Consider the following 48,348-nt stretch of genomic DNA (forward strand, 5'->3'; position numbering starts at 1 on the left):
AGCCTGCACAGTAAACGGCCTGCACCTGTCAAAGGAGCTGCTGCCAGTTTGGTAAGTATGATCCGGAGATAAAAGCAGGCCCAGAAACGACATAACCAGCGCCGGGGAAGCACTGGTTATGAAAGCTTGCGTGAACAACGAGTACCGCTTTAAGGCTATCGCGAAACTCTGAGAGTTCTGAAGCCGGGGAAGCCGTTGAACTCTATAAATTCAATATGACTCATTTAATAGCATATGTGTGTGATAATTGTCACGACCTCACAAAAAAATACGCCCAGAAATGGGCGTATCTTTGATAACTCAAAATATAGCTTTGAAATCAAGCGTTTGTTTGGATGCGAAGATCTGCAAAAACATCTTCCAAACGTTTGATAGCCTCTTCAACAGTCGATTTTGGACAGGCCAGATTGAACCGCAGGAACGTTTCTCCGCCTTTTCCAAACGTGCTGCCGATGTTGACGGCGACCTTCGCCTGCTTCTGGATTCGAGCGACGATCTCATCAAACGGCAGGTCAACATTTTTAAAATCGACCCACTGCAAATAGGTGCTCGCCATGCGCATCACTTTAGCACCAGGGATAGCAGCTTCCAGCCCCTCAATCAGCAGCTCCTGATTGGCTGCAATGTAATCGCAAGCCTCAGTGAGCCACTCATCGCCATGGTTGTACGCCTCAGTTGTGGCCTGTGAACCGAGCGGGGTGGCGTGAACTCCACAAGCTGTAAAGACCTTGCGGATTTTATCACGCAGCTCTTTGTTGCTGATGATGCACGCAGCTGTCGCAAAACCGGCCAGATTGAAGGTCTTGGAGGCAGATGTAAATGTAATCGTCCGCTCAGTAATCGCCTCAGACAAGGTCGAGGTGACCACATGCTTGGAGCCATCCAGAATGAGATCATGGTGGATCTCATCAGAGATGATCAGGATGTTATGCTCAAGGCAGAACTCACAAATGCGGGTCAGTTCCTCTGCAGTCCAAACACGACCACCCGGGTTGTGAGGGCTGCAGAGCAACAGGATCTTGGTGCGTTCATCAATCTGATCGGCCAGATTGTCGAAGTCCATGTAATAAGCGCCATCACGCTCAATCAGCTGGCTTTCTACAAGGCGGCGGTTGTTGTCGCGCACGGCACGGCCAAACGCGTGGTAAACTGGTGAGAACACCAGGACGCCATCACCTTCCTCAGAAAATGCCTGAATAGCCATGGAGTAACCAGCAACAACACCGGGCACTGTTGTGATCCAGTCTGGAGAGACATCGAACTGGTGACGACGCTTCATCCAGGAAATGACAGCCTCTTTGTAAGGCGCATCATTACCGTAATAGCCGTTAATTCCGTGCTCCGCAGCACGGGCAACCATGTCGTTCACGGCTTGCGGAGGGCGGAAATCCATATCTGCAACCCACATCGGCAAACCGTCATCAGGACTGATGCCATAGCGACTTTCCATCTCATCCCATTTAAGAGAATGAGTGTTTCTGCGATCGATCTTCTGGTCAAAAATACTGGTCATTACGTCTCTAAGTGTTGGAGAGATCGGTTTCTCTGGGGTGTCCTGACAGTGTGTAAGCTGAGCTATGTCAGCTCACGCAACGTGAATTTTGCGGAGAGTGTAACCTTCGCATCGCACATGACAACCCCTTGAGCGATGAGATCATCCAGTTGTGCAAGAACATTGAGCGCCGCTGCCCCATGCAGCTTTGGGTCCACGTCCGTGTAAATGGCTTTCACCATGCTCATGACCTCATCATCCCCCGCACGCAAACGCTCAAGAATAGCATCGGAGCGCATCTGGCGATGCTGCTTCAGCTGGGGGAGAAAGACCTTCGGGTTGTTTACCTCGCCGCCATGGGACGGGAAATAACGGGTTTCACTGCGCGCCATGAGCTTGTCCAGTGACTTCATATAGGCGTTCATGGACCCGTCTGGTGGTGCCACAATGGTTGTAGACCAGGCCATTACGTGATCCCCGGGCAGCATCACACCTTGCTCAGGAAGGGCGAAAGACAGGTGATTCTCTGTGTGCCCTGGCGTTGCAACCACTTCAATTGTCACACCATCAACAGAGATTTTGGCGCCATCTTCCAGCTCTTCGTCGGGTGCAAAGTCCTTCTGAGAGCTCGCATCCATGGGCGTTTCTGCCATATCAGCAAATGAAACAGCTCGTTTGTGAGGCCCGCACCCCATCACAGGAGCACCCGTCTTTTCCTTCAAAGGGCAGGCAAGTGGGGAATGATCCACATGGGTATGGCTGACGAGAATGGCCTTCACGGGTCGGCCATCAATGGCCTTCATCAAAGCGTCCAGATGCTCCAGATCCATCGGGCCCGGATCGATGACAACAACCTCGTTTTTACCAACAAGGAAAGTGTTAGTTCCTGCAAACGTTAGGGCACTCGGGTTATTGCAGGTTACGCGCGACAGCTCATCGGTGATCGCAAAAAGCTCACCGTGTCGTGCATCAAATTCGCGATTGAAGTCCATCTTGCTCATGTCAGGTCTCTCCCATTGCTCTTATAAATAAGCCTTTGGCAAATAAGAGGCAATGGCAACTAGGCCTGATTGATGGTCGACTTTCTGCTCACGTCCCATAGTTCATCACAGAAGGGGCAAGATACCAATTTTCAGAAACTTACATTTTTATATTGCAATTAAGAATGAGTTGCAACTAGACTGCAGGAAGAAACAGGATGCCCGCAGAAATTCTGATGGTATCTTTATTTAAAGAGCTCAGGGCGAAGATATTGGCCAGGAACAAAGTGGCTGGGTCGGAGAACTGCGAAAGATGAAGAGCCGGAAAGTTTGCTCTAGTCGTTTTAGAAAGTTGGATTTTATGCGCTACTTCAAAGCTGCTGTGTTTGCAGTGACAGTGATGGTTCTCGCAGGCTTTTCCAGCCTGTCAGCGGCACTTGCAAAGGCTCCGATCAATGCGGTTGCCACAGTGGGCATGGTTGCTGACGCTGTGCGTGCCGTTGGCGGTGACAACGTCACTGTGGAAGCGCTGATGGGAACAGGTATTGATCCACACTCCTACCGCCAGACCCGCTCTGACGTGGTGAAGATGGGCCGCGCAGATGCGATTTTCGCAAACGGTTTGTTTCTGGAAGCGCAGATGGAAGATCTGCTGCTGAAGCTTCAAAAACGTAAGCCTGTCTTTTTCATCGGTGAAACCATCGACTCTGCCAAGCTGGAAGGTTCAACCGCATACGCTGGTCGCTATGACCCTCACGTCTGGATGAGCCCGACCCTTTGGCAAGGCGCGATCAATGGTGTGACCGAAGCCTTCGTCTCCATGGACCCTGAAAATGAGCAGGACTATCGCGACAACGCAGCAGCCTATCTGGCGCAGGTGCAAGAGCTCGCAAATTATGGCGATAAGATCCTCCAGACAGTACCTCAGGAGCGCCGTGTTCTTGTAACCGCGCATGATGCGTTCACCTACCTTGGCCGCGACTTCAATCTGGAAGTGGTTGGCATTCAGGGCATCTCCACCAACTCAGAAGCTGGTTTGCAGCGGATTGAGACATTGGTTGACCTTCTCGTCGACCGCAAAGTCACAGCAGTGTTTGTTGAATCGTCAGTATCAGAGCGAAACATACGTGCGCTGGTCGAAGGTGCCGCAGCCAAAGGCCACAAGGTCGAGGTTGGCGGCGAGCTCTTCTCAGATGCGATGGGCCAGTCCAATACCTATGAAGGAACGTATATCGGTATGATCGACCACAACATGACCTCGATTACACGCGCTCTGGGTGGAGAAGCACCTGCTCAGGGTATGCAGGGTAAACTTGGAGCAGGTCACTAAGATGCATGATAGAAGTTCCTCCGGTCTGCACTTGTTGCATGACACCGACAGCTCAAAAACTGTGAGCCCGCAGGACCTGCCGTTCACCGTGCAGGGCATGACGGTCGCTTACCACCACAAACCTGTGCTTTGGGGCGTGTCGTACTCAGCTCCAAAGGGATGCCTGACAGCCATCATCGGCCCGAATGGTGCTGGTAAGTCCACATTCCTGAAAGCCGCTCTTGGCCTGATCCCGAAACTCTCCGGCGACACCAAAGTGTTTGGTGCGCCAATCGAAAAGTCACTGAAGCGCATCGCCTACGTTCCGCAGCGTTCTGCCGTAGATTGGGATTTTCCGGCAACCGCCATCGATGTTGTGTTGATGGGCCTTTACGGCCAAATCGGTTGGTTCCGCTGGCCATCCCGTAAACACCGCCAAAAGGCGATGGACTGCCTGAAGTCTGTTGGCATGCAGGATTTTGCAAACAGACAGATCGGTCAGCTCTCCGGTGGCCAGCAACAGCGTGTGTTCCTTGCAAGAGCTTTGGCGCAGGATTCTGAAGTCTATCTCATGGACGAACCGTTCGCCGGTGTGGATGCTGCGACAGAAAAAGCAATCGTGGCCGTGCTCCGCCAACTGGTAGCAGATGGCAAGACCGTTCTTGTGGTGCACCACGATCTTGAAACCGTGCGTGATTACTACTCCCACATCCTGCTGCTCAATGGGCAGCACGTGGCAGACGGCCCGGTGGAAACAACCTTCACCGCCGAGAACCTGCAAAAAGCGTATGGCGGACGCCTTGCCAGCACCCAGCTGGATGGTCTCTCTGAAGCCTCAAACGCGTAAGGCAACGTCATGGAACAGTTCTTTGCCGCCCTTACTTTGTCTGCAGGCTACAACACAGCGCTGGTTTGCATTGGCGCAGCCCTTCTGGGGGCGGCCAGTGGTGCCATCGGTGTCTTTGTTTTGCTCAGAAAGCGGACACTGATCTCGGACGCCGTCAGTCACGCAACACTTCCCGGCGTCGCGCTCGCCTTCATCATCGCACAGGTTTACTTTGACTCTGGTCGCTCCCTGCCAGTGCTCCTGTTTGGCGCGGCCTTGTCTGCTGGTATCGGCGTTCTCGCCGTGGATTGGATCAAAACCCACACCCGCCTCACAGAAGATGCAGCCATCGGCACCGTACTCTCCACCTTCTTCGCCGTGGGTATGGTACTGCTGACGATCATCCAGTCCATGTCCATTGCAGGGCAGGCGGGTCTGGAAGGCTTCCTGCTTGGTGCAACCTCCGGCATGCTCAAGTCTGAGGCGCTGACCATCTCAGTGGCAGCAGCACTCGTTGGCCTTGCCGTTGTGCTGCGCATGAAAGAATTCTCACTGCTTTGCTTTGATGAAAGCTTTGCAGCAGCCTGTGGCTACAACGTGCGTTGGCTGGACCGCACACTGCTTCTGCTTTTGCTGGGCATTGTGGTGATCGGCCTTAAAACAGTCGGCCTCGTTCTCATTATTGCTTTGGCAATCATCCCACCTGTGGCTGCCCGTTTCTGGACAGACCGCGTGCCGGTGTTGGTTGCCATTGCCGCAGGTATTGGCGCCTCGGGAAGCTACATTGGAGCTGCTCTCTCAGCCAGTGCACCAAACATGCCAACAGGCGGTTTGATCGTGCTGGTGCTCTTCAGTTTCTTTGTAGTTTCCCTGCTTATCTCGCCTGTCAGAGGCATTCTGGCAGCTGCGCTCAAGCACTATCGTTTCCAACGCATCGTGCACTTGCGTCAGGGTTTGCTTGCCATCGCACACGATGAACCAGTGCTGGAACCTCTCACCCGTTCCATCCTCCGCCGTGGCGGTTTCATGGGAGGCGACGGCCAGCCAACGGTCAAAGGCCAGTCTGAAGCTCGCCTCATTGAGCGGGACCAGAAGCTCTGGAACCTCTACCGCGAAATGCACCCAGAAGAATCCCATGCACTGGCAGACTGGTCTCTGAAGCCAATCGGAGAAGTTTTGCCCGCTGATACAGTCAGAGTGTTGGAACAGGAACTAAGCCCGCATGTTGTGCGTGGTGGTGAAACAAGCAAAGGAGGAGCAGTCTGATGGATATTTTCCTGCAATTTGACCTCCCAAGCATCCTGCTCGGATCTCTGGCAGCACTTGCCTGCGGTCTTCTCGGCAACTTCCTCGTTCTGCGCAAGCAAGCACTCATGGGCGATGCAATCTCCCATGTGGTTCTGCCAGGTATCGTGATCGGCTTCCTGTTCACCCATGAGACCAGCTCCTGGGCCATGATGCTCGGAGCAGGGGGAGCAGCAATCTTTGCAGTCCTCTTGATTGAGCTTATCCGGCGTATCGGCAATGTGGAACCAGGGGCAGCCATGGGTGTGGTGTTCACCACCATGTTCGCTGCAGGCGTTGTGATTCTGGAGCAAACCGGGACCGCTGGCGTCCATCTGGATGTGGAACACGCGCTCTACGGTAATCTGGAAAGTGCAATCTGGCTGGATGCCTATTCCCTCTCAGACCTGTGGAACTGGCAGGTGCTCATGACCCTGCCGGAAAGCATCAAGCAGCTGTTTGTTGTTAACATGCTGGTGATTATGTTTATCGTGCTGTTCTTCAAAGAGTTGAAGATCTCCAGCTTTGACCCGTTGCTCTCTGCAAGCCTTGGTTTCTCGCCTAAATGGCTTGGCCTTTCACTCATTGTCATGGTGGCAATCGCTGCTGTTGCTGCATTTACAGCTGTAGGGTCAATCCTTGTGATTGCTATGTTTATCTGCCCCGCAGCAACGGCTCGTATGCTGACAGATAACCTGAAAGTCCAGCTCTTCATTTCCGGCATCGCATCCCTGTCCGCTGGCCTTTTTGGCTACTTGCTGGCAGCGTTCGGTCCGGGCCTGCTTGGCTATGAATTCTCCGTGTCCGCAGCCGGTATGATTGCGGTTGTCGCTGGTCTGCAGCAGGTGCTTGCCATGTTGTTTGCTCCGCACTATGGCGTCGTTATGCGGCGTCGCCGGCAAAGAGTGCACGCAAGCGTCTGATAGAGCCTGTAGCCTTCGACAATTGAAAGGGAGTACCTGAAAAGGTGCTCCCTTTTTAGTTTGCCAAATAAATAACAGATTGAAATTACCTAGAGTTTTCAGGTCAACCTATAGAAATATAAATACAATATTGCCTAGCCCGCTAATAATGAGCTACGCTCCATAAGTTAATATACGTAAATTGTCATGGGTCTGTCACAGGTTGCAGTTAACTGCCTAGGTGATGGAACCGGAGGGGCGCCGAATCTAAGTATCGCGCCTCGGTTGCTATTAAGAATTCTTTGTCTCTTGAGGGTCCGTAAATGTCTATCTCTCGTCGTTCAGTTATAAAAGGCACTGCTGCAGCCTCCGCTGCTGCGATTGCCGCTCCTGCAATTTTGAAGGCCTCTGATGCGCTGGCATCTTCTGGTCAGGTGAATGTGTTCGCATGGGGCGATTACGTTCAGGACAACATGATCAAGAAGTTTGAAGGTGACACAGGCATCAAGATCAACCTGTCCACCTTTGGTTCCAACGATGAAGCTGAGCAGAAGCTGAAAGCAGCTGGCGGCAAGGGTTTTGACGTGATCTTCCCGTCCATCACCAACGGTGCCAACTACTACCCGGATGACCTGCTGGCTCCTCTCGATGAGAGCAAGCTCAAGGTTGATGCTGTTGTGCCTTCCATGTTGCGCGACAGCGTGAAGCTGGGCGGCACCTACCGCGGCAAGCGCATGCTGCTGCCATTCGACTGGGGCACAGAGGCAATCACCTTCGACAGCTCCGTATTCCCGCTGTCAAATGACGAAGTTTCCTTCGGCTCCCTCTGGGCACCGGAAGCAAAAGGCAAGGCTGCCTTCCGTCAGAAGTCCGCTCTGATCGGCACCGGCCTATACCTCGATGCAATCGGCAAAGTGAAATCTGACCGTATGCTCGATGTTTACAAGACCGAGGAAGACGCCCGCCGCGTTTGGGACGAAGTGGCCAAGTTCATCATTGAGCGCAAAGCAAACATTGCTGCGTTCTGGAACAACGCAACCGAAGCAACAAACGCCTTCAAACAGGCTGGCGCGTCTATCGGTCAGACATGGGACACAACCGGTCTGCTGCTCAGCCGCGAAGATGCAAAATGGAAGTACCGCATGCCAAAAGAAGGCGGCATGACCTGGATGGATTCCATGGGCATTCCAAGCGGTGCGGCCAACACAGAACAAGCCTACGCCTTCATCAACGCCATGCTTGACCCGCAAATGGCAGGCATGTTCAGCTCAAACACCGGCTACAACTCCGCTGTTGTCGGCGCTGCAAACCATGCAGGTGAAACCTACAAGAAGCAGTTCCTGGAAATCTACAACAACGACACGCTGGCGAACCTGTGGTGGTACCCGGCAGATACGCCGTGGTTCGCTCCGCTGCGTCAGGAATACGTTGACAAGATCACCAACGCTTAAGGGCGTTGAAAGCAAAGCGCGGCATCAGCCGCGCTTTGCACATCGGCTCCTAAGAAATGCAGCAGCAAAACTGCGCACCTTACGAGCACGGACTGTGCACTGGTCAAAATGTCAGGCACGCAGAAAACCTCTGAATTTCCAATCTTTAAGAGATTGAAGCGAAGCAATAGGCACTTCATGCACGGCAATGATGTAATTCTTGAAAACCTCTCCATGAAATTTGGCGATTTCGTCGCCGTCCAGCCCACTGACCTTAAGATCAACGCTGGTGAGTTTTTCTCCATCCTCGGCCCGTCTGGTTGTGGCAAAACAACCATTTTGCGCATGATCTCAGGCTTTCTCACCCCATCACAGGGCCGTGTCGTGATTGGTGAAAAAGACATGTCCGGCATCCGTGCAAACGCCAGACCAACCGCTCTGATCTTCCAGAATCTTGCGCTGTTTCCGCTCATGAGCGTACGAGACAACATTGCCTTCGGTCTGGAAGCACGCGGCATCGCAAAGAAGACCCGGCTGGAAAAGGCGCAGGAGCTTTTGTCTCTGGTCGCGCTGGATGGTCAGGGCGACAAACTGCCAACAGCATTATCAGGCGGACAGCGCCAGCGCGTAGCCATTGCCCGCGCCCTTGCAGTTGAGCCCTCTGTGCTCCTGCTCGATGAGCCGCTCTCCGCACTTGATCTCAAACTCCGCCAACACATGCGCGCTGAGCTGAAAGACCTGCAGCGCAAAACGGGTGTGACCTTCATTTACATCACACACGATCAGGGTGAAGCGCTGACCATGTCGGACCGTGTTGCGGTCATGAACAAAGGCGTGGTGGAACAGGTCGCCACCTCTGACGAGATTTACGCGCACCCCAAAACGCCATTTGTGGCAAGCTTTGTGGGAGAGCAGAACATCTTCAAAGGCAAAGTCATTGGCAAAGAAGGTGACTTCGCAATTCTGGAAACATCGCAAGGCAAGCTCTTTGGCCAGAACGCACACGGCTTGAATGAAGGAGAGGAGGCCATCCTTTTCGTACGTCCTGAGCGAATGACCCTGGAAGAAAAGCAGGGCCAGCAAAACGGCCTCTCCGCAATTCTGGAGCGCCGCGACATGGAAGGTCCTTTTGTGAACCTCCATATGCGGGCAGGGGACCAACCTGTTGCAATCCACGTGACCAATGTTGAGCAAACCCACCAGCCTCTGGGCGCTGACCAGAAACTCTGGTTTGCTGCGCAAGATGCCGTTGTGATGCGTCCGGGAGAGCTGGCCAGTGAATAGTCTGATCAAGAGTTACGGCAAAGGCCTGACCTCACTCTTTATAGGCCTGGCTGCGATCTGGATTGTGGTGCTGATTGTGCTGCCGCAAATGTCCATGATTGACCGCGCCTTCACCTATGAAGACAGGGGCGGAGCGGCTGCAACGCTGGCTCTGGAAATTGACCGCGCCTATGAAGACGTGTTCCAGATCAACACCAGACTAGTAGAGCTTCAGGCCGAAAAAGAAGACCTGATCGCTGGCACGTCCACTGCTCCCCAGCAAGACAGTGCCTCCGCACTCAATCCGTTTGGCACACCGTCACCCTCTGATGATACCACCGGCCTCAATCCATTCGGAACGCCGTCAGTGCCGGAAGCAAACGATACATCAGGCCTGAACCCGTTTGGCGCACCATCAGCAGGCAACACAAGCGCGGTAAGCCGCAGCCTTGCCGAAATTGAGGCCGAAGAAGCGCCGTTACTAGCGCAAAAAGGCGAGTTGGAAGCCCAAATTGCTGTGCTGGAAGTAACCGAGAAATCCACCACAGACGCTGTCGGCTTGGACACCTCTTATTCGCTCAAGAACTTCACCATGATGAGTTCTGTGCATTTCCAAATCTTCCTTGCCACCATCATCTATGCGCTCTGTGTGACCATTCTGGCGTTTGCACTGTGCTATCCAGTGGCCTACGCCGTTGCGATGACCACGAACCGCAACAAGCTCGCAATCCTGATGCTTGGCCTGCTGATCCCCTACGCAATCAACGAGCTGCTGCGCATCTTCTCGTGGATCATGATCCTGGAGAAGCAAGGCGTGCTCAACGGTCTGCTGGACCTGCTGGGTATCATCAACATGGAAGCTGGTGAAGGCTTCCGCTTTGTCGCCTCCAATGGTGCCGTGTTCACTGTAATGGTCTACGCCTACGTGCTCTTCATGGTTTTCCCAATCTACAACACGGTTGATACGCTCGACAAAAACCAGATCGAAGCGGCAAAGGATCTGGGCGCGTCCACATGGCGTATTCATTGGCGCGTGGTTCTTCCGCACGCCAAACCCGGCATTGCCGTTGGCGCGATCATGACCTTCATGCTCTCTGCGGGCTCCATAGCGGTTCCAAGTGCTGTGGGCCGCGGCCTGCACCCCGACTGGTTCTCTCAGGTGATTTATCGCCGTTTCTTTGAGGCAGACAGCTGGAACCAGGGCGCCGCCTATTCGCTGGCATTGCTGGTGGCCTGTATCGTCTTCATTCTGTTTAACATGTGGGTCTTCCGCGTCGGCATCCGGGACATCGCGAAATGACAACAACAACACTTGAAAGCGGCGCCATGAAAGAACAGGTGAAATCTCCTATTGATTGGGCCGCCACCATCCTCAATGGCTATCTGGTGATCTTCTTCGCCTACATGTTCTTGCCCATGATCTTCATGGTGATTGCAGCCTTCAACGCATCACCAACTCCATCTGTCATCGACTGGCAAGGCTTCACGCTGGACTGGTTTCGTGCACTGCCAGAGGATCAGCGTTTCATAGACGGGTTATGGCATTCGCTGATTATCGCGCTGGGCGTTATCGTCATCTCAATCCCACTTGGATTGGCTGGGGCTTTGTTGCTCACACGCCTGCAATCCCAAGCCACCACGTTCCTCTACACAGTGCTGGTGTCGCCTATGCTCACTCCGGGCATCGTGCTGGGGGCAACCACGCTCATCTTCTGGCGGGATGCCTTCGGGGTGGAAGGTGGCCTGCTGACCGCAACTATTGCGCAGTCCAGCTTCATCGCCTCCTACTGCATGCTCATGTTCATGGCACGCCTGCAACGGCAGGATATTGTGCAGGAAGAAGCGGCGTTGGATCTGGGAGCCTCCTCGTTCTTTGTGTTCCGCAAGATCACACTGCCATTCCTCATGCCGACCATTCTCACAGCTGCTGCAATCTCGTTCCTGCAGTCTATTGAGAACTACAACACCACCTTCTTTGCCATTGGCCCAAGCTGGACACTGGTCACGGAAATTGGGGCGCGCATGCGGTTTGGCATATCCCCTGTCATCAATGTCATCGGTGTTCTCTTTGTAGCAATTACGATAATTGCTGCTACAGTCTACGTGATGGCTCGCCGTAGGAAGGGACGCGGTTGAGTGTAATTGGGGGATGCGATGACATCAGGCGAAACGGGCGTCTTGGAGCAATTTTCACTATGCAAGGCAGAGGTGCTTCTGCCTGCATCAACTCAAAGCGCCTATGCGTGCTTTCTGGAGAAAATCGACGCCTGGTGGCCCGCAGAGTACAGGTTCGCACCTGAGGGTGTACTCGGCATTGAGCCACTGGTGGGCGGTTCGTGCTTTGAAGATGTGGAAGATGGCAGGCGCCTGCATTGGGGCACCATTCAGGAGCTGGAGGAGGGCAGCAAGATTGTCCTTGCCTGGCAGATCTCGCCCAAGCGCCTGCTGATTGAAGACCCGCAAAAAGCTGGTATCGTCACAATTCAGTTTTCAGATGTTGAGGGTGGAACGCAGCTGAAACTGGTGCATAGTCATTTCGAGCGCTACGGAGACGGCTGGCGGGAGTACCTGCGTGCCATGAACTCCAGCGCCGGATGGGCCTACTGCCTGAACAAGCTGAAAACTGCCATCGTGAAACTTTAAGGCGTATCACCGAGAAGTGGACGCTGGATTTCAGATTAAGAGACGCATTTAGGAGCCTTCATGAAGCTCAAGTTTCGTTGCCTGCCAGAACTTCACGGACATATTCCTGAGCCGGTAGAAGCAAAGGCATCACTGCCTGACTGGTTGAAAGACATCCCTTCAACGGCTGAAAGTGAGTTGCTGGGCAACGAACAGGTGCGCACGCTCAAACACTGCCCACCAATCATCGATGGTTTTTCAACGGGCATCCTCTTCAAGCTGCCCTGTGATGTGACGATGAAAGGCGGCGAGTTTTCATGGCACTGGCCAAAGCCAGTCTCACCTAAGGCACAACAAACCCGATCACCCATCGGCCTGCATGTGCCAGAACAGACAACCGGTGCGCCACTGGGAACAAATCCGGGCGACTTCATTATCAAGCTCAACAATTTCTGGAGCATCGAGGCCCCTGAAGGCATCTCACTGCTCTTCACCCATCCGCTTAACCGCGAGGAATTGCCGTTCAGAACACTGGCGGGTGTGGTGGATTGTGACCGCTTCAAAGGCGGCTTCGTTCATTTTCCAGCGCTTTGGAAAGACCCAAAATTCGAAGGCACGTTAAAAGCAGGCACCCCGATCGCGCAAGCTTTCCCATTCAAGCGAGAGGCGTTGGAGCTGGATTGCGCTCCGATGGATGAAGCCGAATTCGAAACCCATCTGGACACACAAGGCAAACTACAGGCAGAACCGGGCCACTACCGCAAATCTGTCCGTGCCAAGCGCTCCGTTGAAGCTTAAGAGGCCAGTCATAGACCGTCTTATGGAAGCATAGCTTTCGAGTTCAATGGCACGCGCCCGAATGATCCTTGGCTCATAATTTTCAGCAATTCAGGACGCACAGGCGGATTGTTGGCAAACAACCGGCGCAACATGTTGATGCCTTCATCATTGCCCTGCATCTGCATGGCTTCTGCTGCACCAAGAATATTCTCAGCATCATTCTCCAGCTCAGCCCGCTTTTGGAAGGCTTGCAGAGCCAGATCCGGAACCTCCATGTGCAGCGCGATGCGGGCAAGGTTCAGCAATCCGTCGCTGTCATCAGGGTAGGCGGCGGTGAACTCGGCAAAGTCATTGAGCGCTGCGGTGAAATCCTCCATGTCCAGACAAGCCGCAGCCCGTTCAAACATCGCGCCTTTGTGTTGTGGGTTGAGGTCCAGTGTCTTCGCGAAATTCTCAAGGGCCTGCACATTGTTGCCCGCACGCCGGCGCACAAGGCCAAGGTTGTACCAAAGGCTCGGGTTGGTCTCATCCTCCTCCAGCATGAGAAGAATGTACTTTTCCGCTACCGCCCAATCTTCCTGCGCAATCGCAGCTTCCAGCTTTTCGAGAATCTCTTCCATCGTTTGCCCTTCGTTACACCCCACATAAGCGGTCCAATCATAGAAGCCGAACACCGCTCGCAAGACCTATTTAAAGACGCAGGCCATTTAAATACAATTACCAAAGGTAAGAGGGGGAGGACACTGCACTTCAATTGAGCACTAAACGCCAAACATGATAGTTGCATGACGTCTGCACTGCCGCATATGAAGGTTTGCCGATTAATTATTATTCCTCAGCTTCTCTTCTGCTTGATTTGTTAAACCTGCTAAATATATAACCGCAGCAACTCGTCGATACGATCTCAGCGGATAAACATCGTTTGCCCTTGGGCGCAGGCCCTCTAAGATCCTTGGTTTCGCTACGTCTTTGACAATCTCCAGTTGGGAAAACTGAAGAAATGAGGTGCCGCCGTCGCGAGAATGTCATGCTGGCCCTGTTAAATTCTCGGCCAGTCTTGAAAGAAAAACAACGTAAACGCACAGCGGCGTTTAGAGAGTGGCACGTATGTCCCTGGATACTGACAAGGAAGAAAAGCAGGCCAATCAGGAGCCGTTGAGATTAGGTCTCAACCGGCGTGCGGTTTATCGCAAACCCGTTGATGTGCGCTGGATCCTTCTGGCATCTGCCGGCATTTTTGCTCTCTTCTCCATAGCCTTCGACGTACCCGTCTGGGCTTCGTTCTTCGCATACGCCCTCATTTTTGTTCTGGTCATCGGCGGCGGTATGAAAAGCCGCACCAAGGTCAAAGCTCCAAGCGGTGTCAGCCGCAAGGAAGCCAGCGAGATCGTCGACCGCGGCATGAAGTCCGCCGTCAACGCCCTGCCAGACCCATGCTTCGTCGTTGATTATCGTGGCACCACCCAATATGTGAACCTCGCCGCACAGCGCCGCTTCGGCACCATTGCAGTTGGCGATCCTCTGTCCTTCCGCATCCGCGCGCCATCGCTGCTGGAAGCGCTGGACCGTGTCTCAAATGGCGGCTCTACAGAAGTCATCGACTGGACCGAGAAAGTACCGATGGAACTCTGGCTGGAAGCGCATATCGCGCCGCTCTGGTCCGTCTCCAGCGGAAACCTCGCCGTCCCCCGCGGACGCCCGGGTCTCATTCTCGTTGTCATTCGCGACCTGACCGAAGCCCGCCGTCTGGAGCGTATGCGGGCCGATTTTGTCGCCAACGCCTCCCACGAGCTGCGCACACCGCTGGCATCCCTGACGGGCTTCATTGAGACCCTGCAAGGCCCAGCCAAAGGTGATCCAAAAGCGCAGGACCAGTTCCTCGGCATCATGCTGGATCAGGCAGAGCGCATGCGCCGCCTCATTGACGACCTTCTGTCTCTGTCCCGCATTGAGATGAAGGTGCACGTGCAGCCGGAAACCCTCGTGGATCTCAGCCTGATCATGCGCCACTCCGTGGAAACACTGCTCCCGGTTGCGAAGGAATCGGGTGTTGAGGTGAATGTGAATGTGCCTGAGGAGCCTGCCGAGATTCGCGGTGAGAAGGACGAACTCGTTCAGGTCTTCAGCAATCTCATCGAAAACGCGCTGAAATACGGTTCCAGCGGGGGGCGAGTCGATGTCACTTGCCGTCTGGACCCCGATTCTACTGAGACACCACACTGGATTGCAGAGGTCCGCGACTTCGGTCCGGGCATTGATCCTGAGCACTTGCCGCGGTTAACCGAGCGTTTCTATCGGGTTGACGTTGTCACCTCCCGTCAGATGAAGGGAACAGGCCTTGGTCTGGCCATCGTAAAACACATTCTGACAAGGCACAGGGCTCGCCTGGAAATTGAGAGCAAACCAGATGAAGGCGCCTGCTTCCGCGTGTTCATACCCGGCGCTGTTATTTATGATGAAAATGATATCGACTAAAATAATATAATAAATTCAAATACTTGCAATGTCATAAAACTGATACGCAACGTTCATATAACCATCACAGCCAAACGCTAGGTTACAGCCAGCTCGCAGCCGGGGCGCTGTGAGGTGAACGTAGTTAAACAGTTTAGAGCGCGTTCCGTTTGATTGGTTTCAATCAAACGAAAAGAATTCGCTCAAGCAAAGATGAGAGCACGTTGTGTGAATATTATGAACGCAACGCGCTCTTAAACCAAGACTCCCAGGAGACTTCAGGTGAAAATCAAGGCATTCGCAAGCGTTGCAGCGCTCGCTCTCGCAGGTACCATTGCTGCTGGTTCCGCACAGGCTCGTGATCAGATTCAGATCGTTGGTTCTTCCACTGTTTTCCCATTTGCAACAGCTGTAGCTGAGCAGTTTGGTCAGAAGACAAACTTCAAAACACCAGTTGTTGAATCCACTGGTTCAGGTGGCGGCATCAAGCTCTTCTGTGAAGGGGTTGGCGAAAACACTCCTGACATCACCAATGCTTCCCGCCGCATGAAGGGCAAGGAGCTGGTGAAGTGTAATGAAGCTGGCGTAACCCCAGTAGAAGTTACTGTCGGTTTCGACGGCATCGTTCTTGCGAACTCCAAGGCTGGCACTCAGCTGGACCTGACACTGGCTCAGATCTTCCTCGCGCTTGCGAAAGAAGTTCCAGTGGACGGCAAACTGGTTGCAAACCCATACCAGACCTGGGCAGACATTGATCCTTCCCTTCCTAACTCGAAGATCGAAGTGCTTGGCCCTCCACCAACATCCGGTACCCGTGACGCATTTGCCGAGCTGGCAATGCAGGGCGGCTGTAAAATGGTACCAGGTGCTGCTGACCTCGGTCTGAAGAAAAAAGCGTGTCACGAAGTCCGTGAAGACGGCGCGTACATCGAAGCTGGTGAAAACGACAACCTGATCGTTCAGAAGCTTGATGCGAACCCGAATGCACTCGGCATCTTCGGTTTCTCCTTCCTTGATCAGAACGCTGACAAGATCCAGGGCGCAAACATCGCAGGCGTTGCACCAACATTTGATGCAATTGCTGCAGGCGACTACCCAGTGTCCCGCTCCTTGTACTTCTACATCAAGAAAGAGCACGTTGGCGTAATCCCAGGTATCGCTGAATACCTCGGTGAGTTCACCAATAAAGACACATGGGGTGACGAAGGTTACCTGGCTGACAAGGGTCTGATCCCGATGCCAGCAGCTGACCGCGCAGCAGTTTCCAAATCTGCAGCAGCGCTGACACCACTTGCATTCTAATTGCAAACGCTAAGAGAGCGGTCAGCATGTCCAGCTGACCGCTTTCCTGCATCCTCCAAAAACTAAAGCGCGTTCCGTTTGATTGGATAGAATCAAACGACAAGAATTCGCTCAGGCAAAGAAGTTAGAGCGAAATGCGTGAATGCAAATGAACGCAACTTGCTCTAAAGCCAGATAAGGCGACACAACAAATGTTCTGGACTTACGCTGCCCTTCTTCTACTGGTCTTCGTAACCGCTAATGTCTACGGGCGTTTCCGGGCTATGCAGGTTGCTGGTCATCAGCTCTCTGCACTGCATTCCCGTCCAAGCTACCATGGTGGATACCTGGCCATTCTGGCCGCTCTTCCAGCATTTGTCCTTTTGATTGCATGGGCAATCGTTGAGCCGCGCTTGCTTGATACAATGGTGATCAGCGCGAAGGCCGAGAGTGTTGCAGGACTGTCGAAAGCAGAACTTCAGGCATTCTTGCGGGACGCACGCGCCATCGCATTTGGCGGCATCGTGGCCTTCTCTGATGCTGGCAAAGAGCAGGCGGCAGAAGTGTTCAGCTCGCTCGCACAAACATCGTTCATTCTTAAAACAACGCTGATCATCGCCCTGGTTGCTGGTGGTCTGTGGTACGGCAATCGCACCATCACACCGGCAATGCGAGCCCGTCATTTTGTAGAGCGCACCGTCATGGGATTGCTGATCCTTTGTTCCGCTGTCGCGATCTTCACAACCATCGGCATCGTTCTCTCGCTTATCTTCGAAAGCTTGATGTTCTTCCGCCAGATCCCAATTCTGGATTTCGTCTTCGGCACTCACTGGAGCCCGCAAAGCGCCTTTGAAGGGGCAGGGGCCGAGCAAGGCGAAGCCAATACAGAAATCTTCGGTGCAATCCCGCTTCTGGTTGGCACCATGCTGATCACAGCAATTGCTATTTTCGTAGCCGCGCCCGTTGGTCTGCTCTCCGCAATTTACCTCTCCGATTATGCAAGCACGCCAGTGCGCGCCATTGCAAAGCCGGTTCTTGAAATTCTGGCTGGCATTCCAACCGTGGTCTACGGCTTCTTCGCGGCGTTGACTGTGGCACCCTTTATCCGTGGCTGGGGCGAAAGCATCGGCCTGTCAGTCAGTTCAGAATCTGCGCTGGCTGCTGGCCTTGTCATGGGCATTATGATCATTCCGTTCGTCTCCTCCCTTTCTGACGATGTGATCAACGCGGTACCACAGTCACTGCGCGATGGCTCTGCCGGTCTTGGTGCCACCAAGTCGGAAACAATCCGCCGGGTTGTTCTGCCAGCCGCGCTTCCGGGCATCGTGTCTGCTCTCATCCTCGCCATCTCCCGCGCCATTGGTGAAACCATGATCGTGGTGATGGCTGCAGGGCTTGCCGCAAACATAACGGCAAACCCGCTGGAGGCTGTAACAACCGTGACCGTGCAAATCGTCACCTTGCTGGTCGGTGACCAGGAATTCGACAGCGCGAAAACACTCGCAGCATTTGCACTCGGTCTTCTCCTCTTCTGCATCACACTTGCTCTGAACATCTTCGCTCTGCGCGTCGTGAAGAAATATAGGGAACAGTATGATTGATATCGCTCAGGACACTGCCGGTACTGCCATTGGCGGGCGTGTCAAAGGCATTCCTTCCGGCGTCCATACGACAGACGAAGCTCGCAAGCGCCTGAAAAAGCGCTACAGCATGGAAGCGCGCTTCAAAGCTTACGGCATGGGTGCCATCGCACTGGCCGCAACGTTTCTGGTTCTGCTGCTCTTCACAATTGTCGGCTCAGGCTTGCCTGCCTTCACTTACAACTACGTAAGCGTGCCGCTCAATCTGAGTGCAGAAAAGGTCGATCCAGCCAATCCGGCTGGCGCAAGCTACAACAAGATCATTCGCGACGGACTGAAGGCAGAATTGCCATTCGCTTCCGACCGTAAAAACCGCCGTGTGCTTTATTCTCTGGTGTCCTCCGGTGCCAATGTCACGCTGCAAAAGCAAGCAATAGCTGATCCATCCATACTGGGTGGGACCGGTCCGGTTGCAATCCCGCTCTCCGACTTTGCCGACCTTTATGTCAAAGGTCTGATCACAAAGAAAACCGAGATCGCCACCTCAAGCGCAGCAACAGTTTCCGGCATGGACGGTCAGGTGACCATCAGTGCGCAGAAGCCTGAGTTTGAGCAGATCCTTGCGGCGTTGAAGACCTATTATGATCGTGAAATCGAACTTCTGACAGGCAAGATCGAAGCGCGTGGCCGATCAGAAATCAGCGTGAAAACCAAGATCGCTGGCTTGGAGACCCGCTTGGCCAACGAGAAAGACCCTCTCGTTGCACAGCGCCTGACCTCTGAGGTTGAAGGTAATAAAGCCGCTCTGGTCAAGATCATGAGTGCGCTGGAAAAGCAAAAAGCTGAACTGGTTACTCTGCAGGGCCATCTTGCCAACATTGGCACGGGCGGCACACTCAACGCCAACATGCCAAGTTTCTTTGTAGAGGTGAACGGCGGAACCATTAAAGCAGAAAAGGTGACACCAACCAGCGTCACCGGAACAGCCTTCATTCCGCTGTCTACGGATGCTGCCGTACCAGCTGGCCAGTGGGGCGTTGAAGAGCTGGAAACGCCAGAAAGTTTCCGCAAGTTTTCAGACAAAGAAATCGCCTACACCGATTATCTGGTCTCCAAAGGCACAGTTGCAAACGAGTGGAACTCCATCTTCTTCAAGTCCGGCGCAAGCCGTGAGCCGGAGATGGCAGGCATTTGGGGCGCAGCCGTTGGTTCCTTCTGGACCATGCTCGTTACCCTGTCCCTCTCGTTCCCAATTGGTGTGTCTGCCGCAATCTATCTGGAAGAGTTTGCACCAAAGAACCGTTGGACACATCTGATTGAGGTGAACATCAACAACCTGGCAGCCGTGCCGTCCATTGTGTTCGGTTTGCTTGGTCTGGCGGTGTTCCTCAACGTCTTTGGATTACCGAGATCGGCGCCCGTTGTCGGCGGTATGGTGCTGGCGCTCATGACTCTGCCAACCATCATCATCGCCTCCCGCGCAGCGCTTCAGGCCGTGCCACCAAGCATCCGCGAAGCCGCGCTCGGCGTCGGGGCGTCCCGCTTACAGGCCGTGTTCCATCATGTGCTGCCACTGGCAATGCCGGGCATCCTGACCGGAACCATCATCGGCATGGCGCAGGCACTGGGTGAGACCGCACCGCTTCTCATGATCGGCATGGTGGCCTTCATTGTAGATATCCCGGCAAGTCCGGTTGATCCCTCTACCGTGCTGCCAGTTCAGATCTTCATGTGGGCAGACTTCCCGGAACCTGCCTTCCAGCAGAAAACCTCTGCCGCGATCATGGTGCTGCTCGGCTTCCTGATCTCGATGAATGCAATCGCAATCGTCCTTCGTAAACGTTTTGAGCGCCGCTGGTGATTTGAAAGGCAAGATCATGGCATTGGAAATGACCACAGACACCGAGAGTGTAATGGATACAACAATGAGCGCCCCTCCAGCCGTTTCAGCTGAAGGCGAAACACTCAAGATGCGTGGCCGCGATGTAAAAGTGTTTTACGGCGACAAGCAGGCCCTTCATGGTGTCGATCTGGATGTTCGCAAAAATCAGGTGACCGCGCTGATCGGCCCGTCCGGTTGCGGCAAGTCCACCTTCCTGCGCTGTCTGAACCGCATGAACGACACCATCGATATCTGCCGCGTGCAAGGCGACATTCTCCTCGACAATGACGATGTCTACGACCCGCGCATTGATGTGGTGGAACTGCGGGCCCGTGTTGGCATGGTGTTCCAGAAGCCCAACCCGTTCCCGAAATCAATCTTTGAGAACGTGGCCTACGGCCCACGCATCCACGGTCTGGCACAAGGCAAGTCGGATCTGGAAGATATCGTCGCAAGTTCCCTGCAGCGTGCAGGTTTGTTTGAAGAAGTGAAAGACCGTCTGGACGAGCCGGGCACAGGCCTTTCCGGTGGTCAGCAGCAGCGCTTGTGCATCGCGCGCGCAATCGCTGTGTCCCCGGAAGTGATCCTGATGGATGAGCCGTGTTCTGCGCTCGACCCGATTGCCACTGCAAAAGTGGAAGAGCTGATGGACGAACTGCGCCAGAACTACACCATCGTCATCGTAACTCACTCCATGCAGCAGGCCGCACGTGTATCCCAGCGCACCGCGTTCTTCCATCTGGGTAATCTGGTGGAAGAGGGGCTGACCAACGACATCTTCACCAACCCAAAAGACCAGCGCACGCAGGATTACATCACAGGCCGTTTTGGTTAAGAATAAAAGAGCGGTACTCTAAGGAGATATCCGATGAAAGATCATATTGTCTCTTCCTTCAATGAAGAGCTGAAAGAACTGGCCGGACGTGTCGTTGAAATGGGCGGACTGGCAGAAACCCTTGTTCACGACGCTGTCACCGCACTGCTGAGGCAGGACCGCGAACTGGCAACCCGCACCATCGCTGCCGACCAGCGCCTGGACAACATGCAGGCCGAGCTGGAAGAGCTGTGCATCTCCGTGATCGCACGCCGCCAGCCAATGGCAAGCGACCTGCGCGACATCATCGCCGCCATGCGCATCTCCAACGATCTGGAGCGCGTCGGTGACATGGCCAAGAACATCGGCAAGCGGACGCTGGCGATTGAATCCGAATTCAACAACAAGCAGCTCGCTGTGGGTGTTGAGCACATGTCTGATCTGGCGCTTGAGCAGCTCAAAGCCGTTCTGGACGCCTACACCTCTGGTGACCTTGAAGTTGTCCAACGCGTACATGTTCGCGATGACGAAGTGGATGCGCTTTACACCAGCCTGTTCCGCCAGCTGCTCACCTACATGATGGAAGACCCGCGCTCCATCACCATGTGCGCGCACTTGTTGTTCTGCGCAAAGAATATTGAGCGCATCGGTGATCATGCAACCAATATCGCAGAAAACATCTACTACATGATCTCCGGAAGCCACCTTCCAACAGATCGTCCAAAGACGGACGAGCTGGCGCAGTCTACAACCGTGTAGAGTGTGTTCACTTATAACGAGCAGAACACACGCAATTGCTTTATAAGAGAAGGTGCAAAGAGAGCACTTTAATATGCCTAAGATACTGATTGTAGAAGACGAAGAACCGCTAAGCCTGCTGCTGCGTTATAACCTTGAAGCAGAGGGCTACACTGTTGACGTGTGCGCAAGAGGAGATGAGGCGGAAGTCCTGCTGCAGGAAAGCCAGCCGGACCTGCTGCTGCTGGACTGGATGCTTCCGGGCCTCTCTGGCATCGAGCTCTGCCGTCGTTTGCGGGCACGCTCAGAAACCGAGCGCATGCCGATTATCATGCTCACAGCGCGCGGTGAAGAATCCGAGCGCATCCGCGGCCTGGCGACCGGGGCCGACGATTACGTCGTCAAACCGTTCTCCGTTCCGGAACTTATGGCCCGTGTTCGTGCGATCTTCCGCCGTGCATTGCCAGAAGTTGTCTCCACAATGCTCAAGTCTGGCGACATCGAGCTCGATCGCGAAACCCACCGCGTGCGCAGAACAGGCCGCGAAATCCACCTCGGCCCCACAGAATACCGCCTGCTGGAGTTCCTCATGAGCGCACCGGGCCGCGTTTACTCCCGTGAACAGCTGCTGGACGGTGTCTGGGGCCATGATGTTTACGTAGATGAGCGCACCGTGGACGTCCACGTAGGCCGCCTGCGCAAAGCCATCAACAAAGGCCGCATGAAAGACCCGATCCGCACCGTTCGCGGTGCCGGATACGCTTTCAACGACCAGTTCGCTGTTGGGTAATTGATCTCTGCTATATGCGCATTGTGAAACTGCATCTCCCTTCCAGAGGTGCAGATCAAAAACAATGCGGATAACAAATGATAATCAAGACGGTTGATCGAGCGACCGCTCATATCTACGACAATCTCTGTCAGGCCTATGAGGCAGAGTTCTCACCTCTCACACACAAACATCCAAACGCGGATGGTTTGTTTGCCAAAGACACGCTTCTTGAAGGCAACATCACCGGCTATCTGGCTTTAAATGATGATATCCCCGCCGGGTTAGCTGCAATCAAGCGGCAAGATCATCACGACTTTGAAGTCTGCGAGTTTTACGTGGTGCCAGTGTTCCGCAGACATAAACTGGGACAGCGCTTTGCAGCTGCGTTGTTTGATCAAATGCCCGGTCACTGGCAGATCAAGCAGATTGAAGGCGCTGATCAGGCCATTGCCTTTTGGCGTTCTGTTATCAGCACCTACACCTCAGGTCAGTTTTTGGAAGAAAACTATACGGACCCATACTGGGGCGCCGTCACCCGCCAAACCTTTAAAGCTCACTAGTTCTCAAGCCAGAGCGACAAGCGCCAGATCAAGACGACACGCAAACAGCAAAAAGCCGGGCTTTGGACCCGGCTCAATACGTTGCTTTTTCAGCTCAAATTAGCTTGCGCGGCGGTTGCGGCGGTCGCTGACGGGCTGATAGGCAATGCTGCGATGATGCGCACAATAAGGTGTGCCTGCATCTGACTGGCGCCCACAGAAATAGAAGTCATCAGAACTCGGATCACCAATCGGCCACTTACAGGTGCGCTCATTCAATGTCAGGATGGAGGCGCGCTCTGAAACCGGAATAAAGAGATCGGAGGTTGGGACTGGAGAAATTTCTGGTTGTATAGCTTCAATCGGTTCAACTTTAAGGGCGTTGGCACCGGCTATCGTTGGTTGAATTTGTCGAGGACTTGGAGAAGGCGCAACAGCTGCAATCGCTTCAGCCACTGTTGGTTTGGTTGAGGTGACGACCCTTGCCGCTGGGGCAGGTGCCTTTCTCGTTTTGGTTGCACCACCTCCCGATTTGGCGCGACCTGAAAGACCAAGGCGATGAACCTTACCAATCACCGCATTACGGGTCACATTGCCAAGTTCCCCCGCGATTTGACTGGCGCTTAACCCGTCTGCCCAAAGTTTGGTTAGTAACTCTACACGTTCTGCTGTCCAGCTCATTAAAGGGCCCCGTCTTCCTTCAGTGGCGCGCAAAACAGCATTCGCTCAGTTCGGACGCATCCGAAAGTGCCGCTTACCTGAGCGTGTGTGCTTGCAGCGTTCAGTAACTACGAGATGGTGTATAACTCTTGTCACACAGTACTATATGGGCGTTGATACGAGCAATAACCTCAAAGAATTGAGGTGGGGAAGACTCTGGTTTTCCCCAGAATTGCCGTACTACTACTTACCTATAACAGCCTTCTTGTGGTGGGAGAAGATTATCAATCTAAAGAATAGGAGCTGTTTGTTAAACCAAGTTCCACCGCATTCTTTCCAACACAAAGTAAGAGCTGATAGCGTTACCCCGTTGATATTTAATACATATATTTACCACTGAAAAACAACTAGTAAAAAACACTAGTAAACTACAAATTGCATAACACAAGAACTAAGCGCACTCCTCTCTCATATGCCGTAGTACACGCTAGAGGTGTATTGAATAAACCTTAAGAACCGTGGAAAAAAACTGGTCATAGAGCATGGGATTTAATCTCTACTCTATCCTCTAAAAATGCCACAATGCATGCTTCTTCCGGTAGTAGCCTGTTTAAGCTGCACCAGAGGGAGAGAGACAAGGCTGGCAGCCAATTCCTGAACGGGAGTAAGGTATTGCTGGCAATACGTGTTATTGACTGCCCTGAGGGAACGCGGTTTATATGTCGCTTCTCTTAGTTTCAAAACGCCACACGGCGTTTTTTTGTTTTTGTAGCAACCAGGACTTTTGAGCATATCGAGAAAGCTCAATCCATGAGGAGTAAGAAATGACGACTTCGTCGCTAATGCAGACTTATGCACGCTCAGACCTCGCGTTCGAGCGTGGGGAAGGTGTCTGGCTGATTGCGGCTGATGGTCGACGATACATGGATTGTGCCTCGGGTATTGCCGTCTCCGGCTTGGGTCATGCACACCCAAAGCTCGTTGAGGCACTGAAGTCTCAGGCTGAAAAGCTGTGGCACGTCACCAATCTCTACACAATTCCAGAGGGTGAGAAGCTTGCAAAGCTGCTGACAGACAACACCTTTGCTGATGTTGTGTTCTTCACCAACTCCGGGACGGAAGCAACAGAAGGGGCCATGAAGGCCGCACGGCGCTATCACTTTGCCAAGGGCAATCCGGAAAAGAACCGCATTATCACCTTTGAAAATGCGTTCCACGGCAGAACCATGGCAGCGCTCGCCGCTGGTGGTCAGCAAAAGTACCTCGAAGGCTTCGGCCCTGCGCCAGAAGGGTTCGATCAGGTGCCCGCTGGAGATCTGGACGCGGTTAAAAAGATGGTCGGACCGGAAACTGCAGCCATCATGCTGGAGCCGGTTCAGGGTGAAGGTGGTATCCGCACCATGGACCCGGCCTTCCTGAAAGGTCTGCGCCAGATCTGTGATGAGAATGACTTGTTGCTGATCTACGATGAGATCCAGACAGGCGTTGGCAGAACCGGCAAACTCTTTGCCCATGAATGGGCAGGCGTTGCACCGGATCTGATGGCGATTGCAAAAGGCATCGGCGGCGGCTTCCCAATGGGGGCGTTCCTCGCAACCAATGAAGCGGCCAGCGGCATGGTTCCGGGCGTTCACGGCACCACATTCGGCGGCAACCCGCTGGCGATGGCTGTTGGGAATGCTGTTCTGGAAACGGTTCTGGAACCAGGCTTTCTGGAAGCTGTGCAGGAAAAAGGCTTGCAGCTGAAGCAGAAGCTGGCCTGCGCTGTTGATCAGCACAGTGATGTGTTTGAGCTGGTGCGCGGTGAAGGCCTGATGCTTGGCCTGAAGTGCAAAGTGCCGAACACACAAGTTCTGGCACACATGCGCAACAACGGCCTGCTGCCAGTTGGTGCCGGAGACAACGTGCTCCGTATTATGCCGCCAATGATCATTACTGCTGAAGAAATTGACATGCTCGTCCAAAAAATCGAAGCCGCTGCTGCGGATGTGGAAACCGAGCTGAAAACTGCCGAGACTGCCAAATGACCACTATGACAAAACCACAGCACTTTCTCGATATCAGCGATTTTTCCGGTGATGACCTTCGCCAGATTATGCAGGTCTCCAATCAGATTAAAGCCACCCGCAATGGCGTTCATCGCGGGCAGGGGCCATTGGCAGGCAAAGTGCTCGCCATGGTCTTTGAGCAGCCTTCCACCAGAACCCGCATCTCCTTTGATGTGGGCATGCGGGAACTGGGCGGCGAAACCCTGATGCTGACTGGCGCAGAGATGCAGCTTGGCCGCGGCGAGTCCATTCCAGATACCGCCCGCGTGCTGTCCCGCTTTGTGGACATGATCATGATCCGTATGCTGGACCATGATGCCGTGAGAGAACTGGCAGAGTACGCTACCGTTCCGGTCATCAACGGCCTGACCAAGGTTTCGCATCCTTGTCAGATCATGGCCGACATCATGACATTCGAAGAACACCGCGGAAGCATTAAGGGTAAAACCGTTTCCTGGGTGGGCGATAGCAACAACGTTCTTTACTCTTGGATCGAAGCGGCAGCAAAGTTTGACTTCAAAATTAACGTCGCCGCACCAAATGAACTGACAGTACCTCTTGAATGGATCGAAAAGGCCTATACATCCGGTGCTGAACTCGTCGTGACAGACGACCCGTTTGCTGCTGTGAAAAACAGTGATTGTGTTATCACCGATTGCTGGGTGTCCATGGGAGATGACGAAGCACAAACGCGTCATAACCTGCTGGCTCCTTATCAGGTCAATGAACGCCTGATGAGCGAAGCCAACGATTCATCTTTGTTTATGCACTGCCTGCCTGCGCATCGTGGGGAAGAAGTGACAAATGAGGTAATCGACGGCCCGCATTCTGTGGTATTCGACGAGGCAGAAAACCGACTCCACGCCCAAAAAGGCATTATGGCGTGGTGCATGGGTGCTTTGCCTGAAGGATAAAAAAGTAAAATGACAAATACACCTGCTCAACCGACCGCCGCTGGCGTTGACGCTGTTGTTCCTTTTGCTGTTGAAGCATTGGACGTTCGCGGTCGGGTTATCAATATGGGGCCGGTGCTGAACTCTATGCTGGCGCGGCACAAGTACCCTGCGCCAGTCAACAAGCTGCTGTCAGAGGCAATTGTCCTGACAGCCATGCTTGGCAGTACCCTCAAATTCGAAGGTCGCCTGACCTTGCAAGCCCAGACCGACGGTGCAGTCTCCACGCTCGTTGTTGATTTCAACGCGCCTGACGGGCTGCGTGCTATGGCGCAGTTCAGCGAAGACAAAGTCGCCGAAGTTGCAGCCAAAGATGGGTTCAAACCAGACCACCTGCTCGGCAAAGGCCATCTGGCTTTCACCATTGATCAGGGAGCGCACACCAGCCGCTACCAGGGTATCGTGGTTCTGAATGGCACCACCTTGGAAGAGGCGGCTCACGAGTACTTCCAAAAGTCAGAGCAGATCCCGACATTCGTCCGCCTTGGCGTGGCTGAAGTGTTGACCAAAGCCGAAGAGGGTGGTGCTGATCACTCCTGGGCTGCCGGCGGCATCATGGTTCAGTTCCTGCCTCAGTCTCTGGATCGTCTCAAACAGGCCGACATCCATCCGGGCGACGCGCCAGAAGGGCACGAAGCTCACGAGATTGACGAGGACGATGCCTGGGTTGAAGCGCGCTCGCTGGTTGAGACCGTAAAAGATGACGAGCTCATCGATCCAAGCCTGACCGTCGAAGGTCTTCTGTACCGCTTGTTCCACGAACGTGGTGCATCCGTCTTCTCCCCGCAGGAGATGGCAGACAAATGCACCTGCTCTGAAGAAAAGATCACTGCCATGATGCAGAACTTTTCTGAGACAGACAAAACCGAGATGAAAGCGGAAGGAACCGTCCACATCAAGTGCGACTTCTGCTCCAAGGATTATGAGCTGGACGCGAATAAGGTGTTCGAAGACTAAGGCGCGTTCCGCTTGTTTGGATTCAATCAAGCGACAAGAATTCGCTTAGGTAAAAAGTTGTGGCAGGTAGTGTGAATGAACATGAATGCTGAATGACACAACAGCTCAGGAAAAGCGTAAAAAACGCAAACCAACGCACAAAAAAACGCTGCCAGAACATCACTGGCAGCGTTTTTCTTTAACTCATTGATATTGAATGAGAACCGAAACTACACACGGTCAAAGATCGAGCCCATGCGTGGGCTGAACAACCGGTCGTAGGTTTTTAGGAGCATCATGTCGGTCATGCTGGCAACGTAATCACAGACGATCCGTGAACCGTCTTCAGTCTCAACGAAGTCAGCATAAACATCTTCCGGTAAGAACGCCTTGGGCTCGCTCATGAGCGTCTCAAAGACAGCCACCACCATAGTCTGCCCTTTGAACTCAAGATGCTGAACATTCGGCGCCTGAATAACCCGTTCAAACACAAAGCCTTTCAGCGCATCCAGTACCTTGGTATGTCCTTCTGGCAGAACAGCTTTGTACTTCAAAAGTGGTTCGCTGAAAGCTTCCTGCGCCTTGATCTGAACAGCCACAATGAAGAAGTGAACGAGCTTTCCGATGAATTGCTTTCGCCGATTAGCATTGCCGAACAGCCCTGCAATCATCTGTTCATAGGCATTGCCAGAATATTTCTCCGGATTGCTCTCAATCAGATCATCCAAAAATGCCGTGCAAACGTCTGCAGAGATATCCTCCCGGAACTGCTCTTCCCGAACCAGCCCCAAAGCAATTGCATCTTCAAAGTCATGGACCCCATAGGCAATGTCATCAGCCAGATCCATGATGGAGCAATCCCATGATTTAAAACGAGATTTCCCGTGCTTACCGTCCTTGCGCATAAAGCTGCAGAACAGTGAGCGATCCCGCTCAGAGAGTGGTGTCAACGCCCAGTCGACGATCTCTTGTTCCCCATCCATAAAACACTTGGGCGGAGCAGAGCGCTTCCGGTCAATCAGGCTCACTGTGGAGGTGTTGGGGTTAAGCCGCGGGGATAACTCAGGATTATGGACCTTTGAGAACGCCACCGGATACTTCATCATGCCAAGCAATGCCCGCCGCGTCAGATCAGCCCCATGCTTCTCCGACATCTTCTCCAGCTTTGAAACAATGCGCAGGGTCTGGCCATTGCCTTCATAGCCACCAGCCTCGCGCATGCAGTAATTTAGCGCCACTTCACCCCCATGCCCGAATGGCGGGTGGCCGATATCATGGCAATAACTAATTGTTTTAACGAGGCTTTCCTCAGGGATGTAATCGTAAGCCGGATGATCCTTGAAGAACGCCCGGAACTGCCGGGTGATGCCCGAAGCGATCTGTGCCACTTCCAGCGTATGTGTCAGGCGCGTGCGATAAAAGTCGCTATCACCCAGATTGAGGATCTGGGTTTTCCCCTGCAGGCGGCGAAAGGCATGAGAATGAACGATGCGGGCATAATCCACGTCATAGGGTGTCCGCGCATCATCCGACTTGGGAACCCAACCGCTTTGACGCGCCGTCCAAACAGTATCACTCACTTCAACCACTCCGCAATAAATCGAAAAAAAAGCCCCGCACAACAAGGTGCAGGGCAAAATACTATCAGGAAATCAGCGACTTAAAGAACTCTGCGGTCTCTCTGGCAGATTGTTCAATATTGCCTTTCCAGGTCGCGGGAGAAGCTCCGCGCGGGGCAAGGTCGTGGTTTCCATCCTCCAACCAGAAAAGCCGAACAAACTCAGGTAAATCAACAGCTTCCACCTCAGCCTGATGCCCCATCTGATCCCGATCACCCTGCGTAATCAAGATAGGACGAGTGGATTTCTGCAACGGCTCAAGCCGCCAGTCCGCCAACTCTTTCTTCGCTTCTGTATGGAACGGATACCCAAGGCACACAACACCGGGAATACGCTTCGGCAGGCTCTCTCCACCCGCCAGCATAGCTGCAACGCGCCCACCCATGGACTTGCCCCCAATCAGGACAGGGCCTTGAGTTTGTTCAAGAATATCCTGCATAGCGCTCTGAAATTCGCCTATGAGTTTGTCCGCCCGCGGAGGAGGAGCCTTCTTGCCTGTCTCCCGACGCCTCGCCATGTAAGCAAATTCAAACCGCGCAACAGCAATGCCATTCGCAGCCGCAGCTTCCGCAAACCGGTTCATAAAATTGGCATCCATCGGCGCACCCGCACCATGAGCCAACACAAGAGTGCCATGGCACTCACCTTCAGGACGTGTCCATAAAATCTCAGTCATGAAGCTATTTTAGCGCCTCTTTCACGACAAAAGTGACAGGAAATTTACTTGTCCCCGTCTTCAATAAGCGCCATATTCAAATTAACTAATATAAATGCGTGGAAGATGCGCGCTAATTGAACGGAACTCATCATGGAAGAAGGCGTCATTCGCCTGGGAATATTTGCGGGCGCATTCTTAGTGTTCGCATTCTTGGAAATCTTCATTCCAAGGCGTTCAGAGAGCCAGGAGCGGCCACGACGATGGTCAACCAACCTTCTCCTGTCGATAATCAACACTCTGATGCTACGGTTCGCTTTACCTTTTGCTGCAGTATCAACGGCTTACTGGGCGCAGGTGGAAGGGTTTGGTCTTGCACACTGGCTGGCAATCGACCCAGTTATAGCGGACGTAATCGCGTTTTTTGCGCTCGATTTTGCGGTCTGGGCCATGCATGTAGCCAGCCATAAAGTCCCGTTCCTATGGCATTTGCATAAGGTTCATCACACCGATCCACGCTTTGATGTCACAACGGCTCTTCGCTTCCATCCGCTGGAAATTGCAGTCTCCATGCTTTGGAAAGTGATCGTCGTTGCACTCCTCGGCGCACCTGTTCTCTCTGTGGTGATTTTTGAAGTTGTCCTCAACGCAGCCGCCATGTTCAACCATGCCAACATCAAGCTCTCTGACAAAGCAGACCGCATCTTGCGTTGGATGATCGTGACACCAGACATGCACCGCATCCACCACTCCACCCGTCCAATTGAAACTGATAGTAACTACGGCTTCAACTTCCCTTGGTGGGATCGTTTGTTCTCTACTTATGTGAATGACCCCAAAGGCGGTCAGGAAAACATCACCTTCGGTCTGAGTGAATTTCAGGGCAAAGAGCCACGACAGTTGGGCTGGTCATTGCTATTACCCTTCAAGGCCTTAGCGCATGTACAAGGTTGGCTTTCCAGTCGTGTCAATAAAGATGGTACGCCGAAACAAGGATGATCAGAAGAAACCGCGCGGGAAATATCTGAGATAGAGTTCCCCGAGACGACCGTTGGATTGAAGGCGGGTAAGACCAAGATTGATCGTATTCAACATCTTGGTATTGCCTGCCTTTGTTGCAATCGCCAATCCGCCACTGAAATAGCTCGGATCCAGCCACGGTCCCCCTGCAAACTTGCAGCATCCGTCGGCAGTGCGCGTATCCAACCAGAATGACAGCCTCATCCCATCGCCAAACAGAGCGTCCACATTTGACCGGGACAAAGCATTGCGGGCAAGCTCTTCATTTTCAAATGGAACTGCAACTGCGTCTGTAAAGAACCGCTCCAAAAATGCCTCATGGCGCGATCCTTCCACAACTGCAATGCGCTTTCCACCCAGTGTTTCTGGCAGAGGTTGCAGTGTGCTGTTCCTGCCCACGACAAAGCGCCCCGGAAATCGCATGTAGATCTGAGAAAACGACAGTTTCTCAAGTGTTTCCGGTGTCATGCTCACTCCGGCAATGACAGCGTCTGCTTCTCCATTAAACACAGTATTGGCCAAGTGGTTAAACGGAATGATCTTGAGACTGCAGGCAGCCTTGAGGCTCTGACAGATCTCGCGGGCAAGATCCACATTGTAACCCATCAAACGCTCTTCACTGTCTCGAAAAATGAAGGGTGGGAAGTTGTCTGCAGCAATGAAACGGATCCGCTCCGGCGCCTTACCGGTTGTTGCTAGACCAGACTGCCCCCCAGAAAACAAAGGGATAACTACCGAAGAGGAGCCTGATCGGGACCTTACTCCAATTTCAGAGCCACTGTTTCCCCCTCCCAACAATGGAGAGCTCTGGGAAACCTCCCAGGTATCTGAGCCATTTGCATTCTGTGCCATAGCATTTGACGCCGCGAAAATGAGCGGCTGGGCACTACATAAAATCAGCAATATGAAGAATACGGGGAAACGCAAAAGCTATCCAATCCAGTTTGCAACAGAGCGTAAGCCTAACGGGAAATTCTCAAGGAGATACTAAGTGAATGCCTGCGTAAGGGGAAGACCTGTAACCGAAGATGAGCCTCCTAGATTAACAAGGGCTAGGGTATCAAAGGGGGGGCAAGAATATCGCGAGACATCAGCAGCTAACGGGCTGCCATTTTCTGTGCGTCAGGCGAACACTTTACGCTCTTTAGCTCTATCGATTGGTCGCATTGAGAGCGCACGTTCCGTTGAAGCGGGACAAGCTCTGCGAAGCCGTATGACAGCGATTAGCCCTCTGGAGCAGTCTGCCGATGATCCTTCTCCTGATGAAAGGGCTGGGCCTCTTATCAAAAGTGTTTCCAAATCTTCACTCAAAGAACGATATGTTCCGGAATTTGTACGCCTGAAGAACGCGCTGGAACGCGAAGTGCTGTTGCAATGCAATTGCTCCGATGCCTTGATTGACTTCGCAAAGTCGAGGATCTCGGTGGAAGACAAGTGCATCAGCAATTACCTGATTGAACAAGGATTTCTGGATGCCTCAGTGTTCTACTGGGGAATTTCCGGCAAAATGAACATTCGCTATGCGTCTGATGGTAGCCTGTCAGCAATCGCTCCAATCGATGAAAAGCTAAAGCCATTTGAAACTGAAGGAATTTTGTTCGTTCCAGCACTGGATCTTAATCAAAAGGTCGTCTTCGCAGCGGCCCCACTTGGCCACCAGCTTGAGGCTTTTGAGCGGGCTCTTGGTTATTTCGATGAAGCCACGAGCAAGATTGTGGTCGTGACACCGCAATACCAAAAGGCATTGACGGTAACGACTGCCAGCTCCAACGCCTTAGCACAAGACGATGTTTCGATGTCGGCAGTGTATCGCTTTTTGCCTTCGCAACGAAGGCTGCTGACAGTCACCCCAATCATCTTCCTCGGAGCAGCTGGCTTCGCGTTTGATGCATTTTTATGGGGCCTTTTTATCCTGCTGACCTTGTCACTCGGTGTCACAGGGTTGCTTCGCCTTGCGTCATTTTTCACTTATTCTGACCGGCAGGAGTTTACGGTCCCAAAGCTGGATAAATGGCCGCATTACACCGTCCTTGTCCCTCTTTACAAGGAGGCAGCAATTTGTCGCCAACTGGTCGATGGGTTGGATGCGTTGGATTACCCGAAAGATGCGCTCGATGTGATCTTTCTGGTTGAGCAAAACGATGAGCTGACACAGAAAAATCTCCGCAAACTGCTAAAGAAATCAATGCGGATGATCATCCTGCCTCCCGGAAAACCTCAAACCAAACCCCGTGCACTGTCCGTTGGTCTTGCCGCGACAAAAGGTGAGTTTGTAACGGTATTTGACGCTGAGGACAGGCCAGAGCCACAGCAACTAAAAAAAGCCATCTGCCAGTTTGCGCTTGAGGGCCATGATGTCGCTTGCTTACAGGCAGCTTTGTCCATCGATCATGCCGAAGAAAGCTGGTTGGTCCGCCAGTTTGCCTTCGAATACGCTGCACTCTTCGATGTCTTCCTGCCATTCTTGTCTCGCAAAAACCTTTTGCTGCCTCTGGGAGGGACCTCCAACCACTTCCGTGTCAGTGCATTGCGGAAGGTTGGCGGCTGGGATCCATTTAATGTGACTGAGGATGCTGATCTGGCAGTCAGGTTTGCGCGGCAGGGATTTAAGACACGCACACTAAACAGCTCCACCTTTGAGGAAGCACCGCTTACGCTCACAGCATGGCTCCATCAACGCACACGCTGGCATAAAGGTTGGATACAAACGCTGGCTGTGCATCTGCGCAATCCAATGTTGACCTACAAGCAACTCGGCGTGACAAACTTTGCTTTACTGCTCCTGACGTTCTTTGGCGGTATGCTGTGCCTTTGGGCAGCTCCCTTGACTGCGCTCATGTTTGGAAAGCTTAGTTTGAACTTTTACAACACCGGACTGCAGGCATTTGATGCCTTCAGCATCTATGCCATGTTTTGTTTTCTCTTTGGTCTCGGTGGCACTGTTGTCACGGTCCTGCAAGGTAGTGCAAAGCGTGGCTTTCGGGCACGCACCTGGGAGATTGCAAGCATTCCATTCTATTGGGTTCTTGGCTGCATTGCCTCTTACAAAGCGCTCATTGAGTTTGCCATAAAACCGCATTACTGGCGAAAAACGGAGCATGGCATTGTGCGTCATCGGGGAGAAAGAAAGAGCGCTTAATAGTGATAGGAGCGCAGAGAAACTAAGCGTTCCAAGGCAACCTGAGAGCGTCTATCGTGAGATTGCACGGCTGCCCGTTATAAAATTGATCGAGTACCTGATGAAACACTGTTGGATCATCAGCTGCATATGCAAAAAGAGTTGTACAACTGCGCACCTTCAAGCTGTCTATTTCGCCAAGGATTTGCTTGGAAGTGAGATCGGTATGCTTGAGAAGTAACCCGCAGCAGCCACGTAATCGTGCGGCCAGCAGAGGATAAGCAAGGTATCGCTGAGCTTCTTCAAGATTTGCAATGCCAAAGAAATGCGCGGTTGAAGAACGACCCAGTTCACGTAACTGAGGAAAGATAAACCAGATCCAATGTGAGGTCTTCCGGCCTTGCGAGAGCTCCTGCACCACCTCTGAGAAAACCGGGTCCTGCGCAATTACAAACCGGGTTATGTCATCCTTGGTCGTTTTTATCATTTGATACTCGCTCTCAGGTCACCATCATTGCAGTTATCTTCCGCCAATCGGCGTTCCATATTGTTTCTCAAACTCGGAGATCAGAAACAGAAAAGTTCTGGTGGAATTTTAGAGTTGTCTAAGAGTGAAGTATATTTTTAGATCCAAGCATAATGAACTGTTCTCTTTCCTGATGTTTTTCTGAGTTCGTTATTGAAGAAACATAAAAACAACTGGTTTCAGAGTTTTAATCACCATTCGCTAACGTAATGTCTGGACATGTGGACGATGCGAAAAAAACTTCGTGCGATCATTGAAAGTAAGGCTTGGGAATACACGATCATATCTATCATCGCCCTGAATGCGATAACTTTAGGGGTTGAAACCAGCCAGACTGTTCAACAACATTACGGCCCAATACTCCGCACATTGGACGATATCGTAGTTGGCATATACGTGATTGAGATTTCTCTTCGCGTGTTTGCATATGGCTTCCGCTTTTTCCGAGGAGCCTGGAATCTCTTCGACTTCTTTATCGTAAGCATTGCGCTTATTCCGGCCACGGGTCCGGCAGCGATACTGCGGTCACTGAGAATCCTTCGTGTTCTGCGGCTCATCTCGGTCGTCCCATCGCTGAGGCGCGTGATCGGAGGGCTGGTCTTGGCATTGCCAGGGATGGGCTCAATCATGTTGCTTCTCTCTCTGGTCTACTATGTGTTCTCTGTCATGGCGACGCAGCTCTACGGCGAGACCTTCCCGGAATGGTTTGGAACGATCGGCGCTTCCGCTTATTCTCTGTTCCAGATTATGACGCTGGAGGGGTGGAGTGATGCAATCGTCCGCCCAGTCATGGATGTCTATCCGAATGCCTGGTTGTTCTTCATTCCGTTCATTCTGACCACTGCATTAACAGTCCTGAACTTGTTCATCGGCGTCATTGTTGCAGCAATGGAGGAAGAGCATGAGAGGGATGTGGAAGAGCATCACCATTATGTGCGAATGGAAGCAAATGCGATTATGAAAGAGCTCAGGACTTTGCGGCAAGATGTTGCGAAGCTGAGACGCAATCGTAAGGCCCCTCATAAGAAAACAGCAGAGTTGACCTAGTGCGGACTCCCAGATCGTAGACGACGGTCTTTGTGCAACATGGAGGCACCTCAGCGCACCAACACCAGCACTTGGTGCGCAGTCCTTCAGAAGGCGTCTCTGCCGCTTCTCAAGATAGCCTAGGTTGTATCTGCCAGTAGGCATACAGAGTTTTATGAGTTGCAGAGAGTGCTCTAAACAAGATCATCCATGTACCAAAGCGGCATGAGGAGAGGGAGAAGCTGCAATTGCAATGGTCAAGCCAGGGTCATTTGACGGGTGTCAACCTCAGCCTTTTAACTCTTCAGATCGTACATTCAGGAGGTTTTGGCTCTGGTGTTGAGCAATACCCGCAATTTCTACAAAATTTATGCAATTTTTTGTTAGTTCTTGTGGAAATGATCAAGCCCATGAAAACTATAAGTTAATTTTGGTAGTGTTGTTTTGACTTTACTATCTGAAGTTCTTGGCGATTTCTTCATCTATACCAGTCAATATTTTGCTGCCCCCTTTCAACTTGAAACCATCAGATAATTACTTAGGGTGGGCCCAAATTCGAAATGTGAGGTCAAGTGTCGAAATGCGGGCGAAGTTGCGATCCATCATTGAAAGCCGCCAATGGGAATTCACAATCATAAGTATAATCGCGTTGAACGCTGTTGTCCTTGGCTTGGATACAAGCCAGATGCTTATTGCCAAGTACGGCCCCATACTGCGCTTTCTTGATGAATTGATCCTTGTAATTTTTGTTGTTGAACTGACACTGCGTATCATCGCGTTTGGTCCGGGTTTCTTTAAGGGGCCATGGAACCTCTTCGACTTCTTCATCATCACGATTGCAGTCATCCCGGCAACTGGCCCGGCGACCATTCTGCGTTCGCTCAGGATCCTGAGGATTTTGAGGCTCATTTCGGTTGTCCCGTCTCTGCGAAGTGTCATTGGTGGGCTGATCCTCGCACTTCCGGGCATGGGCTCAATCGTCCTGCTCATGGCTCTCGTCTTTTATGTCTTCTCCGTAATGGCCACGCGCTTGTACGGCTTGGTGTTTCCCGAATGGTTTGGCTCAATCGGAGCATCGGCCTACTCGCTGTTCCAGATCATGACACTGGAAAGCTGGAGTATGGGGATCGTTCGGCCAGTTATGGAGGTCTTTCCCAATGCATGGCTGTTCTTCATTCCCTTCATATTATGCACCGCCTTCACCGTTTTGAACCTGTTTATCGGTATAATCGTTGCAGCAATGCAGCAGGAGCACGATAAGGATATTGAGCAAGATCGTATCAACGTGCATGAAGAGACCAAGGTTGTCTTGAGTGAACTAAAAGACCTGAAACTTGATCTGATGGTTGAGCTGGAAAAATTGCGGAAAAACCGCGAGTAAGATTATCCGTCGGCAGAACTACTTACGCTGAAGATCATGATCAAGTTCTGATGAAGTAATCTTGATCACCGCGCGTGTGGATTGCGAGCGGGCTGTTATAGGCACCTTGGAAAAAAAGCCCTAAGACGAAAAGCATATCTGATAGGATACGATATGTTTGATGCAAAACTCCGCGGCTATATAGACCCACCTCTCAATAGAATGGGAAAAGCGCTGGCAGATCTGGGGATTACTGCAAATGCAGTGACCTTGGTCGGGCTTGGGTTTGGCCTTGCTGCGGGGGCGGCGGTGGCCGCTGGGCAATTTAATACAGCTCTACTGTTTATCTTGCTCAATCGCTTTGCAGACGGGTTGGATGGTGCCATCGCCAGAGCGGCGGGGTCCACACATCTCGGCGGGTTTTACGACATCACATTCGACTTCATCTTCTACGGTGCAATCCCACTGGCCTTTGCCTTTGTCGCGCCTGAGCAGAACGCTTTGGCTGCGGCAGCCTTACTTTTCAGCTTTTACATTAACGGTTCCACATTCCTTGCATTTGCAACGCTGGCACAGAAGTTGGGCATGCAAACCTCATTGCGAGGCAAGAAGTCCTTCTATTATCTGGGAGGGCTCGCTGAAGGCTTTGAAACCATTGGTGTCTTCGTCGCATTTTGCTTGTTCCCCACTTACTTCTCATGGGTTGCGTGGACTTTTGCTGCGATCTGCACACTTTCGGCCATTTCTCGCGTTTTTATGGTTCGACATATGGTTTTGAACCACCCAGATCCTTCGGTGTGAGATCGCTGCTCTTGCGAAGATCGGGGTGAAAAGGCTAGACTTATTAAAAATAGGATGCGTACTGCTGTTGTATTTGCAGTGGAATTTTCCTTAGAAATGGGTTGTGCTATGTATCGTGCCGTTACCCGAAATATACAGATCACTGTCGAACCGTATTATCTTGCTGAGGAGTCCACTCCCGAAGATGAGCAGTTCTTCTGGGCCTATACGGTCTCAATTGAGAACCTGAGTTCTGATACTATCCAACTGCGGTCTCGCCACTGGCATATCATCGATGCCAACGGCAACACGCAGGAAGTCAACGGGGCAGGTGTGGTTGGTGAAGAGCCAGTCATCGAACCCGGTGGGTCGTTTCAGTACACCTCAGGCTGTCCACTCAATACCCCTTCAGGCATCATGACGGGCAACTACCGTATGCAAACTGAAAAGGGGGAGTCCTTTGCGGTGAAAATTCCAGCTTTCTCGCTGGATCTGCCGGATATGGTCAAGACCGTGCATTAACAGCTGCAAACAATATCTTGCAGCGCAAAAAGCAGGATTGCGGGCAGTCGTGCTGCCCGCCAATCAGATTGAACTGAGTTATTGTGTGCGGAAGCGAGCCTGAGCGCCGCGCTCAATCGCTGCGATCGTCAGCTTGTCCAGCTTCAGGTGGTCACGTAGCAACTGCAACATACGCACTTCTTCAGGGCTTACCCGCAAGTCTGCCGCGGCAATCTCCACGCCAAGAGCATAAGCGGTGTCATGCAATTTGGTTGGCAAAGATTCTGCCACAAGCGCCAGCGTTGCGTTCATGCCGTTTTCGCCAGAAAGACGCTCAGCGCACTGCTGGGTAATCTTGATCAGGTTATTGTCGTCAAAATCTTTGAAGACAGGGAGAATGCCCACAATATCGCCAAGCTGGCGAAGCTCTGCATCGCTCATCGCGCTGTCTGCGGCGGAAACCATCACCATCACATGAATGAGAGCTTCTTCTACGCTCAGTAATCTTTCTATTGTACCCATATCTCCCCAAAGCGAAAAGCTTTGCCTCTTGGTTTGCTTTAGTTTTTCGCTCTGCCAAATTGTCTGGCGGCGGCTAATGACTGCAAAGGTAAGGGGGCTTCCGGCCTCATACAAGGGGGTAGAGCCGAAAACCCGAGAACTGTCATTGACGCGGGCGCTAGTTTTACATAAGTTCGCGCAGCTTTCCGGCATTAAATCCTGCTGAAGAAAGCGAAACTCAGTTACAATTTAATCTCCAAATACGGATCTCAAAATCCATGTCTATGAACAGTTTGCCTCAACTCGATCTCAGCCCAGAACTTATCGAGGCGGCACAGGTATCTAAAGCCTGGCCGTTTGAAGAAGCACGCAAACTGGTCAAACGGTTGGAGAAGAAACCCAAGACCGGGCCGGTCTTGTTCGAGACCGGCTATGGTCCATCTGGTCTGCCGCACATGGGCACCTTTGGCGAAGTTGCACGCACCACCATGGTGCGCACCGCTTTTCGTGTGCTCACAGAAGACAAGATCCCGACCAAGCTGATCTGCTTTTCAGATGATATGGACGGCTTCCGCAAAGTGCCAACCAACGTGCCTAATCAGGAGATGATGGCGTCATTTCTTGGCAAGCCACTGACCAGCGTGCCAGATCCATTCTCCAACGAATACCCAAGCTTTGCAGCGGCCAACAACGCAAAACTCATGGCGTTTCTGGATAAGTTCGGCTTCGAGTATGACTTTGTGTCGTCCACCGACTACTACAAGTCTGGTGTGTTCGATAAAGCGCTCCTGCGCATGCTGGAAGTCTACGACAAGATCATGGCGATCATTCTTCCAACATTGGGCGAAGAGCGTCAGGCCACGTACTCTCCATTTCTGCCGCTCTGCCCGCGCACAGGTATTGTGCTGCAGGTGCCAATGGTGGATCGCAATGTCGAAAAAGGCACTGTGACTTACATTGACCCTGAGACTGAAGAGCGTGTTGAAGTTCTGGTGACAGGCGGCAACGTCAAATGTCAGTGGAAAGCTGACTGGGCGCTGCGTTGGTACGCTCTGGGTATCGACTATGAAATGGCTGGTAAGGATCTGATCGACAGCGTGAATCTGTCTGGCAAGATCTGTAAAGCTCTGGGCGGTCCTGCTCCGGAAGGCTTCAACTACGAGCTCTTCCTGGACGACAAAGGCCAGAAAATCTCCAAGTCCAAAGGCAACGGCCTGACCATGGAAGAGTGGCTCCAGTACGCCAATCAGGAAAGCCTGTCCTTGTTCAACTTCCAGAAGCCGAAAACTGCGAAGAAGCTGTATTTTGACGTCATCCCGAAAGCGGTTGATGAGTACTGCACCTTCCTGTCCAAGTTCGACAACATGGATGCAGCGCAGAAGCTGATGAACCCGGTCTGGCATATCCACTACGGTACACCGCCAAAAGAAGAGATGCCGATCTCCTTCGCAATGCTGCTCAACCTGGTGTCTGCATCTAACGCAGAGAACAAGGACGTGCTGTGGGCGTTCATCTCCCGCTACGCACCGGGTTCTTCTGCCGCAACGCATAAGATGCTGGATGAGTTGGTTGGCTACGCCATCCGCTACTACGACGACTTCGTGAAGCCAACGAAGAAGTTCAAAGCAGCTGATGAAGTTGAGACAGAAATGCTCACCAAGCTGGATGAAGTGCTTGCTGGCCTGCCAGCAGAGACTGACGGCGGCGATATCCAAAACGCAATTTACGACATTGGTCGTAATATTGAGCGTTACCAGAACACCGCAAAGCCGGGTCCAGATGGACGCCCTGGTGTCGCGCAGACCTTTTTCTCTGCGATTTATCAAGTACTTCTGGGGCAGGAGAAAGGCCCACGCTTTGGTTCCTTTATCGCCCTCTACGGTATTCCGGAAACTCGTAGTTTGATTGCAAAAGCACTTGCAGGAGAGCTTGCAGCGTGATGAATTAGCCCCCTCAAACGAGGGGGCTTTTTTAATGTCTTTTCCTAGCTGGCTAACTTGGGCGCTTTTACCCGTCTACATTTTCGAAGGCTTACGTGCCCGTGCTAATTCCCTAAGGCTGTCACCAGCACCAGGACCGCAATTTGGTGCGGTTCCCGGTCAGGGCCAGGCGATCAATCTGCTTGTTGTTGGCGATTCCTCCGTTGCCGGAGTGGGGCTGGACCACACGACAAATGGCTTGACCTGCAAGATGGCTCACAAAATGGCAGAGGTATCCGGACGGCCTGTTAAATGGCGGGCTGCTGGCAACAACTCTGCAACTTCCAGCCAAATCCGTGATGTGGTCGTCCCAAATCTGCCGCACGCCGATTACACACACATTTACATCAGTATCGGTTTTAATGACCTGAAGAACTTCCGTTCTGGCCAAGCCTGGAAGAAAGGGTTCGGCGAGCTGATTTATGCATTGCGTAGCAAGTACCCTCATGCCCGGATTTACTGGTCCAACCTCATGTCACCAATGAACGTGCCCGCGCTCTCGTGGGGACTCGGCGCTGTACTGGAGCCTCGCCGGCAGATGATCAATCGTGTCGGCACGCAGCTGTGCCATGAGCGCGGTGCCATTGCTATCTCTGTCACTCCGGGGATCACGGCTGAGGGCTTCTGCGAGGACGGAATCCACGCAGCACCGATTGGTAATCAGCACTGGGTGGATCATGTGATCAACGAGTTGGTCGAGCGTGATCTGCTAGGGCTGGAAGATCAGAATGAAGTAGAAGATAAACAACACCAGATGGACGGCGCCCTGTAGGGCGTTCGTTCGGCTGCCGGTAAACGTGATCATACTCAAAATGAGTGTCAGGAGGAGCAGGATCATGTCCGTATCCTTCACACCCAGCACAATGTGAATGTCAAAGATCCCGGCTGCGATTAGAACAGCCGGGACTGTCAAACCGATCGTCGCCAGAGCTGATCCAAGACAGATGTTCACGGAGCGTTGTAACCTGTTTGAGAGCGCCGCACGGAAGCTGCCCAAGCCTTCAGGAGTAAGAACCAGAAGCGCAACGAGAACACCACCAAACGCAGCAGGCATATGAAAGCTGGCAATGCCAAAGTCCACCAGCACCGCGAATTTTTTGGAAAGCAGAACAATCGGCAGCATGGTCAGGATCAGGAAGATCGCGTGATAGCTGGTTGAATAGATCTCCAGATCATGATGATCATCATCATCGTGGGCATGCTTATCGTCTTCCACTTCATCCTTCGCCATCAGGAAGGACAGAGCCACACCAGAGTGTGGTTTAGGCTGAATGAAGAAAGACTTATGCCGGATGCTCTGAGTGGCAAGGAAGATCGCATAGAGCAGACTGATCATCACCGCAAATGAGATCTGCTGTCCCGTCGAAAGGGAAGGGTCAGCCGTTGAGGTCGTATAGCGGGGAAGGATCAGAGAAAAAGTCGCGAGTGGAATAAGGACTGAAAGGAAAGAGCGGGCGCCCTGTGTGTTGAAAGGCTGTTCCCCGTACTTGAGCCCTCCCAGAAGCAGACTGATGCCCACCATGCCATTCAGCACGATATTGAGCACCGCCAGCATCGTATCCCGGGCCAGAGGCTCATTCGTCCCACCTGTCAGCATAATGGAAACGATCAGAGAGACCTCAATACCGATCACCGAGAGCGTCAGGATCAACGTTCCATAGGGCTCACCAAGAATGACGGCCAGACAGTCTGCATGGCGCACCACGCCAAAGGCGCACCATAGCATGACACCGAAAAGCCAGATGAAACAGAACATCTGCACAAAGAGACCGGAGGTGGGCAATAAGAGATCCGCCCCAGCCAGAAAGAAGAAGACTGTGGTTGCTGCACCTGCAAGAAAGCAGGCCTCTCGTTTAAGTGTATTCCAAAACCCTGACATTATGTTTTTATTCTCCAAGGCCCTGTAAAAAATGAATTATTCGGTGGCAGACGTCTCCGCAGCCGCGCTGTTGCGTGGACGCCAGATTATTGCAGGCTCTCCTTCCATCACCAGCGGTGTGGTTGAGGTGCTGTCATCATCCAGCTCCTCCCAGGAGTTTACCAGTGTTGCGGTTTCATCCTCGCTCAGCTGAACCAGCTTGGAACGCCAGATGCCTTGCTCAGACCGCCGAGCCCGTGCCGCGATCTCTTTCAGTGAAACTGGCGCATCCCGTTCAGCCTTGGCCCAACCATTTTCAATCAGCCAAGTGGCAAGATCATGTTTGCCCACACTGCAGGAAGCAGCATATTCATCTGTTTGCACTGATTTCATATCTGAGCAGGTGACACGCTTCTGGCGGATAAAAGCACGCAAAGCCGTCCGCGCTCTGATACCGCACGGCCATCTTTCACCATCTTCACTGGGGCATGTTGTGCTGAGCGGTACAGGCTGAATGTGATGAAGGGATATTCTCTTCTTTTTATCACTTAGAGTTGCACCGTCAACGGCAACAGGGCGATACAGCACGAGTTCCTTCGGAGGAGGCTGCTTGGATTTGCGAGGTACTTTAACATGTGCAACGCGTTGGAGCTGTGTCGTTATAGGAGGAGGGGGCGTGCGACTGCCGCCAACATTGCGAAGTGTTTGAGGATGCTTGGGCGGCGTCTTTGGAATTTTCGCCTCAGCTGCAACACGGGCAGCTTCAAGCGCAGCCAGCTCCCGCTGCTTCTCCTCTGCTGTCGGCTGATGCTCAATAGGAAACGAAGAAGGGCGGTACAATGTGCGCGCATTCCCACGCAAGGCTGTCGCTGCATTGTACTCTGTCAGCGCATAAAACCCGGCGCCAAGAAGCAAAGCTCCAAAAAGAATACTCGTGGTCTTGGTAATCCGCATAAGCGCCCTGTTTGCTTATTGGCTCACCCATGAAACTCTTGCTGTCCAAACCAGATCTGCAACCTGAACCACCCTTGGCTTATCGTCAGGAGTGTCCCGTCGAAATTCAATGCGCTCGTTTGTTTGCCGTTGCAAAGCACCGCAATGAAGAACTCCGGATTTGGTTGCTATCAAAACATGATCATGCCGCCGCAAAGAAGCCTCGGGAGAGACGATGAGAATTTGTCCTTCCCTGTAGTATGGTTCAAAACTATTACTCGAAACTTCAAGCGCGAAGAATTTCTCACTCTGAGAACTCGGAAAAATGAAGCTATCGCAGAATTTGTCCAACTGAAAATCGGAAAGCTGCTGCGGATCAACCTCCCTCAACTCATCACTCGTGCAAAGAAAAGCTGGAAAAGACCTGAAATGTGTAGTTGAAATCTCGGTTTTATCTTGTAGCAAAGCGGCAAAGTCCAGAAAAGACATCTGGGTGACTTCCAGCACCTTGGCAAGCGACTCTGTGGAAGGCCAACGCGGACGACCATCTGCAGCGAACCGCTTGGAAGGATTGAAAGAGGTCGGATCAAGCCCAGCTCTGCGCGCCAGTCCTGAGGGCGTCAGTTGATGCTGCGCAGCCAGCTTATCAAGTGCGGCCCAAAGGTGTTCGTGATCCAGCATATATCCTCCTGCGGCAGCACCGGCGTCACCTGAAACGAACGCAGATATGACTTAAAACGCCAACTGCGCCCGCATCTCAAAGAAATCTTGTATGTGGTGAATAAAATCCTATTGCAAGCTCTAGACGAAAGAGAGGGGTTGCCAGCCACTGATTTGTGGATGTAAGAGCATGACTTCAGTTGAGTAGACGTCTCTCCTGAAAGGCAAGTCCCATGTCCCTCATATTCAAGATCGCCCCCAGGGCGCTTTGGCAAGAAGCTGAAGCAGCCGGTTTCTTTGCGGGTGCACCGATCGATCTGGCCGATGGTTATATCCACTTTTCCAGCGCCGAGACCGTAAAAGAAACAGCAGCGCTGTACTTTGCGGGACAAACCGACTTGCTGCTGATTGCCGTTGACAGCGAAGATTTCCCTGCAGAGCAAATGAAGTGGGAAGCCTCCCGGGGTGGAACGCTCTTTCCGCATCTCTATGGCAAGTTTCCCACCTCCAAAGCTATATGGGTCAAACCTTTGCCATTGGATGCAAATGGCAATCACGAGTTTCCGGAGCTGTAAATGTCGATTGAAAACCTCATAAACAAAGTCGGTATCCGGGCACTGCATTGTCTGGACCCGGAGACCTCCCACAACGCAACCATCAAGATGCTGGCCTCAGGTTTCGCGCCGACATTCGGCCAGATCGAGGACAAGGCTCTCGAATACAAGTGGGGCGATCTGACTTTTAAGAACCCGGTGGGCATGGCAGCAGGCTTCGACAAAAATGCCGAAGCCATCGCGCCGCTGATGAAACTTGGCTTTGGGCACGTTGAAGTGGGAACGGTCACCCCTCTGCCGCAGGAAGGTAATCCAAAGCCTAGGAATTTCCGCCTGAGTGCAGACCGCGCCGTTATCAATCGTTATGGCTTCAACAATGACGGCCACGATGTCGTCTACGAGCGCATCCGCAAAGCTGGCCGCACGCCGGGAGTGCTTGGCATCAACGTTGGCGCTAACAAGCTCTCAGAGGATCGCGTTGCGGACTATGTTCTGGGTGTAAAGCGCTTTGCAGAACTGGCGGACTACCTGACGGCCAATATTTCCTCTCCCAACACACCCGGCCTGCGGGACTTGCAGGAGAAGGATGCACTGGGGCATCTGCTCACCGCCATTATGGAAGCGCGCAACGAGCAAGAAGACCGCCTGGGCCGTAAGGTGCCCGTCATGCTCAAAATCGCCCCAGACGTGACAGACGAGGCGCTCAAGGAAATCGCAGAAGTCGTCCTGACCAGCAACGTCGATGGCATGATTGTCTCCAACACCACCATCGCCCGTCCAGCCACGCTGAAGGATCAGCTGCAGGCCAAAGAAGCAGGCGGGTTGTCAGGCGCACCGCTGTTTGAACGAGCCACCATTGCATTGGCGAAAACCCGACGTGCAGTCGGTCCGGATCTGCCGCTCTTTGGCGTTGGTGGTGTAGACACACCAGAAAAAGCCGCAGCGAAGATCTTTGCAGGCGCAAACCAGATCCAGCTTTATTCCGGCATGGTTTATGAGGGACAAACGCTGGTGAAGAAGATCAACCACCATCTGTCCCGCCTCGTTGCTGCCCGCAAGGTTGCCAACTTGCAGGAACTTGTCGGCATCGACAATGACATCTGGGCTGATAAATCGCTGGAGAACTGAGGCTCACACCTATCGATAAATGAGGCCGGGCTTCGCAGGAAGTCTGGCCTTTTTCTTTGTGAGAACACCAGCCAAAGATATCCGCCGTCCACTGAGTGGCACGAAAATCTCTACAACTGTCAATATATAATGAACAGACATTCTATTTAATGTGATATTGTTCATTTATGTCGGTGCTTTACCTTCACTGTAAGAGCAACATGAAGGAAGACCCATGACCAAAGTTCTCGTTTTATATTATTCAAGCTACGGCCACATCGAAACCATGGCAGAGGCCATCCGTGAGGGGGCGGAAGATGTCGCTGGAACAACTGTGGTTGTGAAGCGCGTGCCGGAACTTGTGCCGGAAGAAGTTGCTGTAAACGGTCACTTCAAGCTGGATCAACAGGCGCCGATTGCGCAGCCGGGTGAGCTGGCGGATTATGATGCCATCATCTTTGGCACCCCAACACGCTTCGGCAACATGGCATCGCAGATGCGTAACTTTCTGGATCAAACCGGAGGGTTATGGGCTGGTGGCAAGTTGATTGGTAAAGTCGGCTCGGTGTTCACATCCACCGGAACAGGCGGTGGTAACGAGACAACCATCACCAGCTTCTGGTCGACACTGGCGCACCACGGCATGATGATTGTTGGCCTGCCGTACTCAAGTCCGGAACTCTTCAATATCACTGAAGTGCGCGGCGGTTCCCCATACGGCGCCAGCACCATTGCAGGCTCGGATGGCTCTCGCCAGCCAAGTGAGGATGAGTTGAAACTGGCCCGTGACCAGGGGCGCCACGTCGCAACAATTGCAAGCAAACTGACCAGCTAAAAGCAGGTGCCACGCCTGATCACATCAAGCAGTACGTTGCCTGCGTTGTGTGATCAGGTGCATCAACTCAACAAAACCTTCAAGGCTGCCAAGGCCTGCCTCATATATTTCATTAAGAGATCATTCAATGACCGTTCATAATCACGCGCAAAATCATCATCAGGGCATCGTTTTAAACGGAAACACATTCAGCTCCCACAGGTTCCCTTCAGAACCGCTCGGACCATTCGAAGTGAAGATTGCTCTGCAGTCCGCAAGCCTGAATGCACGAGATCAGATGATCCGAAAAGGCCAGTACGGTGAAATGCCAGCGGATCTTGTGCCTTTGTCCGATGGAGCAGGGGAAATCATTGCTTTAGGTGAGCAAGTCACAAAATGGTCTGTTGGAGACCGTGTCATGCCAACCTTCTTTCAGGATTGGCTTGAAGGCTCATTCCAGCCAAGTGCATTATCTTCCGCAATCAGCTCAGCTGATCAGCCGGGCGTTTTAAGAGAGCAAGCGAAGTTTCATCAGGATACTCTTGTGGGTGTGCCAGATCATATGAGCTTTCAGGAAGCTGCAACACTGCCTTGCGCTGGCGTCACAGCATGGCATGCTCTTTTTGAGCAACACCGGGCACTGCGACCAGAAGATACAGTTCTGATACAAGGCACGGGTGGTGTTGCCATCTTCGCTCTGCAACTCGCCAAAGCGTTTGGAGCCCGCGTTGTTCTCATCAGCTCCTCAGATGAAAAGCTGGAGAAAGCAAAGGAGATGGGAGCGGACATCACCATCAACTATAAAACAACACCAGATTGGGATGTCGAACTGAGAGAACTGACAGATGGGCATGGCGCTGATGTGGTTCTGGACCTTGGCGGTAAGGAAACGCTGGAGCGATCCATACGTGCCGTTGCCGCACATGGCCTGATTACACAAGTGGGTGTTCTGACTGGTTGGGCACACGCCCCTGAGAATATCAGCCAGCTTGTCCTGAATAACTCGTCGCTGTCGGGTGTTCTGGTCGGCTCCCGTGCTTATTTTGAGAACCTGTGTGCGTTTGTCTCCAAGCACCAGATCAAACCGCTCATAGACAAATCTTTCTCCATGTCCCAGATCGATGAAGCCTATGCCTACATGGATCAGGCACAGCACATGGGCAAAGTCACCATCGACATTGCTTAGCATGTGACTTGCGTCTTGCTGTTTGTCCCGGAGAGATGGTTGACGTTTGTTCGGGGACATGGGTGACGGTCATGTTATGATGTTAAGTCGATTTTTGCGACTGTGTTTGCTGCAAAACATACGTTGAAGATCTCAGGTTTGTCTGAGGGACGTATGGCGAGAGTGTAGCCGCGGAAGCATTTAGGGACATACCAGAGCCTTCCGTTAAAGCTGATTTCCGCTCTTGTTCTGGGTACCTTTCGGACCATTGTTCCTTTGGGATAGCTGATATCTGGAAGGTGTTTGGGAAAGATATGCTGTGAGATTGTATAGCGACTGATAGGTGGCGCTAATCCAAGTGCTTCATGCGGGCGATGGAAATTATAAATCCGCCTCCATTGATCAAAGGCCGATTGCATAGTGCGGTGACTGCGAAATGTTCTGTATGCCAGAACCTCCTCTTTCAGGGTTCGGTTAAACCGCTCATTCTTGCCTTTGGTCTGAGGATGAAAAGGTCTGGCATGGATCAGGCGGACACCAAGATGAGCCAACCAGATCCGCAATGGTGTCCAACGCTGATCGGTAAGAGCAGTCCCCCATGGAGAACCGTTGTCAACCAGAAAGGCT

46 protein-coding genes and 2 pseudogenes (1 of these 48 running past the window's edge) are annotated in these 48,348 nt (G+C 52.6%); 35 read left to right on the forward strand and 13 right to left on the reverse strand.

The window, feature by feature from the left end; translation table 11 throughout:
• Nucleotides 1-14 carry the end of a DUF1499 domain-containing protein gene (locus PsAD5_RS22970; RefSeq protein ID WP_063293802.1) on the forward strand. The gene continues 922 nt to the left of window position 1, outside the view, so 14 of the gene's 936 nt are visible here — the last part of the coding sequence; its start codon lies off the left edge, out of view; its stop codon occupies nucleotides 12-14.
• A 305-nt stretch (nucleotides 15-319) separates the two neighbouring features.
• Here PsAD5_RS22970 and PsAD5_RS22975 read toward each other — a convergent pair whose 3' ends face one another.
• Both PsAD5_RS22975 and PsAD5_RS22980 read right to left on the reverse strand, forming a co-directional pair.
• Nucleotides 320-1,513: a MalY/PatB family protein gene (locus PsAD5_RS22975; RefSeq protein WP_063293803.1), complete on the reverse strand. Its 1,194-nt coding sequence runs from the start codon at nucleotides 1,511-1,513 to the stop codon at nucleotides 320-322.
• A 62-nt stretch (nucleotides 1,514-1,575) separates the two neighbouring features.
• Complete coding sequence (locus PsAD5_RS22980; RefSeq protein WP_063293804.1) at nucleotides 1,576-2,493, reverse strand: MBL fold metallo-hydrolase; 918 nt, start codon at nucleotides 2,491-2,493, stop codon at nucleotides 1,576-1,578.
• A gap of 340 nt (nucleotides 2,494-2,833) precedes the next feature.
• On the opposite strand from PsAD5_RS22980, the gene PsAD5_RS22985 reads away from it, so the two are divergent.
• The 10 genes from PsAD5_RS22985 (at nucleotide 2,834) to PsAD5_RS23035 (ending at nucleotide 12,906) form a co-directional block, all read left to right on the forward strand.
• Entirely contained in the window at nucleotides 2,834-3,802 is a 969-nt protein-coding gene (locus PsAD5_RS22985) for a metal ABC transporter solute-binding protein, Zn/Mn family (protein ID WP_057464903.1), read from the forward strand.
• 1 nt (nucleotide 3,803) lies between these two features.
• Entirely contained in the window at nucleotides 3,804-4,628 is an 825-nt protein-coding gene (locus tag PsAD5_RS22990) for a metal ABC transporter ATP-binding protein (protein ID WP_063293805.1), read from the forward strand.
• A 9-nt stretch (nucleotides 4,629-4,637) separates the two neighbouring features.
• Entirely contained in the window at nucleotides 4,638-5,873 is a 1,236-nt protein-coding gene (locus PsAD5_RS22995) for a metal ABC transporter permease (RefSeq protein ID WP_063293806.1), read from the forward strand.
• Nucleotides 5,873-6,814 carry a metal ABC transporter permease gene (locus PsAD5_RS23000; protein ID WP_063293807.1) on the forward strand — a complete coding sequence of 314 codons (942 nt, stop codon included), beginning with the start codon at nucleotides 5,873-5,875 and terminating at the stop codon, nucleotides 6,812-6,814. Before PsAD5_RS22995 ends, PsAD5_RS23000 begins: the two co-directional genes overlap by 1 nt.
• A gap of 302 nt (nucleotides 6,815-7,116) precedes the next feature.
• Nucleotides 7,117-8,244 (forward strand): extracellular solute-binding protein, encoded by a 1,128-nt coding sequence (locus tag PsAD5_RS23005; RefSeq protein ID WP_057464907.1) that lies wholly within the window; start codon nucleotides 7,117-7,119, stop codon nucleotides 8,242-8,244.
• 177 nt (nucleotides 8,245-8,421) lie between these two features.
• Nucleotides 8,422-9,507 carry an ABC transporter ATP-binding protein gene (locus tag PsAD5_RS23015; protein WP_057464909.1) on the forward strand — a complete coding sequence of 362 codons (1,086 nt, stop codon included), beginning with the start codon at nucleotides 8,422-8,424 and terminating at the stop codon, nucleotides 9,505-9,507.
• A complete protein-coding gene (locus PsAD5_RS28625; RefSeq protein WP_063293809.1) occupies nucleotides 9,500-10,786 on the forward strand; it encodes an ABC transporter permease subunit in 1,287 nt (428 codons plus the stop codon). Before PsAD5_RS23015 ends, PsAD5_RS28625 begins: the two co-directional genes overlap by 8 nt.
• On the forward strand, nucleotides 10,783-11,622 hold the full coding sequence (locus tag PsAD5_RS23025) for an ABC transporter permease (protein ID WP_063287293.1): 840 nt from the start codon (nucleotides 10,783-10,785) through the stop codon (nucleotides 11,620-11,622). The genes PsAD5_RS28625 and PsAD5_RS23025 overlap by 4 nt, the downstream gene beginning before the upstream one ends.
• Nucleotides 11,623-11,640: 18 nt before the next feature.
• Nucleotides 11,641-12,129 carry an SRPBCC family protein gene (locus tag PsAD5_RS23030; RefSeq protein ID WP_063293810.1) on the forward strand — a complete coding sequence of 163 codons (489 nt, stop codon included), beginning with the start codon at nucleotides 11,641-11,643 and terminating at the stop codon, nucleotides 12,127-12,129.
• Between the two features lie 60 nt (nucleotides 12,130-12,189).
• Nucleotides 12,190-12,906 (forward strand): hypothetical protein, encoded by a 717-nt coding sequence (locus tag PsAD5_RS23035; protein ID WP_063293811.1) that lies wholly within the window; start codon nucleotides 12,190-12,192, stop codon nucleotides 12,904-12,906.
• A gap of 20 nt (nucleotides 12,907-12,926) precedes the next feature.
• Here the strand turns inward: PsAD5_RS23035 and PsAD5_RS23040 are convergent, their stop codons facing one another.
• Complete coding sequence (locus tag PsAD5_RS23040) at nucleotides 12,927-13,508, reverse strand: tetratricopeptide repeat protein (protein ID WP_063293812.1); 582 nt, start codon at nucleotides 13,506-13,508, stop codon at nucleotides 12,927-12,929.
• Nucleotides 13,509-13,995: 487 nt separating this feature from the next.
• Between PsAD5_RS23040 and PsAD5_RS23045 the strand changes: the two genes are divergently transcribed.
• From PsAD5_RS23045 to PsAD5_RS23080, 9 genes and pseudogenes are all read left to right on the forward strand, one after another.
• Nucleotides 13,996-15,363 (forward strand): ATP-binding protein, encoded by a 1,368-nt coding sequence (locus PsAD5_RS23045; RefSeq protein ID WP_057464913.1) that lies wholly within the window; start codon nucleotides 13,996-13,998, stop codon nucleotides 15,361-15,363.
• 261 nt (nucleotides 15,364-15,624) lie between these two features.
• A complete protein-coding gene (locus tag PsAD5_RS23050) occupies nucleotides 15,625-16,644 on the forward strand; it encodes a PstS family phosphate ABC transporter substrate-binding protein (protein ID WP_063293813.1) in 1,020 nt (339 codons plus the stop codon).
• Between the two features lie 191 nt (nucleotides 16,645-16,835).
• On the forward strand, nucleotides 16,836-18,224 hold the full coding sequence (gene pstC, locus PsAD5_RS23055; RefSeq protein WP_063293814.1) for a phosphate ABC transporter permease subunit PstC: 1,389 nt from the start codon (nucleotides 16,836-16,838) through the stop codon (nucleotides 18,222-18,224).
• Nucleotides 18,217-18,723: pseudogene (locus PsAD5_RS28880) on the forward strand (DUF3333 domain-containing protein); the annotation flags it as partial. The gene pstC and the pseudogene PsAD5_RS28880, both read left to right, overlap by 8 nt.
• A gap of 630 nt (nucleotides 18,724-19,353) precedes the next feature.
• A pseudogene (gene pstA / locus PsAD5_RS28885) lies at nucleotides 19,354-20,064 on the forward strand (phosphate ABC transporter permease PstA); the annotation flags it as partial.
• Nucleotides 20,065-20,128: 64 nt separating this feature from the next.
• A complete protein-coding gene (gene pstB, locus PsAD5_RS23065; RefSeq protein WP_373456178.1) occupies nucleotides 20,129-20,920 on the forward strand; it encodes a phosphate ABC transporter ATP-binding protein PstB in 792 nt (263 codons plus the stop codon).
• 33 nt (nucleotides 20,921-20,953) lie between these two features.
• Entirely contained in the window at nucleotides 20,954-21,658 is a 705-nt protein-coding gene (phoU, locus tag PsAD5_RS23070; RefSeq protein ID WP_057464916.1) for a phosphate signaling complex protein PhoU, read from the forward strand.
• Nucleotides 21,659-21,731: 73 nt separating this feature from the next.
• Nucleotides 21,732-22,427, forward strand: coding sequence for a phosphate regulon transcriptional regulator PhoB (gene phoB, locus PsAD5_RS23075; protein ID WP_063287300.1), 696 nt, complete (start codon nucleotides 21,732-21,734; stop codon nucleotides 22,425-22,427).
• 77 nt (nucleotides 22,428-22,504) lie between these two features.
• Nucleotides 22,505-22,969 carry a GNAT family N-acetyltransferase gene (locus PsAD5_RS23080; protein WP_063293816.1) on the forward strand — a complete coding sequence of 155 codons (465 nt, stop codon included), beginning with the start codon at nucleotides 22,505-22,507 and terminating at the stop codon, nucleotides 22,967-22,969.
• A gap of 99 nt (nucleotides 22,970-23,068) precedes the next feature.
• On the opposite strand, the gene PsAD5_RS23085 is transcribed toward PsAD5_RS23080, so the two are convergent.
• Nucleotides 23,069-23,629, reverse strand: a complete 561-nt coding sequence (locus PsAD5_RS23085) for a GcrA family cell cycle regulator (protein ID WP_057464919.1) — start codon at nucleotides 23,627-23,629, stop codon at nucleotides 23,069-23,071.
• Nucleotides 23,630-24,432: 803 nt separating this feature from the next.
• Here PsAD5_RS23085 and PsAD5_RS23090 point away from each other — a divergent pair.
• Genes PsAD5_RS23090 through PsAD5_RS23100 form a run of 3 tightly spaced genes read left to right on the forward strand, consistent with a single transcriptional unit; the run spans nucleotide 24,433 to nucleotide 27,566 of the window.
• Nucleotides 24,433-25,635, forward strand: a complete 1,203-nt coding sequence (locus PsAD5_RS23090; protein WP_063293817.1) for an aspartate aminotransferase family protein — start codon at nucleotides 24,433-24,435, stop codon at nucleotides 25,633-25,635.
• Complete coding sequence (gene argF / locus PsAD5_RS23095; RefSeq protein ID WP_057464921.1) at nucleotides 25,632-26,570, forward strand: ornithine carbamoyltransferase; 939 nt, start codon at nucleotides 25,632-25,634, stop codon at nucleotides 26,568-26,570. Before PsAD5_RS23090 ends, argF begins: the two co-directional genes overlap by 4 nt.
• Before the next feature lie 9 nt (nucleotides 26,571-26,579).
• The gene (locus tag PsAD5_RS23100) at nucleotides 26,580-27,566 is read left to right on the forward strand and encodes an Hsp33 family molecular chaperone (RefSeq protein ID WP_063293818.1); all 987 of its coding nucleotides are present in this window, start codon (nucleotides 26,580-26,582) and stop codon (nucleotides 27,564-27,566) included.
• Nucleotides 27,567-27,775: 209 nt separating this feature from the next.
• Here PsAD5_RS23100 and PsAD5_RS23105 read toward each other — a convergent pair whose 3' ends face one another.
• Together PsAD5_RS23105 and PsAD5_RS23110 are read right to left on the reverse strand one after the other, a co-directional pair.
• Nucleotides 27,776-29,125 (reverse strand): anti-phage deoxyguanosine triphosphatase, encoded by a 1,350-nt coding sequence (locus PsAD5_RS23105; protein ID WP_063293854.1) that lies wholly within the window; start codon nucleotides 29,123-29,125, stop codon nucleotides 27,776-27,778.
• Between the two features lie 64 nt (nucleotides 29,126-29,189).
• Nucleotides 29,190-29,840, reverse strand: coding sequence for an alpha/beta family hydrolase (locus PsAD5_RS23110; protein WP_063293819.1), 651 nt, complete (start codon nucleotides 29,838-29,840; stop codon nucleotides 29,190-29,192).
• Between the two features lie 132 nt (nucleotides 29,841-29,972).
• Here PsAD5_RS23110 and PsAD5_RS23115 point away from each other — a divergent pair, with 132 nt between their 5' ends.
• Entirely contained in the window at nucleotides 29,973-30,818 is an 846-nt protein-coding gene (locus PsAD5_RS23115) for a sterol desaturase family protein (protein ID WP_063293820.1), read from the forward strand.
• Here the strand turns inward: PsAD5_RS23115 and PsAD5_RS23120 are convergent, their stop codons facing one another.
• Entirely contained in the window at nucleotides 30,819-31,691 is an 873-nt protein-coding gene (locus PsAD5_RS23120) for a transporter substrate-binding domain-containing protein (protein WP_063293821.1), read from the reverse strand.
• A gap of 361 nt (nucleotides 31,692-32,052) precedes the next feature.
• Between PsAD5_RS23120 and PsAD5_RS23125 the strand changes: the two genes are divergently transcribed.
• Nucleotides 32,053-33,978: a glycosyltransferase family 2 protein gene (locus PsAD5_RS23125; RefSeq protein ID WP_208981737.1), complete on the forward strand. Its 1,926-nt coding sequence runs from the start codon at nucleotides 32,053-32,055 to the stop codon at nucleotides 33,976-33,978.
• Nucleotides 33,979-34,000: 22 nt separating this feature from the next.
• On the opposite strand, the gene PsAD5_RS23130 is transcribed toward PsAD5_RS23125, so the two are convergent.
• Nucleotides 34,001-34,444, reverse strand: a complete 444-nt coding sequence (locus PsAD5_RS23130; protein WP_063293823.1) for a DUF1810 domain-containing protein — start codon at nucleotides 34,442-34,444, stop codon at nucleotides 34,001-34,003.
• A gap of 267 nt (nucleotides 34,445-34,711) precedes the next feature.
• On the opposite strand from PsAD5_RS23130, the gene PsAD5_RS23135 reads away from it, so the two are divergent.
• The 4 genes from PsAD5_RS23135 to apaG all read left to right on the forward strand — a co-directional run bounded on the left by PsAD5_RS23135 (nucleotide 34,712) and on the right by apaG (nucleotide 38,171).
• Nucleotides 34,712-35,530: an ion transporter gene (locus PsAD5_RS23135; RefSeq protein ID WP_063293855.1), complete on the forward strand. Its 819-nt coding sequence runs from the start codon at nucleotides 34,712-34,714 to the stop codon at nucleotides 35,528-35,530.
• A 559-nt stretch (nucleotides 35,531-36,089) separates the two neighbouring features.
• Nucleotides 36,090-36,890, forward strand: a complete 801-nt coding sequence (locus PsAD5_RS23140) for an ion transporter (protein WP_063287308.1) — start codon at nucleotides 36,090-36,092, stop codon at nucleotides 36,888-36,890.
• A 153-nt stretch (nucleotides 36,891-37,043) separates the two neighbouring features.
• Nucleotides 37,044-37,670 (forward strand): CDP-alcohol phosphatidyltransferase family protein, encoded by a 627-nt coding sequence (locus PsAD5_RS23145; RefSeq protein WP_057464930.1) that lies wholly within the window; start codon nucleotides 37,044-37,046, stop codon nucleotides 37,668-37,670.
• A gap of 108 nt (nucleotides 37,671-37,778) precedes the next feature.
• Nucleotides 37,779-38,171 (forward strand): Co2+/Mg2+ efflux protein ApaG, encoded by a 393-nt coding sequence (gene apaG, locus PsAD5_RS23150; protein WP_057465027.1) that lies wholly within the window; start codon nucleotides 37,779-37,781, stop codon nucleotides 38,169-38,171.
• A 78-nt stretch (nucleotides 38,172-38,249) separates the two neighbouring features.
• Here apaG and PsAD5_RS23155 read toward each other — a convergent pair whose 3' ends face one another.
• A complete protein-coding gene (locus PsAD5_RS23155; protein ID WP_200962360.1) occupies nucleotides 38,250-38,672 on the reverse strand; it encodes a tellurite resistance TerB family protein in 423 nt (140 codons plus the stop codon).
• Between the two features lie 257 nt (nucleotides 38,673-38,929).
• Here PsAD5_RS23155 and PsAD5_RS23160 point away from each other — a divergent pair, with 257 nt between their 5' ends.
• Both PsAD5_RS23160 and PsAD5_RS23165 read left to right on the forward strand, forming a co-directional pair.
• Nucleotides 38,930-40,591 (forward strand): lysine--tRNA ligase, encoded by a 1,662-nt coding sequence (locus PsAD5_RS23160; RefSeq protein WP_063293824.1) that lies wholly within the window; start codon nucleotides 38,930-38,932, stop codon nucleotides 40,589-40,591.
• A 34-nt stretch (nucleotides 40,592-40,625) separates the two neighbouring features.
• A complete protein-coding gene (locus tag PsAD5_RS23165) occupies nucleotides 40,626-41,402 on the forward strand; it encodes an SGNH/GDSL hydrolase family protein (RefSeq protein WP_063293825.1) in 777 nt (258 codons plus the stop codon).
• On the opposite strand, the gene PsAD5_RS23170 is transcribed toward PsAD5_RS23165, so the two are convergent.
• The 3 genes from PsAD5_RS23170 to PsAD5_RS23180 are packed head-to-tail and all read right to left on the reverse strand — an operon-like array spanning nucleotide 41,340 to nucleotide 44,102.
• The gene (locus PsAD5_RS23170; protein ID WP_063293826.1) at nucleotides 41,340-42,509 is read right to left on the reverse strand and encodes a calcium:proton antiporter; all 1,170 of its coding nucleotides are present in this window, start codon (nucleotides 42,507-42,509) and stop codon (nucleotides 41,340-41,342) included. The genes PsAD5_RS23165 and PsAD5_RS23170 overlap by 63 nt on opposite strands.
• Nucleotides 42,510-42,545: 36 nt before the next feature.
• Nucleotides 42,546-43,442: a thermonuclease family protein gene (locus PsAD5_RS23175; RefSeq protein WP_063293827.1), complete on the reverse strand. Its 897-nt coding sequence runs from the start codon at nucleotides 43,440-43,442 to the stop codon at nucleotides 42,546-42,548.
• A 15-nt stretch (nucleotides 43,443-43,457) separates the two neighbouring features.
• Complete coding sequence (locus PsAD5_RS23180) at nucleotides 43,458-44,102, reverse strand: S24 family peptidase (RefSeq protein ID WP_063293828.1); 645 nt, start codon at nucleotides 44,100-44,102, stop codon at nucleotides 43,458-43,460.
• 212 nt (nucleotides 44,103-44,314) lie between these two features.
• Here PsAD5_RS23180 and PsAD5_RS23185 point away from each other — a divergent pair, with 212 nt between their 5' ends.
• From PsAD5_RS23185 to PsAD5_RS23200, 4 genes are all read left to right on the forward strand, one after another.
• Nucleotides 44,315-44,656, forward strand: a complete 342-nt coding sequence (locus PsAD5_RS23185; protein ID WP_063293829.1) for a DUF952 domain-containing protein — start codon at nucleotides 44,315-44,317, stop codon at nucleotides 44,654-44,656.
• A complete protein-coding gene (locus tag PsAD5_RS23190; protein ID WP_063293830.1) occupies nucleotides 44,657-45,763 on the forward strand; it encodes a quinone-dependent dihydroorotate dehydrogenase in 1,107 nt (368 codons plus the stop codon).
• A gap of 214 nt (nucleotides 45,764-45,977) precedes the next feature.
• Nucleotides 45,978-46,577: an NAD(P)H:quinone oxidoreductase gene (gene wrbA / locus PsAD5_RS23195; protein WP_063293831.1), complete on the forward strand. Its 600-nt coding sequence runs from the start codon at nucleotides 45,978-45,980 to the stop codon at nucleotides 46,575-46,577.
• 127 nt (nucleotides 46,578-46,704) lie between these two features.
• Nucleotides 46,705-47,742 (forward strand): zinc-dependent alcohol dehydrogenase family protein, encoded by a 1,038-nt coding sequence (locus PsAD5_RS23200; RefSeq protein WP_063293832.1) that lies wholly within the window; start codon nucleotides 46,705-46,707, stop codon nucleotides 47,740-47,742.
• Nucleotides 47,743-47,816: 74 nt separating this feature from the next.
• On the opposite strand, the gene PsAD5_RS27730 is transcribed toward PsAD5_RS23200, so the two are convergent.
• On the reverse strand, nucleotides 47,817-48,348 hold a 532-nt coding region (locus tag PsAD5_RS27730), incomplete at its 5' end, for an integrase core domain-containing protein (protein WP_153041417.1).

This window comes from Pseudovibrio sp. Ad5 (assembly GCF_001623095.1).
Classification (GTDB): domain Bacteria; phylum Pseudomonadota; class Alphaproteobacteria; order Rhizobiales; family Stappiaceae; genus Pseudovibrio.

Bases quoted from the DNA above. Each gene is read 5' to 3' on its own strand.
- PsAD5_RS23190 (WP_063293830.1), top strand. From the start codon at position 44,657: ATGTCGATTGAAAACCTCATAAACAAAGTCGGTATCCGGGCACTGCAT.
- PsAD5_RS23015 (WP_057464909.1), top strand. From the start codon at position 8,422: ATGCACGGCAATGATGTAATTCTTGAAAACCTCTCCATGAAATTTGGC.
- PsAD5_RS23100 (WP_063293818.1), top strand. From the start codon at position 26,580: ATGACAAATACACCTGCTCAACCGACCGCCGCTGGCGTTGACGCTGTT.
- PsAD5_RS23160 (WP_063293824.1), top strand. From the start codon at position 38,930: ATGTCTATGAACAGTTTGCCTCAACTCGATCTCAGCCCAGAACTTATC.
- PsAD5_RS23140 (WP_063287308.1), top strand. From the start codon at position 36,090: ATGCGGGCGAAGTTGCGATCCATCATTGAAAGCCGCCAATGGGAATTC.
- PsAD5_RS23035 (WP_063293811.1), top strand. From the start codon at position 12,190: ATGAAGCTCAAGTTTCGTTGCCTGCCAGAACTTCACGGACATATTCCT.
- PsAD5_RS22980 (WP_063293804.1), bottom strand. From the start codon at position 2,493: ATGAGCAAGATGGACTTCAATCGCGAATTTGATGCACGACACGGTGAG.
- PsAD5_RS23005 (WP_057464907.1), top strand. From the start codon at position 7,117: ATGTCTATCTCTCGTCGTTCAGTTATAAAAGGCACTGCTGCAGCCTCC.
- PsAD5_RS22975 (WP_063293803.1), bottom strand. From the start codon at position 1,513: ATGACCAGTATTTTTGACCAGAAGATCGATCGCAGAAACACTCATTCT.
- PsAD5_RS23185 (WP_063293829.1), top strand. From the start codon at position 44,315: ATGTCCCTCATATTCAAGATCGCCCCCAGGGCGCTTTGGCAAGAAGCT.
- PsAD5_RS23115 (WP_063293820.1), top strand. From the start codon at position 29,973: ATGGAAGAAGGCGTCATTCGCCTGGGAATATTTGCGGGCGCATTCTTA.
- PsAD5_RS23135 (WP_063293855.1), top strand. From the start codon at position 34,712: ATGCGAAAAAAACTTCGTGCGATCATTGAAAGTAAGGCTTGGGAATAC.
- PsAD5_RS22985 (WP_057464903.1), top strand. From the start codon at position 2,834: ATGCGCTACTTCAAAGCTGCTGTGTTTGCAGTGACAGTGATGGTTCTC.
- phoB (WP_063287300.1), top strand. From the start codon at position 21,732: ATGCCTAAGATACTGATTGTAGAAGACGAAGAACCGCTAAGCCTGCTG.
- PsAD5_RS23030 (WP_063293810.1), top strand. From the start codon at position 11,641: ATGACATCAGGCGAAACGGGCGTCTTGGAGCAATTTTCACTATGCAAG.
- PsAD5_RS23025 (WP_063287293.1), top strand. From the start codon at position 10,783: ATGACAACAACAACACTTGAAAGCGGCGCCATGAAAGAACAGGTGAAA.
- PsAD5_RS23085 (WP_057464919.1), bottom strand. From the start codon at position 23,629: ATGAGCTGGACAGCAGAACGTGTAGAGTTACTAACCAAACTTTGGGCA.
- PsAD5_RS23130 (WP_063293823.1), bottom strand. From the start codon at position 34,444: ATGATAAAAACGACCAAGGATGACATAACCCGGTTTGTAATTGCGCAG.
- PsAD5_RS22990 (WP_063293805.1), top strand. From the start codon at position 3,804: ATGCATGATAGAAGTTCCTCCGGTCTGCACTTGTTGCATGACACCGAC.
- pstB (WP_373456178.1), top strand. From the start codon at position 20,129: ATGAGCGCCCCTCCAGCCGTTTCAGCTGAAGGCGAAACACTCAAGATG.
- wrbA (WP_063293831.1), top strand. From the start codon at position 45,978: ATGACCAAAGTTCTCGTTTTATATTATTCAAGCTACGGCCACATCGAA.
- PsAD5_RS23200 (WP_063293832.1), top strand. From the start codon at position 46,705: ATGACCGTTCATAATCACGCGCAAAATCATCATCAGGGCATCGTTTTA.
- phoU (WP_057464916.1), top strand. From the start codon at position 20,954: ATGAAAGATCATATTGTCTCTTCCTTCAATGAAGAGCTGAAAGAACTG.
- argF (WP_057464921.1), top strand. From the start codon at position 25,632: ATGACCACTATGACAAAACCACAGCACTTTCTCGATATCAGCGATTTT.
- PsAD5_RS23080 (WP_063293816.1), top strand. From the start codon at position 22,505: ATGATAATCAAGACGGTTGATCGAGCGACCGCTCATATCTACGACAAT.
- PsAD5_RS23040 (WP_063293812.1), bottom strand. From the start codon at position 13,508: ATGGAAGAGATTCTCGAAAAGCTGGAAGCTGCGATTGCGCAGGAAGAT.
- PsAD5_RS23165 (WP_063293825.1), top strand. From the start codon at position 40,626: ATGTCTTTTCCTAGCTGGCTAACTTGGGCGCTTTTACCCGTCTACATT.
- PsAD5_RS23090 (WP_063293817.1), top strand. From the start codon at position 24,433: ATGACGACTTCGTCGCTAATGCAGACTTATGCACGCTCAGACCTCGCG.
- PsAD5_RS23125 (WP_208981737.1), top strand. From the start codon at position 32,053: ATGACAGCGATTAGCCCTCTGGAGCAGTCTGCCGATGATCCTTCTCCT.
- apaG (WP_057465027.1), top strand. From the start codon at position 37,779: ATGTATCGTGCCGTTACCCGAAATATACAGATCACTGTCGAACCGTAT.
- PsAD5_RS23175 (WP_063293827.1), bottom strand. From the start codon at position 43,442: ATGCGGATTACCAAGACCACGAGTATTCTTTTTGGAGCTTTGCTTCTT.
- PsAD5_RS23180 (WP_063293828.1), bottom strand. From the start codon at position 44,102: ATGCTGGATCACGAACACCTTTGGGCCGCACTTGATAAGCTGGCTGCG.
- PsAD5_RS23155 (WP_200962360.1), bottom strand. From the start codon at position 38,672: ATGGGTACAATAGAAAGATTACTGAGCGTAGAAGAAGCTCTCATTCAT.
- pstC (WP_063293814.1), top strand. From the start codon at position 16,836: ATGTTCTGGACTTACGCTGCCCTTCTTCTACTGGTCTTCGTAACCGCT.
- PsAD5_RS23000 (WP_063293807.1), top strand. From the start codon at position 5,873: ATGGATATTTTCCTGCAATTTGACCTCCCAAGCATCCTGCTCGGATCT.
- PsAD5_RS23110 (WP_063293819.1), bottom strand. From the start codon at position 29,840: ATGACTGAGATTTTATGGACACGTCCTGAAGGTGAGTGCCATGGCACT.
- PsAD5_RS23120 (WP_063293821.1), bottom strand. From the start codon at position 31,691: ATGGCACAGAATGCAAATGGCTCAGATACCTGGGAGGTTTCCCAGAGC.
- PsAD5_RS23145 (WP_057464930.1), top strand. From the start codon at position 37,044: ATGTTTGATGCAAAACTCCGCGGCTATATAGACCCACCTCTCAATAGA.
- PsAD5_RS22995 (WP_063293806.1), top strand. From the start codon at position 4,638: ATGGAACAGTTCTTTGCCGCCCTTACTTTGTCTGCAGGCTACAACACA.
- PsAD5_RS23045 (WP_057464913.1), top strand. From the start codon at position 13,996: ATGTCCCTGGATACTGACAAGGAAGAAAAGCAGGCCAATCAGGAGCCG.
- PsAD5_RS23170 (WP_063293826.1), bottom strand. From the start codon at position 42,509: ATGTCAGGGTTTTGGAATACACTTAAACGAGAGGCCTGCTTTCTTGCA.